This is a genomic window from Litoribacter ruber (genome assembly GCF_018500185.1).
Taxonomy (GTDB): domain Bacteria; phylum Bacteroidota; class Bacteroidia; order Cytophagales; family Cyclobacteriaceae; genus Litoribacter; species Litoribacter ruber.
The window spans coordinates 230,686-288,356 of sequence record NZ_JAHBGI010000003.1 but is presented as its reverse complement, the minus strand read 5'-3'; the positions used below and the strand labels follow the sequence as shown (position 1 = coordinate 288,356).

46 protein-coding genes (2 of these 46 only partly in view) are annotated in these 57,671 nt (G+C 43.6%); 20 read left to right on the top strand and 26 right to left on the bottom strand.

The window, feature by feature from the left end; genetic code table 11:
- Both KIH41_RS05730 and KIH41_RS05725 read right to left on the bottom strand, forming a co-directional pair.
- Positions 1 to 1,181 carry the beginning of an outer membrane beta-barrel family protein gene (locus KIH41_RS05730; RefSeq protein ID WP_214161814.1) on the bottom strand. Its footprint begins 1,312 nt before the window's first position, so 1,181 of the gene's 2,493 nt are visible here — the first part of the coding sequence; the start codon lies at positions 1,179 to 1,181; its stop codon lies off the left edge, out of view.
- A 123-nt stretch (positions 1,182 to 1,304) separates the two neighbouring features.
- Positions 1,305 to 2,111: a hypothetical protein gene (locus tag KIH41_RS05725; protein WP_213943927.1), complete on the bottom strand. Its 807-nt coding sequence runs from the start codon at positions 2,109 to 2,111 to the stop codon at positions 1,305 to 1,307.
- Positions 2,112 to 2,336: 225 nt separating this feature from the next.
- On the opposite strand from KIH41_RS05725, the gene KIH41_RS05720 reads away from it, so the two are divergent.
- Positions 2,337 to 3,206, top strand: coding sequence for an SDR family oxidoreductase (locus tag KIH41_RS05720; RefSeq protein ID WP_213943928.1), 870 nt, complete (start codon positions 2,337 to 2,339; stop codon positions 3,204 to 3,206).
- A 51-nt stretch (positions 3,207 to 3,257) separates the two neighbouring features.
- Here the strand turns inward: KIH41_RS05720 and KIH41_RS05715 are convergent, their stop codons facing one another.
- The 4 genes from KIH41_RS05715 to KIH41_RS05700 all read right to left on the bottom strand — a co-directional run bounded on the left by KIH41_RS05715 (position 3,258) and on the right by KIH41_RS05700 (position 5,593).
- The gene (locus KIH41_RS05715) at positions 3,258 to 3,770 is read right to left on the bottom strand and encodes a hypothetical protein (RefSeq protein ID WP_213943929.1); all 513 of its coding nucleotides are present in this window, start codon (positions 3,768 to 3,770) and stop codon (positions 3,258 to 3,260) included.
- Positions 3,771 to 3,854: 84 nt separating this feature from the next.
- Entirely contained in the window at positions 3,855 to 4,040 is a 186-nt protein-coding gene (locus KIH41_RS05710) for a CPXCG motif-containing cysteine-rich protein (RefSeq protein WP_213943930.1), read from the bottom strand.
- A gap of 55 nt (positions 4,041 to 4,095) precedes the next feature.
- The gene (locus KIH41_RS05705; RefSeq protein ID WP_214161813.1) at positions 4,096 to 4,515 is read right to left on the bottom strand and encodes a DUF2141 domain-containing protein; all 420 of its coding nucleotides are present in this window, start codon (positions 4,513 to 4,515) and stop codon (positions 4,096 to 4,098) included.
- A 1-nt stretch (position 4,516) separates the two neighbouring features.
- A complete protein-coding gene (locus KIH41_RS05700; RefSeq protein ID WP_214161812.1) occupies positions 4,517 to 5,593 on the bottom strand; it encodes an AMP-binding protein in 1,077 nt (358 codons plus the stop codon).
- Between the two features lie 140 nt (positions 5,594 to 5,733).
- On the opposite strand from KIH41_RS05700, the gene KIH41_RS05695 reads away from it, so the two are divergent.
- From KIH41_RS05695 to KIH41_RS05665, 7 genes are all read left to right on the top strand, one after another.
- Positions 5,734 to 6,090 carry an HYC_CC_PP family protein gene (locus tag KIH41_RS05695; protein ID WP_214161811.1) on the top strand — a complete coding sequence of 119 codons (357 nt, stop codon included), beginning with the start codon at positions 5,734 to 5,736 and terminating at the stop codon, positions 6,088 to 6,090.
- 90 nt (positions 6,091 to 6,180) lie between these two features.
- The gene (locus KIH41_RS05690; protein WP_214161810.1) at positions 6,181 to 10,044 is read left to right on the top strand and encodes an efflux RND transporter permease subunit; all 3,864 of its coding nucleotides are present in this window, start codon (positions 6,181 to 6,183) and stop codon (positions 10,042 to 10,044) included.
- Positions 10,044 to 11,549, top strand: a complete 1,506-nt coding sequence (locus KIH41_RS05685; RefSeq protein ID WP_213943935.1) for a TolC family protein — start codon at positions 10,044 to 10,046, stop codon at positions 11,547 to 11,549. Before KIH41_RS05690 ends, KIH41_RS05685 begins: the two co-directional genes overlap by 1 nt.
- Positions 11,550 to 11,557: 8 nt before the next feature.
- The gene (locus tag KIH41_RS05680; protein ID WP_214161809.1) at positions 11,558 to 13,324 is read left to right on the top strand and encodes an efflux RND transporter periplasmic adaptor subunit; all 1,767 of its coding nucleotides are present in this window, start codon (positions 11,558 to 11,560) and stop codon (positions 13,322 to 13,324) included.
- A 29-nt stretch (positions 13,325 to 13,353) separates the two neighbouring features.
- The gene (locus KIH41_RS05675; protein ID WP_214161808.1) at positions 13,354 to 13,953 is read left to right on the top strand and encodes a DUF3347 domain-containing protein; all 600 of its coding nucleotides are present in this window, start codon (positions 13,354 to 13,356) and stop codon (positions 13,951 to 13,953) included.
- Between the two features lie 73 nt (positions 13,954 to 14,026).
- Complete coding sequence (locus tag KIH41_RS05670; protein ID WP_214161807.1) at positions 14,027 to 14,611, top strand: DUF2911 domain-containing protein; 585 nt, start codon at positions 14,027 to 14,029, stop codon at positions 14,609 to 14,611.
- 197 nt (positions 14,612 to 14,808) lie between these two features.
- Positions 14,809 to 16,662 carry an ATP-binding protein gene (locus KIH41_RS05665; RefSeq protein ID WP_214161806.1) on the top strand — a complete coding sequence of 618 codons (1,854 nt, stop codon included), beginning with the start codon at positions 14,809 to 14,811 and terminating at the stop codon, positions 16,660 to 16,662.
- 4 nt (positions 16,663 to 16,666) lie between these two features.
- Here KIH41_RS05665 and KIH41_RS05660 read toward each other — a convergent pair whose 3' ends face one another.
- Both KIH41_RS05660 and KIH41_RS05655 read right to left on the bottom strand, forming a co-directional pair.
- Positions 16,667 to 17,962: an acetyl-CoA hydrolase/transferase family protein gene (locus KIH41_RS05660; protein WP_213943941.1), complete on the bottom strand. Its 1,296-nt coding sequence runs from the start codon at positions 17,960 to 17,962 to the stop codon at positions 16,667 to 16,669.
- A 26-nt stretch (positions 17,963 to 17,988) separates the two neighbouring features.
- Complete coding sequence (locus KIH41_RS05655; RefSeq protein ID WP_214161805.1) at positions 17,989 to 19,095, bottom strand: site-2 protease family protein; 1,107 nt, start codon at positions 19,093 to 19,095, stop codon at positions 17,989 to 17,991.
- A gap of 404 nt (positions 19,096 to 19,499) precedes the next feature.
- On the opposite strand from KIH41_RS05655, the gene KIH41_RS05650 reads away from it, so the two are divergent.
- From KIH41_RS05650 to KIH41_RS05630, 5 genes are all read left to right on the top strand, one after another.
- Positions 19,500 to 22,880, top strand: a complete 3,381-nt coding sequence (locus tag KIH41_RS05650) for a methylmalonyl-CoA mutase family protein (protein WP_214161804.1) — start codon at positions 19,500 to 19,502, stop codon at positions 22,878 to 22,880.
- Positions 22,881 to 22,962: 82 nt separating this feature from the next.
- A complete protein-coding gene (locus tag KIH41_RS05645) occupies positions 22,963 to 23,379 on the top strand; it encodes an OsmC family protein (protein ID WP_246535271.1) in 417 nt (138 codons plus the stop codon).
- Complete coding sequence (locus tag KIH41_RS05640; protein WP_213943944.1) at positions 23,376 to 23,606, top strand: hypothetical protein; 231 nt, start codon at positions 23,376 to 23,378, stop codon at positions 23,604 to 23,606. Before KIH41_RS05645 ends, KIH41_RS05640 begins: the two co-directional genes overlap by 4 nt.
- Positions 23,607 to 23,642: 36 nt before the next feature.
- A complete protein-coding gene (locus tag KIH41_RS05635; RefSeq protein ID WP_213943945.1) occupies positions 23,643 to 24,647 on the top strand; it encodes a cysteine protease in 1,005 nt (334 codons plus the stop codon).
- A gap of 131 nt (positions 24,648 to 24,778) precedes the next feature.
- Positions 24,779 to 27,520, top strand: coding sequence for a PAS domain-containing sensor histidine kinase (locus tag KIH41_RS05630; RefSeq protein ID WP_246535272.1), 2,742 nt, complete (start codon positions 24,779 to 24,781; stop codon positions 27,518 to 27,520).
- A gap of 36 nt (positions 27,521 to 27,556) precedes the next feature.
- Here the strand turns inward: KIH41_RS05630 and KIH41_RS05625 are convergent, their stop codons facing one another.
- The 6 genes from KIH41_RS05625 to KIH41_RS05600 all read right to left on the bottom strand — a co-directional run bounded on the left by KIH41_RS05625 (position 27,557) and on the right by KIH41_RS05600 (position 34,354).
- Positions 27,557 to 28,876 (bottom strand): dihydrolipoamide acetyltransferase family protein, encoded by a 1,320-nt coding sequence (locus KIH41_RS05625; protein WP_214161803.1) that lies wholly within the window; start codon positions 28,874 to 28,876, stop codon positions 27,557 to 27,559.
- An 83-nt stretch (positions 28,877 to 28,959) separates the two neighbouring features.
- Positions 28,960 to 30,216 carry a competence/damage-inducible protein A gene (locus KIH41_RS05620; RefSeq protein ID WP_214161802.1) on the bottom strand — a complete coding sequence of 419 codons (1,257 nt, stop codon included), beginning with the start codon at positions 30,214 to 30,216 and terminating at the stop codon, positions 28,960 to 28,962.
- Complete coding sequence (locus KIH41_RS05615; protein ID WP_214161801.1) at positions 30,213 to 30,707, bottom strand: dihydrofolate reductase; 495 nt, start codon at positions 30,705 to 30,707, stop codon at positions 30,213 to 30,215. Before KIH41_RS05615 ends, KIH41_RS05620 begins: the two co-directional genes overlap by 4 nt.
- Before the next feature lie 63 nt (positions 30,708 to 30,770).
- Positions 30,771 to 31,691: a methionyl-tRNA formyltransferase gene (gene fmt, locus KIH41_RS05610; RefSeq protein ID WP_213943949.1), complete on the bottom strand. Its 921-nt coding sequence runs from the start codon at positions 31,689 to 31,691 to the stop codon at positions 30,771 to 30,773.
- A 120-nt stretch (positions 31,692 to 31,811) separates the two neighbouring features.
- Positions 31,812 to 33,005: an ATP-binding protein gene (locus KIH41_RS05605; protein ID WP_214161800.1), complete on the bottom strand. Its 1,194-nt coding sequence runs from the start codon at positions 33,003 to 33,005 to the stop codon at positions 31,812 to 31,814.
- A 149-nt stretch (positions 33,006 to 33,154) separates the two neighbouring features.
- Complete coding sequence (locus KIH41_RS05600) at positions 33,155 to 34,354, bottom strand: exo-beta-N-acetylmuramidase NamZ family protein (RefSeq protein ID WP_213943951.1); 1,200 nt, start codon at positions 34,352 to 34,354, stop codon at positions 33,155 to 33,157.
- A gap of 40 nt (positions 34,355 to 34,394) precedes the next feature.
- On the opposite strand from KIH41_RS05600, the gene KIH41_RS05595 reads away from it, so the two are divergent.
- Positions 34,395 to 35,612, top strand: coding sequence for an ABC transporter permease (locus KIH41_RS05595; RefSeq protein WP_213943952.1), 1,218 nt, complete (start codon positions 34,395 to 34,397; stop codon positions 35,610 to 35,612).
- A gap of 8 nt (positions 35,613 to 35,620) precedes the next feature.
- Here KIH41_RS05595 and KIH41_RS05590 read toward each other — a convergent pair whose 3' ends face one another.
- On the bottom strand, positions 35,621 to 36,367 hold the full coding sequence (locus KIH41_RS05590) for a polyprenol monophosphomannose synthase (protein ID WP_213943953.1): 747 nt from the start codon (positions 36,365 to 36,367) through the stop codon (positions 35,621 to 35,623).
- A gap of 97 nt (positions 36,368 to 36,464) precedes the next feature.
- Between KIH41_RS05590 and KIH41_RS05585 the strand changes: the two genes are divergently transcribed.
- Positions 36,465 to 37,355 (top strand): ATP-grasp domain-containing protein, encoded by an 891-nt coding sequence (locus KIH41_RS05585; protein WP_246538979.1) that lies wholly within the window; start codon positions 36,465 to 36,467, stop codon positions 37,353 to 37,355.
- On the opposite strand, the gene KIH41_RS05580 is transcribed toward KIH41_RS05585, so the two are convergent.
- From KIH41_RS05580 to hisG, 5 genes are all read right to left on the bottom strand, one after another.
- Positions 37,339 to 38,133: a tetratricopeptide repeat protein gene (locus KIH41_RS05580; RefSeq protein WP_213943954.1), complete on the bottom strand. Its 795-nt coding sequence runs from the start codon at positions 38,131 to 38,133 to the stop codon at positions 37,339 to 37,341. The genes KIH41_RS05585 and KIH41_RS05580 overlap by 17 nt on opposite strands.
- Positions 38,134 to 38,230: 97 nt before the next feature.
- Entirely contained in the window at positions 38,231 to 39,325 is a 1,095-nt protein-coding gene (gene hisB, locus KIH41_RS05575) for a bifunctional histidinol-phosphatase/imidazoleglycerol-phosphate dehydratase HisB (RefSeq protein ID WP_214161799.1), read from the bottom strand.
- Positions 39,322 to 40,386 carry a histidinol-phosphate transaminase gene (gene hisC / locus KIH41_RS05570; protein WP_214161798.1) on the bottom strand — a complete coding sequence of 355 codons (1,065 nt, stop codon included), beginning with the start codon at positions 40,384 to 40,386 and terminating at the stop codon, positions 39,322 to 39,324. Before hisC ends, hisB begins: the two co-directional genes overlap by 4 nt.
- Entirely contained in the window at positions 40,383 to 41,678 is a 1,296-nt protein-coding gene (hisD, locus tag KIH41_RS05565; protein WP_214161797.1) for a histidinol dehydrogenase, read from the bottom strand. The genes hisC and hisD overlap by 4 nt, the downstream gene beginning before the upstream one ends.
- A gap of 8 nt (positions 41,679 to 41,686) precedes the next feature.
- Positions 41,687 to 42,547 carry an ATP phosphoribosyltransferase gene (gene hisG, locus KIH41_RS05560; RefSeq protein ID WP_213943958.1) on the bottom strand — a complete coding sequence of 287 codons (861 nt, stop codon included), beginning with the start codon at positions 42,545 to 42,547 and terminating at the stop codon, positions 41,687 to 41,689.
- Between the two features lie 676 nt (positions 42,548 to 43,223).
- On the opposite strand from hisG, the gene KIH41_RS05555 reads away from it, so the two are divergent.
- The 3 genes from KIH41_RS05555 to KIH41_RS05545 are packed head-to-tail and all read left to right on the top strand — an operon-like array spanning position 43,224 to position 49,127.
- A complete protein-coding gene (locus KIH41_RS05555; RefSeq protein WP_214161796.1) occupies positions 43,224 to 46,460 on the top strand; it encodes a SusC/RagA family TonB-linked outer membrane protein in 3,237 nt (1,078 codons plus the stop codon).
- Positions 46,461 to 46,479: 19 nt separating this feature from the next.
- Complete coding sequence (locus KIH41_RS05550; protein WP_214161795.1) at positions 46,480 to 48,129, top strand: SusD/RagB family nutrient-binding outer membrane lipoprotein; 1,650 nt, start codon at positions 46,480 to 46,482, stop codon at positions 48,127 to 48,129.
- Positions 48,130 to 48,146: 17 nt separating this feature from the next.
- A complete protein-coding gene (locus KIH41_RS05545; protein ID WP_213943961.1) occupies positions 48,147 to 49,127 on the top strand; it encodes a hypothetical protein in 981 nt (326 codons plus the stop codon).
- Positions 49,128 to 49,359: 232 nt separating this feature from the next.
- Here KIH41_RS05545 and KIH41_RS05540 read toward each other — a convergent pair whose 3' ends face one another.
- From KIH41_RS05540 to KIH41_RS05515, 6 genes are all read right to left on the bottom strand, one after another.
- Entirely contained in the window at positions 49,360 to 49,716 is a 357-nt protein-coding gene (locus tag KIH41_RS05540) for a translation initiation factor (protein ID WP_213943962.1), read from the bottom strand.
- A 39-nt stretch (positions 49,717 to 49,755) separates the two neighbouring features.
- Positions 49,756 to 50,610: a universal stress protein gene (locus tag KIH41_RS05535; protein WP_213943963.1), complete on the bottom strand. Its 855-nt coding sequence runs from the start codon at positions 50,608 to 50,610 to the stop codon at positions 49,756 to 49,758.
- 29 nt (positions 50,611 to 50,639) lie between these two features.
- Positions 50,640 to 51,560 (bottom strand): 1,4-dihydroxy-2-naphthoate polyprenyltransferase, encoded by a 921-nt coding sequence (locus KIH41_RS05530; protein WP_214161794.1) that lies wholly within the window; start codon positions 51,558 to 51,560, stop codon positions 50,640 to 50,642.
- A gap of 135 nt (positions 51,561 to 51,695) precedes the next feature.
- The gene (locus KIH41_RS05525) at positions 51,696 to 52,295 is read right to left on the bottom strand and encodes a glutathione peroxidase (RefSeq protein WP_213943965.1); all 600 of its coding nucleotides are present in this window, start codon (positions 52,293 to 52,295) and stop codon (positions 51,696 to 51,698) included.
- Positions 52,296 to 52,373: 78 nt separating this feature from the next.
- A complete protein-coding gene (gene argS / locus KIH41_RS05520; RefSeq protein WP_214161793.1) occupies positions 52,374 to 54,164 on the bottom strand; it encodes an arginine--tRNA ligase in 1,791 nt (596 codons plus the stop codon).
- Positions 54,165 to 54,209: 45 nt separating this feature from the next.
- Positions 54,210 to 55,160: an arginase gene (locus KIH41_RS05515; protein WP_213943967.1), complete on the bottom strand. Its 951-nt coding sequence runs from the start codon at positions 55,158 to 55,160 to the stop codon at positions 54,210 to 54,212.
- A gap of 170 nt (positions 55,161 to 55,330) precedes the next feature.
- Between KIH41_RS05515 and KIH41_RS05510 the strand changes: the two genes are divergently transcribed.
- Both KIH41_RS05510 and KIH41_RS05505 read left to right on the top strand, forming a co-directional pair.
- The gene (locus tag KIH41_RS05510; protein WP_214161792.1) at positions 55,331 to 56,089 is read left to right on the top strand and encodes a metallophosphoesterase; all 759 of its coding nucleotides are present in this window, start codon (positions 55,331 to 55,333) and stop codon (positions 56,087 to 56,089) included.
- Positions 56,090 to 56,304: 215 nt separating this feature from the next.
- Positions 56,305 to 57,671 carry the 5' portion of an arginine decarboxylase gene (locus KIH41_RS05505; protein ID WP_213943969.1) on the top strand. Its footprint extends 22 nt past the window's final position, so 1,367 of the gene's 1,389 nt are visible here — the first part of the coding sequence; the start codon lies at positions 56,305 to 56,307; its stop codon lies off the right edge, out of view.

Here is a 57,671-nt window from a genome sequence, read left to right as displayed (position 1 = left end):
TCTTTGGAGGGAGTGTCATAAGTTCTGGTATAGTTCAAGCTTGCATCAATCGTGTTGCTTAGGTTATCTATTGAAACCTCTCTAAGAATTGAATTGATTAATTCATCTTCCTGAAAAGTATTGGACAAAAGGTTGTCCTGACGGTTTCTGAAATTGAACATCCCAAAGTTGACAGAAGCTCCAACCCAGTTGTACTTATTGATATCATAATCCCAACCCAGGCTATAGCGGCCCATCAACATGTTTGTTCTGGTATCGGCCGTCTGGTTGGTTCTGGTTATCGGTCCTTCAGGATTGTTGACAAATTGGTCATTGTCAAAGCTTCCCAAAATATTGTAACCAGCTCTACCGAACCCTCCCAAGGAAAAGCCCATTTTGCCTTTTCTGGCGTTGGCGTTGATGCCAAGGTTTGAGCCTCTCACCCCGACACTGCTATTTACGTTCATAGATGCGCCCTGGAGGTTGTTTTTTTTGGTTACAATATTTATAATACCTCCGGCACCCTCCGCGTCATATTTTGCCGAAGGCGAAGTGATCACTTCCACTGTTTTAATTTGGTCAGCAGGAATCTGCCTCAAGGCATCCGCCACACTGCTGGCAGTGATGGTAGAAGGCTTGTTGTCAATCAAAACCTGAATGTTTTGGCTACCTCTTAGGGAAACATTTCCATCCAAATCCACTGACAACATGGGCACTCTTCTCAACACGTCAGCCGCATCACCACCTATAGTGGTTCTGTCATTTTCGGCGTTGTAGATAGTTCTATCCACTCTTTCCTCAATTAGGTTTCGTTGACCCTGAACCACCACTTCCTGCAAGGACACAGACTCTTCAGTAAGTTCAAGTTTACCAAGATTCACTGATGGTCTTTCAGATGTGATTTGGATGTTTTCTTTGGAAAGCGTTTGGAAGCCCATGAAGCTAGCTTGGATTTTATAGTTTCCGTTTCCAAAACCGGTGATGAAAAAATAACCCTCATCATCAGCCACTGCACCGGCCTTGTTGTTTCCTTCCGCGTCGAAAAGCACGACGTTGGCATATGAAACAGGCTCTCCCGAACCCTCACTTATCAACTGACCTGATATTTGATAACTGGGTTTGTCTGAGGATTGCTGTGCCGAAGCGCTCCATCCAAAAAATGAGAGGACGGCAAGCAATAATAAATGTTTTCTGATTTTCATGTGTCTTTTGCAAATTATCCTGCAAAAGAACCACAGTGAATTGAAATTAAAAAGTTAAATAAATCTTGAGGCGGAAATAATGGATAGACAGTAAAATTTAGGGATAAATAATCCTTTAGTTTTTTAATTGGCAGTTGTCAAAATAATACGTTGGCCATTGTCCAAAGTGACCTCTGCTTGCTCATCACAGTCGTCTTGGTTTCCATAGGAAATCTGGTGACGAACGGTAAGGCCTTGCTGCCGCTCAATGTTCCAGTTTTCTCTTCCCACAGAAGCCAAGTTTATGCCTTGGGACCAGCATTCTAGAGTTTGGATTTTCTCCTCTGCCACTTGCATGTTAAAAGGTCTTCCGGCCAAGTTTCGGCCCGTAGCTTCCCCTCTGGTTGCGATCTGAGATAGTGTGTCGGTTAGGTAAATCAATTCATGATGAAAGATTAGATTCAACCGTGTGCTGGAGCCAAACGAGTCAAATACCAAAATATCTTCCGAATTTTCGGTGATCAAGGAGCTATCCCGAAGATAGCTCCTTGAGCCCTCAATGGTGTTTTGACGTACTTGGTAATTTTGGTAGGTCAACATGGTGGGCAGGCTATCTTCGGCAAAGCTTATTTCAAAACCACCCCTGCGGGTAGTACCGTCTGGACATTCCTGATTAGTGAAAATCAGTGTCACTTTTCGATCATTTTCTTCTACGTTTATGATCGGGCAACCGGGTAACTGCAAACTATCGGAGGATGCCATTTGAAAATCCTCAAAACCCATCGTGAGGAAATACAGATGCTCATCCAAGGCAGCGGATGCATTGAAAATTTCCTCGGCTTCAAATTCAGGATCAGTCTGAAGTTGGTTGTCAAACTCATCGCTGCAGGCAAACAGCAGGCCTCCGAAAAGGCAGCACCATATTATTAAAAATGGAATTATATTACGCATGTCTGTAACTATGCAAATTCGGTGCAACTTTCTCCTTTTCCCCTTTCGGTTCTCTTTTTTAACATCTTCAACAAAACATAGTCTTTGATTATCAGTAGTTTGTGTTGATGTTATGTATTTGGTTTTGGTTACGGTACATTAACAGTTGGCTAGGGTTGGCAAACAAAGGATCAATTAAGAAGATTAATGCTTATATTCAGTTTTTTAACAATCTAATTTAGAATCATGAAATATACCGAAGGAATGCTCCGGGATGGAGCCATGGAAGGAAAAAACATTTTGATCACTGGGGGAGGCACTGGACTGGGCCGTTCAATGGGTGAGTATTTTTTGAAGTTGGGCGCCAACCTCATCATCACCAGCCGACGACTTGACGTCTTGCAGCAGACCGCCGATGAAATGCAGAATTCCTTTGGAGGAAAGGTGCTTGCCTTGCGCTGTGATGTAAGGGAAATTGAGCAGGTAGAAAAAATGTGGGCCGAGGCCAATGCGGAGTTGGGCCAGATCCATGGGGTGCTCAACAATGCCGCCGGAAATTTCATCAGTCCAACCGAAATGCTTTCAGCAAATGCTTTTCAGACTGTCGTAGACATTGTGCAGAAAGGCACTTCCAATGTTACCTTGACTGCAGGTAAGCATTGGATCAAAAATAAACAACAGGGGACGTTTTTGAATATCGTGACCACATATGCCTGGACCGGTTCAGGCTATGTGGTACCCAGTGCGGTGGCCAAAGCCGGAGTTCTGGCTTTGACAAGATCTCTGGCAGTGGAATGGGCCAAATTCCAGATCCGTTCCAACGCGATAGCTCCGGGACCGTTTCCTACGGAAGGAGCCTGGAGTAGGTTGCTACCTGGGGAGTTGGTCAAGAAATTTGACCCAGCCAAGAAAATACCTGTGGGCAGGGTAGGGGAGCATCAGGAGCTTGCAAATCTTGCGGCCTATCTCATGTCTGATTTCTCAGCTTTTGTCAATGGAGAAGTAGTCACTATTGATGGAGGGGAGTGGCTCAAGGGCGCAGGTGAGTTTAGCCACCTCGATCAGATCCCTAATGAAATGTGGGCCCAGCTTGCCGAAGCACGGAAGAAAAAGTAGAATTAAAGAAAAAGACCGAGCTGGATGCTCGGTCTTTCTTTTTCTTAATAATTAATCCTCTTTAAAAATAGGGGCTTTTTTATAGGGGAGGATTAATGTGTTATTCCAATTGGGAAGCACCTTTGCTAGATTTCTTTCCGTAAGAGATGCTGTCTCGACAAAATACCATTTGCTCTTCCCTTCAGCTGCCACGGCAATCAAAGTGTTTTCAGAGGTCAATCTGCCTCCCTTTACCTTTGTGACTGACTGGTAAGGCACCACTACGTGCCATTCGTCACCGGCTTTCACTTTATCCAAAGGCTCTTTCACAATAAAGTCGCTCAAGCTCATTCCCCTGTTTTTTTGCAGTTCATTCATCTGGAGCAAAACTTTTTTGTAAGCTTCGCGCCCGCCTGCTTGTTCAATGACCTGCGGATAGGTGAAGTCGAGCAATAGTTCGTAATCCTCATTCAAGTTGGCCAAAGCGTATTGATTGGCTGCTTCCCAGATTTCGTCAGGTGACTGGGCTTGTAAGGAACCAAAAATTAGGAGGAAGCTGAATGCGAGAAGTATAAGCTTTTTCATGTTGCGCTGATTTTTGATAACTATTAAAATCAGGCACAAAATTATCAAAATCCAGTTTACTTGTAGCTATATAGTGCTGAAAAATCACTGTTCGATAGACTGTGCAGAGAAAAAGGATAACTCTCCATTTTCTATAAAGAATTTGATCTCAATGGGTTTGCAGCATATTTCGCAATCCTCAATGTAGGTTTGAGCTGCAATACTGGGGTCAAGCAGCACAGAGATATTTGAAAAGCAATAAGGGCAGGTAAAGAAATGTTCCTCGAGCATCGATGTTCTTTTTTTGGAAAACATCCATGCCGAGGGGATGTTTGATAATCTAGTCTTATTTTTTGAGGCTCATGACGTGAACATCATTCTCATCGTCAACTTTGAAAGCTGCCGAAGAGAAAGAGGGCGGGCCAAATGTACCGCTTGCGTTGTTGGAGAAACCATAGGCTTCCTGGGGAACTCCAAGCAGATTCTTGTTCAGCTTACCGTCCTCGTTTTCATCGTGAAAAGCAGAGATGGCATAGTTGCCGTCGGCCATGTCTTTGAACTGGTAGAGTGCTCTTCCGTGTTGGATTTTCACCACCGCACTGCCCACTGCCTTTTTATCGTTGTCGGGGAATCCGTCAGGGGAATTAAAAAGCAGTATCCGCACTACTCCCTTGTCGTTTTCTAAATTGTCAATAGTGACCGTGAGGTCAGTTTTGGAAGGTCTGATCATGATGAGCAATACCAATAGTACCAGGATGTTTTTCATTTTACGCTAATCGTTCAATAGTTGCTCGCCTATTGATTTTCCCGGATGCTGTCACTTCAAAATGTTCTAAAAAAAAGACCGCTTTTGGAACTGCATACTTGGAAACAAGGGCTTGAATCTGCATTTGCAAATCCCTTGCCTGATTTTCACCGACTTGGCCATTTTCTATGAGCAAACAGACTTTTTGGCCCAGGGTGTCATCGGGAAGCCCAAAAATAAAATAATTTTTTCCAGGAAATGTTTTCTCCAAAACAGGAAGTATTTGATTTTCAATTTCTTCAGGATGAATTTTGACCCCGCCGGAGTTGATTGCAAAATCCGCGCGGCCTATCCAGATAAATTCCTCGTCAGATATAAGTTGCACAATATCATTGGTTTCGAGTCGGTTTTCCCTGCCCATTGGGGAAGATATCACCAATCTGCGGTCCTCAGTTTGACCAAACTTCACACCCGGCAAGGCCTTATACACAGGGGATTGCTGGAGCCCCACTTTGGCCAAAGCTACATGGCTGACCGTCTCAGTCATTCCAAAAGTTTGATAAATGGAATTAGGGTAGGCTGAAGCTCTTTTTCTTAAGATTTCGCTCATGGGAGCGCCGCCTATGATGAGGTAAGTAATGTCACTTAATTTTGAGCTTGTGTCGGCGTTGTTGATCACATTTTCCAGTTGCAACGGAACCATAGCTGAAAAATCAAATCTTGCCCCCCCTATCTCGGCCAAAGGATTGGCGATTGGTTTTAAGAGCATTACATCTGCATCCCATTCCATTCCTCTCACCAGCATCATTTTGCCAGCAATCATTTCCGTGTTCAGGCAGCATAGCAGGCTTGCACCTTTTTGTATATTGAAAAATTGTCCTGTTCCCTTGGCACTCGCTTCCATCTGGATTCTGGCAACGGTAATTGTTTTGGGTTTACCCGTAGATCCTGAGGTTTGGAGTTCAAAGGTTTCTTTTCCCAAAAGCCAAGCCTTGCAATAATCAAGTGATTGTTGAAAATAAGGATCGGTCGACTTATAAGAACCTGTTGCAATGTCAGTAAATGGGATCTTTTCCCCGTTGATTATTAAACTTCCCATGGTCAAATATTACACCCCAAATTTAGGTAAGTCTGGGTCCTATTAAAAATTACCAAAAAAATATAAAGCGAAGTAATCAGCATTTGTTATATTTGTTTCAATAATTTATCATGGACCGCTTCATAAAGATATCGTTTTTAATGATTTACCTGCTCTTCAACGCAGGTTTGAGCTATTCTATGCATTATTGCGGGGAGAAGCTTGAGACGGTAAAAGTGTCCCATGAACATTCAAAGTGCTGTTCGGAACAGGATGTTGATCCCGATTGCTGCCTAGATGTTGATTTTCAGGATCAGCAAAACAGAGATCAGGTGCTCTTGGCTTTGGTGGACTACCAGTTCCAAAAAGTGGACTTTTCCTTTGCCATCTCCGATTTTATCGCATTGCTTCAAAAGCTTTCTATTGAAATAAAACCCGATAGGGAGGTCTTGGATGAAACGGACTTGTTTGCCTGGAAGACGCCCATTCATATCCAGAACCAGACTTTTTTGATTTAAAAATTGGCTCCCAGCCAATTGTTGACTTATTGTGCCATTTGAATTTATAGGCACTTCCTTACAGATTTCTTCATTTGATCATTCTTATAAATGCTCAATTCTATTATCAAATTCTTTCTCGAGAATAGGCTCGTGACGGTTTTGCTGCTACTTATAATAGTGGCTTGGGGAATTATCGTAGCCCCATTTAGATGGGATACTGGGTTTTTGCCCAGTGATCCGGTGCCCGTAGATGCCATTCCCGACATAGGTGAAAACCAGCAAATTGTCTTCACCGACTGGATGGGCAAATCCCCTCAAGACGTAGAGGACCAGATCACCTATCCGCTCACCACGGCCTTACTGGGCATGCCCGGAGTAAAATCCATCCGGAGTACTTCCATGTTTGGCTTCAGCAGTATTTACCTCATTTTCGAAGAAGATGTGGAGTTTTACTGGAGTCGAAGCCGGATTTTGGAAAAGTTGAACTCTTTGCCAGCTGGGCTTCTTCCAGAAGGGGTACAGCCCCAGTTAGGTCCCGATGCCACGGGATTGGGTCAGGTTTATTTCTATACCCTGGAAGGCCGAGATGAAAAGGGCAATCCGGCAGGAGGCTGGGATCTACATGAATTGAGGACCATCCAGGATTTCTATGTGAAATACGGACTTTCAGGAGCAAAGGGAGTTGCGGAAGTGGCCAGCATAGGTGGACACGTCAAGGAATACCAGGTGGACCTTGACCCCGATGCTATGAAAGCCAACAATGTGTCCATGATGGAAGTAATGGACGCGGTCCGGAAATCCAACCTGGACGTGGGGGCCAATACCATGGAGGTCAACAAGGTGGAGTACATCGTCCGCGGTTTAGGCTATGTGAAGAGCTTGGACGATATTGAGCAGGCGGTTGTGAGAATGAACAACAACGTGCCGCTTCGAATAAAAGACGTTGCAAAAGTTAACATTGGACCCGCCAGTCGGGCAGAGCGTGCCATTTTGGATAAAGGCGGAGCCGAAGCTGTAGGTGGGGTTGTAGTGGCCAGGTACGGTGATAACCCTTTGGCAGTAATAGATGAGGTGAAAAGGAAAATCGATGAGATTTCCCCAGGTCTGCCAAGTAAAACCCTGGAAGATGGCACGGTATCCAAAGTTACCATAGTTCCCTTTTATGATCGCTCCGGTTTGATCAATGAAACCCTATATACGCTCAATGAAGCGATTAGCCTGCAGATATTGATTACAATCATAGTTATTATTGTGATGGTGGTCAATCTAAGAGCCAGCTTGTTGATCTCTGCATTATTGCCCTTGGCTGTGCTGATGTGTTTCATTATGATGAAATACATGGGGGTAGATGCCAACATCGTGGCCTTGTCCGGTATTGCCATTGCGATTGGGACCATGGTGGATCTGGGGATTATTCTGAGTGAAAATATCCTGAGGCATTTGGGGATTGGGGATACTACCAAATCCAAGCTTACGATTATTTATGAGGCCACTACGGAAGTAGCTTCAGCAATTTTGACCGCTGTGATGACCACCATTGTCAGCTTTTTACCTGTCTTTACTTTGCAGGCGGCAGAAGGTAAGCTATTTGGGCCGTTGGCTTATACCAAGACGTTTGCCTTGGTGGCGGCTTTGATATTTACCTTGGTATTTATGCCGGCTTTTGCCCATTGGTTGTTTGGAGCTCAATTGAAATCCAGAAAAGCAAAAACGATTGCCAATTTCTTGCTGACATTGGCGGGCTTGGCCATTTTGTTTGTAATGCCATGGGCAGGTTTAGTGTTGCTTGCATTGGGGTTAAATAACCTGTTTCACACCTACTACTCTGAGAAATTCTTTGATGGCAAATTCAAAGATGCCATTACGATTACCATTGTAGTAATTGCAGTATCCTTCCTGCTGGCATTGGAGTGGCGCCCATTGGGTCTATCTCAATCGGCCCTAGTTAACTTTATCTTTATTATAGCAGTGATAGGTTTGATATTGGGCTTATTTAGAATTTTTATCAGATTCTATAAATCTATTCTTATATGGTGCTTGGAATATAAAAAGACTTTCATGGCTTTGCCTTTAACCATAATGCTGCTAGCGTTGCTCATTTGGATGGGATTTGCCAATGTGTTTGCTTTTGTGCCAAGAGCCCTAGATGAAGTAGGGTATAATGTGCGGACGAATAAGGCTTGGTCTTCTATGGCACATGCATTTCCTGGCATGGGTAAAGAATTTATGCCGGCACTGAATGAAGGCTCATTTTTGCTAATGCCAACCTCCATGCCCCACTCAGGGGTGGAGGCCAATATGGAAATCCTTAAGCAGCTGGATATGCTGGTTCAGGCCATCCCAGAGGTAGAGACAGTGGTAGGGAAAGCTGGCCGAGCCGAAAGCCCCCTTGATCCTGCACCAATGTCCATGTATGAAAATGTGATCAACTACAAAACAGAATTCATACAGGATGAGCAGGCCAATAAATTAAGGTTTGCAGTGAATGGCGATGGGCATTACCTGCTTAACGTGGATGAGCAGGAGTGGTTATTTGACCGTTCGGAGCAAAAGATTTTTGATGGGGAAGAGCGGCCAATGGAGGATAGAAGAGCCAGGGGTGTTCAGCGCAATATCCAACGGTACCTAGTGCCGGATAGCAAAGGGCTTCACTTTAGGCAGTGGCGTGATGAAATTAAGAGTCCAAATGACATCTGGAATGAAATCCAAAGCCGTACATCCAATCTCCCAGGGGTGACATCCGCACCAAAATTACAACCGATCGAAACTAGGTTGGTCATGTTGCAGACTGGAATGCGAGCACCTATGGGAATGAAAGTGTATGGCCCTGATTTGGAGACTATCGAAGCGTTCAGCTTGAGTCTGGAAAATTTATTAAAGGAAGTGCCGTCAGTAAAACCTGCCGCTGTATTTGCGGATAGGTCTCTAGGAAAGCCATATCTAGAGATTAACTTGGATAGGGTAGCCATGGGTAGATATGGGTTGAATGTGTCGGACGTGCAGGAATTTATTGAGATTGCCGTAGGAGGCATGACACTGTCGACCACTGTGGAAGGAAGAGAGCGATATGCCATCCGTGCAAGATTTGCACGTGAATACCGCGATGACCCTGATGCAATTTCCAGACTATTGGTCAACACCCCTTCAGGTGGGCAAATTCCCCTTCAACAGATAGCTGAGGTAACCTACCGACCCGGGCCGATGATGATCCGCGGGGAGGATTCCTTCTTGGTTGGATATGTTTTATTTGACAGGCAAGACGGGTATGCCGAGGTGAGTGTAGTGGAGGATGCTGATAGGTACATTAAGCAAAAAATTGCCTCTAGAGAGCTTGAGGTGCCGGCTGGGGTAACATATAACTTCAGCGGAAATTACGAAAATCAGGTCAGGGCCGAAAAAAGGTTGGCCATTGTGATCCCGCTGTGTTTAACAGTGATTTTCCTCATTCTTTATTTCCAATTCAGATCCACAGCCGTGGCTCTTATGATATTTACAGCTATAGCGATGGCGTTTGCGGGAGGTTTTCTGATGCTTTGGCTGTATGGGCAAACCTGGTTTTTCGATGTCAACCTACTGGGCACCAATATGCGTGAGCTGTTTCAAATGAGTACGGTCAACTTGAGTGTAGCCGTATGGGTAGGGTTTATCGCTCTTTTTGGGATAGCCACGGATGATGGGGTGGTCATGGGGACTTACCTCACGCAAAGCTTTGAAAGGTCCAAGCCAGAAAATAGAGCTCAGGTGAGAAAAGCAGTAGTAAGTGCGGGCTTAAAACGCATCAGGCCATGTTTGATGACCACTGCTACTACTATTCTGGCTCTATTGCCAATCCTTACTTCTACCGGTAGGGGTTCGGATATCATGATCCCTATGGCCATTCCGGCATTTGGGGGGATGAGCTTTGCATTGATTTCATTATTGATCGTTCCGGTGCTTTATGCTTGGAATGAGGAAAGAAAACTTAAGGATTAATGGAAAAAGTCATATCAATTCGTAAGATTCAAATAGCTGGCGCTTCCCTTAAGAAAGCATTTCTTTCGGTAGTTCTAGTATTGCTGGCTGTGCTAGGTCAAGCTCAACAAATAGAGGAATATTTGATCCAGGCTGGGGAAAATAACCCGGAAGTAAGAGCGAATTTCCAGCGGTATCTAGCCAACCTGGAAAGGGTGCCCCAAGTGGGCAGCCTTCCCGATCCAGAGCTTTCCTTGGGCGTATTTCTTCAGCCTATGGAGCGACTGATGGGAAATCAGCGGGCGGACATCAGCATCATGCAGATGTTTCCCTGGTTTGGCATGTTGCGCACCCAAAAAGATGAAGCCAGTTTAATGGCTAATGCTTCCTATGAGCAGTTTCGTGAATCCAAAAACCAGTTGTTCTTCGAAGTGAAGTCCACTTACTATGAGCTTCATCTCTTGCAGAAAGAGATTGAGATTACGGAAGATAACTTGGAAATTCTACGCACCATGGAAAGACTTGCACTTATTCGCTACCGAGGAGGTAATATCGGTGGAGCCACCTCCAGTGCGTCCACTGCCGTAAGGGCGGCTGGTTCCAATGTGAGCAGTCCCCGTAGTAGCGGGATGAGCATGGGTCAAGCTGGGGCAGGTTCATCTGGTGCGGCTGATCGACGAGATATGGGCGGTTCCGGTGGAGGCATGAATGAAATGGGAGGTGGTAGCTCAGGAGGAAAACTTTCCGACGTACTCAGGCTACAGATTCAGATTAGATCCATGGAAAGTCAGCTGGAGACGCTAGCTGATAAAAAGCGGCCACTCATGTTCCGCTTCAACAAGCTTCTGGGAACAGAGTCAACTGCCGAAATCCAACTTGAGCAGGATCTTAGCCCAAGAATTTTAGCCTTTAATGGGGAAAGCTTCATCGACAGTGTTATGCAGGACAATCCCATGTTAAAAATGCTGGAAGCAGAGGCTGAAGTATTTTCAAAGCAGGAACAGATGGCCAAACTGGATGGAAGACCAATGATCGGGGTTGGGGCCAATTATATGGTGTTCTCACCTAGAGCGGAAATGGGTTTTCCAGGAGGTTCAGGATCCATGGAGTACATGCCATCGGGGATGGGCAACAATATGATCATGCCCATGGTGACGCTTTCATTGCCTATCTACAGAAAGAAATACAAGGCCGCTCAGAGCGAAGCCCGGTATAATAGGGAGGCAATTCAATATCAGAAGGAGAATGCTGAGAACGAATTACTTGTTCAGTTAGAAGAGACTATACGGGAAATCAGGGACTCGGAGCGCAAGGTTCTGCTGTTGGATGAGCAAGTAGAGTTGACCCAGCAGGCGCTGGATCTCATGGTGACCGCATATGCAAATGAAGGATCCTCATTCGAGGAGTTGCTTTCCGTTCAGCGGGAGCTTTTGGATTACAGACTTGAATTGATAAGTGCCATTGTGAACCAGCATACGGCCTATGCTATGCTGGACATGCTAGTGGCTAAAGGAATAAGGGAATAATTACCGATATGGAAAATATAAATAGAAAACAGATTCTGATCATTGCCTTGGGTTGCCTCTTTTTTGGGGCGATCATTGGCTGGAGCCTGAGCCCCTCGGGCAATGACCACGAGGGACATGCCCACAGTGGTGATGCAGTGAGTGAATACACCTGCAGCATGCACCCGCAAATCCGGCAAGAGGGGCCGGGTCAATGCCCCCTCTGTGGAATGGACTTGACTCCTGTGGCCTCCAGGAATGGCGGTGCCTCCGATCCAATGGTATTTGAAATGACACCTGAAGCTGTGGCCTTGGCCAATGTGGCCGTAGTTAGGGTTACCGAGGGCGGTACTGCTCAGCAGGTGCGCCTAAGTGGTAAGATCCAGCCGGATGAGCAGCAAGTCAATAGTATTGCCGCTGATTTTTCGGGAAGGATCGATAAGCTTTATGTCAGTTTTACCGGCCAAGAAGTAAAACGGGGAGAAAGGTTGGCGAGTGTTTACTCTCCTGACTTGATAAACGCCCAAAAAGAGCTTCTGGAAGCCAGCCGGATGAAGGAGAGACAGCCGATGCTGTATGAGGCGGCTAGGGAAAAGTTGCGGTTGTGGAGAGTTTCCGATAAGCAAATTGAAGAAATAGAAGCACAGGGAGAAGTGAATAGCACTTTTGAAATCTACGCCAATGCCAGCGGATACGTCACTGCTCGGAATATAGCCGTTGGGGATTTCATTTCCCGAGGAACGGTCCTTTTTGAAATTGTTGATTTGAGCCGAGTTTGGGTTATGCTTGATGCCTACGAGTCAGACCTTGGATGGCTTAGCAAAGGAAACCAATTGACCTTTACCGTCAATGCAATTCCCGGAAAGGAGTTTAAAGGAACCGTAAATTATATTGACCCCATCATCAACCCTGAAACCCGTACAGTATCAGTGAGGGCAGAGGTCTCTAATCCTGGTCAACAACTAAAACCGGAAATGTTTGTGAATGCCACCGTACATGGTGGACAGCAAGCACAAGGGGAAAGCACCCTAATGATTCCAAGGTCTTCGGTGCTTTGGACGGGCAAAAGATCGGTAGTGTATGTGCAAAGGGGTACAGCTGATGCACCAGCCTTTGAAATGGTAGAAGTGCAATTGGGATCAAGAGTTGGAGACCAATACCAGGTTCTATCCGGCGTAAGCAGCGGGGATAAAATTGTGTCCAATGGGGTATTTGCCATTGATGCTGCTGCTCAATTGTCGGGCAATTACAGCATGATGGGGAGGCCGGAGGCCAAGACCTTGGAAGTGCCTGATGCTTTTAGAAAGCAGATTGGGGCATTGGTGAATAGTTATTTGGAGCTAAAGGATGCTTTGGTAGAAACAGAGCCTGATGCTGCGGCTAAATCCTCCCTTCGTGTCACCCAAGCCTTGGGTGCAGTGGATATGAAGTTGCTCGATGAAAAAGCCCATAATATTTATATGCCGTTGCATAAATCCATGCAGACAAGTTCACAATCAATCGCAGAAAGAAATGATGTGGAATTGCAAAGAGAGGCCTTTGAAATACTTTCAGAGCACCTTATTGAGACTGTGGAATATTTTGGAATAGAGCAAGACAAGCTCTACAAGCAGTTTTGCCCTATGGCATTTGATGATCAAGGTGCTTTCTGGCTTAGTGCCGAGAGCGAGATTAAAAATCCATATTATGGGGACATGATGCTTTCATGTGGGGAAGTGAAGAAAACATATGAAAAAGGTAAGTTGAACTATGCCGACAAGAAGGCTGCTTCAGCAGAAGCCCAACACCACCATTAAATTAATTTTAAACCAATAATTATAAACTCATGAAAAAAGTATTCATCGCCGCAGCCCTAATGGGCTTATTTATCGCTTGTGAAAACAAACCTCAAGAAGATGATCACCAGGGTCATGCTCACCATGATGATGGAAGTTCCCATGTTGCAGCAGAGGATGCTGGAGATGCCACTGAGGTTCACGCAGATTTCACGATTTCTAAGCATTCAGAAGTTGAGCAGGTAAAAGCGTTTTACTCAGAATACCTAAACCTCAAAAATGCTTTAGTAGCAAATGACAAAGAGGCATCTGATAAGGCAGTTCAAAACCTTCAAGGATTATTAAACAATGACAACTTCAATTCAATGGAGGGGAGAGCTTCGGCAGTCGTATCGCAAATGGGATCAAGTCTGAGAAGCATGGATGGTGAATCAGTAGATGGAAAAAGAGAAGAGCTTAATACTTTGAGTATGTCTCTGTTCACCATGCTGAAGGCTGCTGACCATGGTGTGGAGAATGCCCACCTGCAATATTGCCCGATGGCATTCAATGACCAAGGAGCCTATTGGGTGAGTGATGTGAAAGAGATCAGAAACCCATATTTTGGTGACAAAATGTTGAAATGTGGTTCTGTAAAAGAATCAATTTAAAGATAAACGGTTGTTTAATTCCCCAAAACCTGACAGGAGACCTAGTGCTCCTGCAGGTTTTTCAATTTAGCATATGAAGAAATTATTTATATACAGCCTAGCCCTTTTGCCTATTCTTTATGGATGTGGACAAGGTGAAAATAAGGAGGGTTCCGCCCATGACCATCATGAGTATGTGGAGGAGATTACAGAGGAGGATTTGAATAGCCCCAAAAGTATCCCTCGTGAAGCACACGGTCAAGTGGGGACTAACCATGTCACAATAAAATACCATTCCCCTGGTGTAAGGGGTAGAACAATCTGGGGTGGCTTGGTGGCTTATGACCAAGTTTGGGTAGCAGGTGCCCACCAGGCCACAAGTGTGGAGTTCTCAATACCGATTGAAGTGGAAGGGCAACAGATTCCAAAAGGAAAATATGCTTTTTTTGCTGTGCCGGGAAAAGAAACTTGGCACTTGATCCTCAATAAAAACTGGGAACAACACTTGACCGATGAATATGCTGAGGAGGATGATCTTGTGAGAATCGAAGTTACTCCTAATCAGGTTTCAACTGTGGAGCGCTTGGAATATGAAATAATTGATGCGCAAGGTGAGGCAGGTGAAATAGTGATGAGATGGGATACCTTGGAGGTTAAATTGCCTTTTACCAATAAATAACGGATAGATTAGTATAATTTGATAAATGGCCTCTTATGGTTTGAATTAGAGCCATTTATCATTTTTTTTTTAAAAAAGGCTTTGAAATAAAAAAATGCCTATAATTTTACGGATGGAAATCGTTTGCAAAGGAATCCGTATGTATAATGGGTAGGTTGGTTTTTGTTAGAATTGCTTTATTATCAGTCTTTTTAAGCTTGAGCCTGAAATCTGTTGGCTCTGAACAGATAACTTTTGAACAACTGCTTGAAAAAGCCCACGCCTTTCAATATCAGTCTAAAGATTCAGCATTTTATTATATAGAACAAGCCAAAGTTCTTGCGAAAAACATAGGCCACCGAACCTTGAAAGGAAAGGTAGCCAATAGGGAAGGAGCGGTCCACTATGTGGCAGGCAATTACCAGCTTGCTTTGGAGAAGTTCCTTGAGGCTGAAGAGATCTTTAGGGGTTCTAAAGCTTCGCCTGATTACATTTTTGCTCTCAACGGGCGAGGCCTAATCTATTTGGGCCAAAAACAGTACAGGGATGCCATCGAGATTTGGGAAACCACACTGATCCTGAATGAAGACATAAAGGACACTAAGGCCCTTTCCAAAAATCTTTTCAATATGGGAATTGCCTATGCTGAGCTGAAAGAGTTTGACACTGCCTTGGAAAAACTTATCGGTAGTTTGGAAAAGGTGCTCAAGGATCCTTCAGATCATCTTAAATACATGATCCAAAACCGCTTGGCCAAAACCTATTTTGATACCGGCAATATTCCTATGGCTGAGAAATACTATCATCAGGTATTAAAAGATTCGGCCATCATCAACAATTGGGAGAAAACATTTGCTTTTACGGGCTTGGCTGAAGTGAGACAGATGCAGCACAAATATGACGATGCTTTGGTGTTGGCTCAGAAAGGGTATGAATATGGATTGTTTGTAGGCGCCTACTGGGATTTGTGTAGGGTCACCGTGTCCTTGGCCAATATTTATGAAGCCAAAGGTGATTATGAAAATGCCTTGGCCTTTAATAGGCTTCACAAAAGCTATAGCGACAGCCTTTACTCAGAATCGAAGGATCTTCAGATTTCGGCTCTGGAATTAAAGTTAGCCAAGGCCGAAAATGAGGTTTTGCGAACGGAGAAGGATTTGATGGATGACGTTGTGATCCGAAAGAATTTCATCCTGTCTCTACTAGTGATGGTTTTGATGGGCTTTGTTTTTATTGTCTTTATTTATCGGAAAAGTTTAAAGCATAAGGAAGCTTTTAATAAGACCCTCAAAAGAAAAAACAAAGCCATACAGAAGCAGAAAAAGGAGATTTCGACAAAAAACAAATCCTTGAACCAACTGAATGAAGCGAAAACAAGGATTTTCTCAGTGCTGACCCACGACCTTCGCTCTCCGATCAACTCCATCAAGCAACTTTTGGAGCTGCAAAAAGAAGGGGTGTTCACCCAAGAAGAAACCGATCAGGCCTTGGACTTGCTGTATGAACAGATTGTGAAAACGGACCAGATGATGGCTCAATTGCTACAATGGGCTAATCAGCAGCTTGAGGGCGCCAAGGTGAATCAGCGAAAGTTGGATCTGACCCAAGAGATAGAGAATGTTATAGATCTATATGAATTTCAGGCCGGCGCAAAGAAAATCAGCGTGAGGCACGATAAATCTGAGGAGATTCAAATCTTATTTGATATAGGTGACCTGAAGATCATCCTTCAAAACTTATTAAACAACGCCATTAAATTTACCCCGGCAGAAGGGCATATAGTCTTTTTCTATTCCTTTGCTGATGGTAATCTGGTAAACCTCCATATTAAAGATTCCGGATTAGGTATGGAGCAGGATCAGATTGAGTTTTTGAAAGGAAGTGACCTGAAAATGATGGATTCTGTTTTGGGCACTGAAAACGAATCCGGCTCTGGCCTCGGTCTTTTGTTGGTAAAACAATTTTTGACCAACAATGGGGCTTCATTGGAGATCATAAGTAAAAAAGGAGAAGGTACAGAGTTTATCCTGACCTTCTCCTTGGTTGACGAGTCAGTATTACAGGTAAAATAGCAACCTACTGGAAAGCGTATATAAATTGGCCAAATCTTTCATGAATGGCTTTTTCGAGGTCTTCCCTGTGCTCAGGGGCAGCGATTTTCATCAATTCGTAAGCCCTTTGTCTCAAGTTTTTCCCATACAGGTAAGCAACCCCGTACTCGGTGACCACATAATGCATATGTGCCCTTGTGGTCACCACACCCGCGCCTTGCTTGAGGAAAGGGACGATTTTGGATTTGCCGCCTTTGGTGGCCGCATTGAGTGCCATCACAGGTTTTCCACCTTCTGAAAGAGCCGCTCCACGCATGAAATCCATCTGTCCACCTACACCAGAGTAGTGGTAACTTCCAATACTATCAGCACAAACCTGCCCGGTAAGGTCAATTTCAAGACAGCTGTTGATGGAAACCACTTTCGGGTTTTTCCGTATCACTGCGGTATCGTTGACATACGCCGCCTCATGGAAGGTAAATTCAGGGTTGTCATTCACCCTATTGTATAGTTTCTCGGTTCCGATGGCAAAGGAAGTAACTATTTTGCCTGGATGCTTTTTCTTGTATTTGTTGGTAATTGCACCTGTGTCCAAAAGATCAACTACTCCATCCGAAAACATCTCGGTGTGAATGCCCAAGTCCTTGTGAGTAGTGAGTGCCTTTAAAACCGCATCCGGGATGGCGCCGATTCCCATTTGGAGGGTAGAACCGTCCTCAATCAGTTCAGCTATATATTTTCCAATGGTAAGCTCTCTTTCTCCCAATTTCAATCCGTAATTTACTTCAGGTAAGGCCTCGTCTACCTCTACGGCAGCGTGAAATCTACTAAAGTGGATCAAGCCGTCTCCATGCGTTCTGGGCATCCTTTTGTTCACCTGTGCTATGATGATCTTGGCCTTCTCAATTGCAGGTTTCGCAATGTCAACTGAAACTCCCATGGAGCAGTATCCATGTGCATCAGGCGGGGAAACATGCAGTATGGCCACATCAATAGGCAGGATGTCCCTTCTAAACAACAACCCGATTTCACTCAAAAATATTGGTACATATCCTCCTTGTTCGCAATTCACCGCCTGTCTCACATTTTCGGACACGAAAAGAGAGTTAATAAAAAAACTGCCTTTGCAGTCAGGTTGGGCAAGAGGCATTTCTCCCAAGGTGGAGATTGACACCACTTCCACATTTTCCAATTCCTCTTTACGATTGGCTAGGGCTTTTAACATGACAGTCGGTGTCGCCGCACTTCCATGTACAAAAATTCTCTGTTGGCTTTTTACGATTTTGACAGCTTCTTCAGCTGAGGTATAAGAGTAATACATAGGTGATAGTTGATTTAGAATATGAGTTACATTGCGATGTTTTCAGCCTGTTGTTTATTGATTAAGGCAGATTTTACCATGATAAATTCAGAAATGTTTTCTTGGTCCAGCATGCCCAAGAAATGGTGGTTTTCATATACCAGGGCGACTTTTTGGTTTTCGGCGGCCATTTTCTTCATGGCCTCCTCCAGTGGCATGAATATCTCTAGTACCAAAGGCGTCAAATTGGCCACTTTTTCCACCAAGATTTGATCATCGGCCTCATTGAGCCCCTTGATCATCTCCTCCCGGCTCAAGGTCCCCACTGGTTCATCGTCACGCACCACCACAAAATGGGTAGCCTGACCATCCAGAAGTTTTTCAATTGCCTTACTCAAGGGGGCGTCAAAACTTATCACGGGAAACCGACTCATCAGCACATCGCTGACCTTGAAGCCATGTAGCAAAGATTGGTTTTTCGTTTGGGTCACTTCTGCGGATGCTCCAAGGAAGATGAAAATACCAATTAAGACGAGAATGGGGTTGTAGAATAGGCCTAGAAAGACAAAGCCAATAGCCAATATCTGGCCTATGCCTCCAGCGATCTCGGTAGCCCTTACCCTTGGTACCCTGATCGAAAGCAAGGCCCTCAACACCCTGCCGCCATCCATTGGAAATGCCGGTACCATATTGAAGATGGCTAAAAACAGATTGGCGGTGGCTAGATATAGCCAAATTGTCTGCCCATTTAAGCGTATATCCTCCATTTGGGTCAGGTCGAAGCCTACAAAGCTGATGGCGACAGTCAGCAACAGAAAGATGACGATATTGACCAGTGGACCGGCTATAGCTACCCAAAGCTCCTGCTTGGGGTCTTCTGGGAGTTTTTCCAGCCTCGCCAAGCCTCCAATAGGTAGTAAGATAATATCCCGCGTCTGGATTCCGTATTTCTTAGCAGTGAGGGCATGGCCAAACTCATGGAGAAGCACACAGAAAAAGATAGCCAAAATAAAAGCAATTGTCCAGGCGGTGTCCTCCATTGTCAATCCTGAACGCATGCTGGAGATCAAGATCCAAATCAAAAGCAAGCTGAAAGTCCAGTGGATAAAGACCTTGATGCCGCTATATTTTCCAAGATATAAAGAGAATTTCATGCTCTATTTTTGGCTGTTAAGTCAATGGTTATGTGCCTACTACATGCTGAATGGCAAAATGTTTAATGTCTTGCCCTTTGGATCAATTTACAATTTTTCCTTTGATTTCTCTGCAAAGAACGCCCACCGAGTGTCTTAAAATAATGACCATTGTCAGGTTTTTTGATGATTGTAATTAGGAGATACTTATAATTCTTTATAAATAAACTCCTTTCAATATTTTTAATAAGTAAAAAAAGATAAATAAAAGTATGGTTTTATGGGTTTTGACCATTGTAGAACAAAACAATGTTTTGAGTCAGTAGGGCTTTTGATTTATAGAAATACATATATTTTAGTATATTCGCAATTCCAGAACTTAGAACAGTTCTGCTCGGTTGAAATAGAAGCAAAAACCCAAATATATGTCAGTTAGTCAAACGTTGTACAAGCCAAACAATCATATCAGAATTGTGACGGCTGCATCCCTTTTTGACGGCCATGATGCCGCTATCAACATCATGAGGCGAATCATCCAATCTACCGGCTGTGAAGTGATCCATTTAGGACACAACCGGTCGGTTCAGGAGATTGTGGATTGTGCCATCCAAGAAGACGTGCAGGCCATTGCCATTACATCCTATCAAGGTGGGCACGTCGAGTTTTTCAAATATATGTATGACCTTTTGAAGGAAAAAGGTGCTGGGCATATTAAGCTTTTTGGTGGGGGAGGGGGGACCATCCTTCCGGAAGAAATTAAAGAATTGCATGAATACGGCATTACCAGAATCTATTCTCCTGATGATGGGCGCTCATTAGGCTTGCAAGGGATGATCAATGACTTGGTGAAGTTGGCCGATTTTCCTGTTGGGAAAGATCTTTCCGATGATCACAAGATCACCAGATGCGACAAGCAGTCTATTGCCAAACTGATATCTGCCGCTGAGAATTATCCTGAAGAAACCAAGGGAAAACTTGAGGAGGTAAGAAATACGAGTCATCAATCCAAAACCCCAGTATTGGGGATTACCGGAACAGGTGGCGCCGGTAAGTCCTCTTTGGTGGATGAGTTGGTACGAAGATTTTTGATAGATTTTGAGGATAAAAACATTGCGATCATCTCAGTAGATCCTTCCAAAAGGAAAACCGGTGGAGCACTTCTTGGAGATAGGATCAGAATGAACGCCATCCACCATCCAAGAGTGTATATGCGCTCGTTGGCTACGAGACAGTCTAATCTTGCCCTTTCTAAATATGTGCAGGATGCTGTGGATATTGTGAAAGCTGCGCAATTTGACCTTATCATCCTCGAAACTTCCGGTATTGGCCAGTCTGATACTGAAATTATCGAGCACTCCGACCTTTCCTTATATGTGATGACTCCAGAATACGGGGCGGCCACGCAATTGGAAAAGATCGACATGCTGGATTTTGCAGACATAATCGCTTTGAATAAATTTGACAAGCGTGGTGCACAGGATGCCCTTCGTGATGTCAAAAAACAATATAAGAGGAATCACAACCTCTGGGAAACTGCCGATGAGGATATTCCGGTATTCGGAACCATCGCCTCACAGTTTAACGACCCGGGAATGAACAACCTGTATAAGGCTATCATTTCAAAAGTAAAAGAGAAGACCTCAGCCGACTTGAATTCCAGCTTTGAGATCACTGGGGAGATGTCTGAAAAGATCTTCATCATCCCTCCGGCTAGAACCCGTTATCTGTCTGAAATTGCGGAAAATAACCGTCAGTATGACAAGTGGGTTGAGGAGCAGAAAGAGGTTGCCCAAAAGCTTTTCAGCCTCAAAAAATCCATCGAAGCGATCAAAGGTGCAGGCGTGGAGGATCAGGACCGTTTGGTGAAGGAGCTGGAAGAAATATACGCCAAGGTTGAACTTGAGCTTGATCCAAAAAATAAGAAATGGCTGGAAGAGTGGGATACCACTGTGGGCAAGTATGGAGAAGATTATTATACCTTTAAAGTAAGGGACAAGGAAATTAAAGTTAAGACTTTTAGCAGCTCGCTGTCCAATACCCGTATTCCAAAAGTAGCCCTTCCAAAGTACGAGGCTTGGGGTGATTTGCTGAAATGGGGATTGAAGGAGAACGTGCCGGGTGAGTTTCCTTACACCGCGGGAGTTTTTCCATTCAAAAGAGAAGGGGAGGACCCAACCAGGATGTTTGCTGGTGAAGGCGGACCTGAAAGGACCAACAAGCGTTTCCATTACGTTTCCAAAGGCATGCCCGCCAAAAGGCTATCCACTGCCTTCGACTCGGTGACGCTGTACGGTGAAGATCCAGATTACAGACCTGATATTTATGGGAAAATAGGTAACTCCGGAGTGAACATTTGTTGCTTGGATGATGCCAAGAAGCTATATTCCGGATTCAATCTGGCAGATCCGATGACTTCTGTCTCAATGACCATCAACGGGCCAGCGGCTACCATGACTGCCTTTTTTATGAACGCTGCTATTGACCAGCAGTGTGAGCTTTATATCAGAGAACACGGGCTGGAAGCAGAAGTCAACCAGAAAATCGATAAAATCTACTCTGAAAAAGGTGTAGAGAGACCTCAATACCATGGTACCATTCCTGAAGGAAACGATGGGCTTGGGCTGATGCTTTTGGGTGTCACTGGTGACCAAGTTTTGCCTGCTGACATTTATCAAAAGATAAAGTTTGATACCATTGCCAAAGTTAGAGGGACTGTTCAGGCTGATATCTTGAAGGAAGATCAGGCCCAAAACACCTGTATCTTCAGCACAGAATTTTCCTTGAGGTTGATGGGGGATGTTCAGCAGTATTTTATTGAAAACAACATCCGGAACTTCTATTCGGTTTCTATTTCCGGCTATCATATCGCAGAAGCAGGTGCCAATCCGATTACACAGTTGGCCCTGACACTTTCCAATGGCTTTACCTATGTGGAGTACTATGTGTCAAGAGGTATGGATATCAACAAGTTTGCGCCAAACCTTTCCTTCTTCTTTTCAAACGGGATTGACCCGGAATATGCGGTAATCGGCCGAGTAGCCAGAAGGGTTTGGGCCAAAGCCATGAAGCTTAAGTATGGCGCCAATGCCAGGTCTCAGATGTTGAAGTACCATATTCAGACTTCCGGTAGATCATTGCATGCCCAGGAGATTGATTTTAATGATATTAGAACTACTCTTCAGGCTCTTTATGCTATATATGACAACTGTAACTCACTTCACACCAATGCCTATGATGAGGCAATTACCACGCCTACAGAAGCCTCTGTAAGAAGAGCTATGGCCATTCAATTGATCATTAACAAAGAACTGGGGCTTGCCAAGAATGAAAATCCAATCCAAGGTGGTTTTATCATTGAAGAGTTGACTGATTTGGTGGAAGAAGCAGTTTATGCTGAATTTGACCGAATCACGGAGCGCGGGGGCGTGTTGGGTGCCATGGAGACTATGTACCAGAGAGGTAAGATCCAGGAGGAAAGCCTTCATTATGAAATGCTGAAGCACACAGGTGAATATCCAATCATTGGTGTAAATACTTTCCTTTCTTCAGATGGTTCGCCTACGGTGACTCCAGGTGAAGTGATCAGAGCCACACAGGAAGAAAAAGAAGCACAGATATCAACCTTGCAAAACCTTCATAAGAAATATGAAACCCTTTCGGGTAAATTGTTGAAAGATTTGCAGAAAGCAGCTGTACAGAATGATAATCTCTTTGATAAGCTTATGGAGGCTGCAAAGCATTGTTCGTTAGGGCAGATTACACATGCCTTGTATGAAGTGGGAGGGCAGTACCGCCGCAATATGTAAAACTTATTTAGTATATTAGCTAAACATTTAGAAATGGGTCGTTCTGGAAATGGCCCATTTCTGTTGGAATAAAATTTCTATCATGTCTAATAAAAGAACAATAAAGATCAGCATGCTGGCTGATCACGAGTATGAAGCCGTAAATGCTTTTGGCAACAAAGTGAGCATTGATATGTATGATGGCGAAGAAAAAAAGCATCAATCCCCTATGGAGCTGTTGCTTTCTGCTCTAGGGAGCTGTGCGGTCGTAGATGCTGTGTCAATGATGAAGAAGAAAAGGAAGGAAGTAGTGGACTTCACAATTGATGTGGAAGGGGAGAGAAATGATGGGATTCCGGCTTTCTATAGAACCATCCATATGCACTTTACTCTGGTCTCTTCTGATGCAAAGGAAGAGGAGTTGGCCAAGGTAATCAAATTATCCGTAGATAAATATTGCTCTGTGGCCTCTTCTCTGAAATCAGAGATCACGTATAGTTCAGAAGTGAAGCGGCCATGAGAATAGTAAAAGAGATGACCGTTAGTGATGTAAGGGTTAGCATCTTTTCTTGGAATAACAAATACCTGCTCAAATTTGAGCAGGGTATGGTTGAGCAAACCTTTAAAGTCAGCGAAACAGATATTTTGGAGGAGTCAGACCTTGATCAGTTTTTGGGAGGGCCGTTTTTTGACGCTGTTCAAAAAAGATTCGAGGAAATGCACCAATCGCTTTATAATCAGTTATAAAATCTTTAATTTTGGCGCTGATTTGATAATTTTAAGATGAAATATAGTTATTTATTGTTGATTTTTGTGGCAATGTTATTCTTCCAATGTGAAGATAAGGTGAGTAAGCGAGATATAGATAACTTTGCCCAAATCGACAGCGTCATTCAGGAAATCGAATCTGAGCTTACCCCACTGGAGACTGAGATTGCAGAGTTAGCAACCTTCACTACTTATTTGTATGAAAACCAAAATGACCTGGTTGACAAAGCAAATAGGAATAAGTTTGCCTTTAGTGACTCTGGGGTTTTTTACAATCCCGACCCACAGGCGGAGGAAAGTGCCGTGTATATCTCCACACTTACCTCCAATAGGCAAGAGGCTATGCGGCAGGCTTATTTCACGGAAAGCCAGGATTCCCTTTTCTCCCGCTTGGTTAATAGCAATCCTATTGTTTCTCAGGTGTTTTATAACACCAAAAACCAATTCTCCAGGGTCTATCCCAATTACAGTGTATTGACCATGGTAGACCCTGATCTTGACCTGACTACCTTCAATTTTTACTATATGGGTGATGAGGTGAGAAATCCCCAAAAGGGGGCTAAATGGCTTGAGGAAGTTTATATTGACCCTGTGGGAAGGGGATGGGTGCTTTCCTTGATTCACCCAGTTTACTACCAAAACAAACTCCAGGGGGTTTTGGGATTTGATATCACCGTAAATAATTTAGTCGGGAATTTTCTGGATAAATCGGCCAAAAATTTGGTAATTGTGGATGCGGGAGGCACTATTATAGCCGGCAAGGCCAACGCCATCGAAGCATTAGATATGCCGCCACTGAAAAATCATACGTATATTCAGACCATCAATACTGATAACTTCCCGGTAGAAGATTTTAACCTATTCAAATCCAAAAACAAAGAAGTCAGAAGGATGATCTCAAGATTTTTGCTTGAAAAAGATAACAGCTTTGAGTTAAGTCTGGATGGTAAAACCAACCAAGTCTACTGTAAAAGGCTCAATATTTTAAACTGGTATATTATTGATATCAATAATTTGTGAAAGGGAGCATTTTAGACCAAAATATTGATCGCCCCCAACGATTTTGGGTGTTGACAGGCTTGTCCCTCGTCTCTGTCCTATTAATTCTATTTTTAGGCTACCTGTTCTATGCTGCCCTTTCCTCAAACCTTTTGGAAACCAAAGAGGAGCTGCTCAAAAAGCAGTCGGAAGTAGCCGCCAACGAGGCACAGCGGAAATTCAATTCCCTTGAAGAGGATATTATTTATTATGCCAGCATTTTGGAAAGCATGCATGGCTCCACAGTGGCCGATGGCGCCAACGAGGTGAGAACGCGGCGGCTACTAAACAATTATTCAAACCTAATTGATCAGCTGGTTATCCAACATCCAACGGTGGATGGCCTCATCATATATTCTACCCAACAGGATAATCATATCACCAGGGAATTGTCCAATGAGGTGTTGAAGTATGACCCCCGGGAAAGCTTTATCATTACCACGCCGGTCCATAAGATTAGGGTGATCGTCAAGGTCAATCTCGAGAATTATTTCCAGAACCACGTTGACAGTTATTATTTGGGAAGTGATGGTTACAAGGCATTATATGCCCAGGACACGTTTCAGATATTGAATGGTCAATCCGAGCAGCATGAAATTAATTATTCGCCATCCCTTGCCCAAAAAATATCCTATGATGTGGTCGCTGGATTAAAAGGAAATTATGAGGGAACAATCATTAAGGACGGCGAGGAAATAAAGGTACTGGCTGCCCAATATCCCTTTAAAATCAGGCAGCTGAATCATCAGTACGCTTTTGTTTTCTTTTTGGAGAAGCGTACCATTGTATCCGGTATCTATGAAGCGTACTTTTACCTCTTTGCACTGTTATTCTTACTATTATGTGTTTTGATGGTCATGCTCTTTAAGTTCTCCAAAGAAACCACCGAAAGCTATCAGCTTCTTAGCAGTACCACTTCTGAACTCAACCAGCTCTTCAGGCAGCAAACCATGTTGCTACAGGAGTCCAATAGCTTTGTGTATTATCATGATGCAAAGGGCAAGATTTTCAAGGTAAGCGAAAATATTGAATCGGTGCTAGGATATACAGAGGAGGACTTCATGGATAATTTCCGAAGAATTTTCCCGCATAACGAACTCCGTCACGTACGTCAAAAAGCCAAAGAGGCAGTTAGAACTCGAAAGGACTATCTGAACTTTGAGTGTGATCTGGTTAAAAAGAATGGGGAAGTTATTCGGACTAAAAACTTCGAAAGATTGTATTACGATGAGGATGGCAAACTGTCAGGTAGTGTAGGTATCTGTACCGATATTACAGAGAAGCACCTTGCCGAGCAGGATATTATCAAGAGTGAAAATACCCTGAGATCGGTATTGGAAAGCATACCGGATATAGTTTTTATTTATGACAATTATGGAGTGTTCCAAGATTATCATGTCAAGGACGCCAGCATGCTGCTGATGCCGCCTGAAGAAGGTTTAGGCAAAACTATTTTGGAAGTGCTTCCAGGGCCATACAATGTTCAAATGATGGAAGCATTGGAGAAAACTGCAGAGACTGGTGAAATGCAAACTCGAGAAATGCAGGTTTATCTTCAAGGCGGCAAGAAGTATTTTGAAATTAGATTCATAAAACTTGATGAGGAAAGGGTGATGTCACTTGGGCGTGATGTGACCAGTCAAAAGCTTCTTGAAAAAGGTTTGCGCGAGGCAAAAGAAGCAGCGGAATCGGCCAGTAGGGCTAAAAGTGACTTCCTTGCCAATATGAGCCATGAAATCAGAACTCCTATGAATGGGCTTTTGGGCATGATTGGATTGTTGGCCAACACCAACCTCTCTCCAGAGCAAAAGCGGTTTATCCAGGTGATTCGAGATTCCGGAGACAGCTTGTTGACCATAATTAAGGATATCCTTGATTACAGTAAAATTGAAGCGGGTAAACTTGAACTCAACCTTACCGACATCAATTTCCGTGAGCAAGTAAATAAGGTGGTCAATATTTTCTCCGCTTTAGTGGCTGAGAAAAAAATCAATCTTAAGCTTGAGATCGAAGAATCTACGCCTAATTGGATTTTGATGGATAGGGACAAGCTATTCCAGATTCTATTCAATCTAGTCGGAAACGCGGTGAAGTTTACTCCAAAGGATGGGGATATTACCATCAAGGTGACCAGTGAGCAGATCCTTAATTCCAACATCATGCTTTACTTCACCGTGAGCGATACGGGGATTGGTATACCAGAGGATAAGATTTCTACCTTGACAGATCCATTTACCCAAGTGGATGGATCGAAAAGCAGGGAATATACTGGCACAGGACTGGGCCTGGCTATTGCCAACAAGCTTATCGAATTGATGGGTGGCAGTCTTCATATAGAAAGTGAGGAAGGCAAAGGTTCCAGTTTCTCCTTTACACTTTTTGTGACCGTGGGCGAAAAGCCAATAGATAAATCCGAGGTGGGAAGCCCTACAGAAGTGAGCTTGCCAGAGGAAAATCTCAGCGCTCTATCGGATAAGTATCCGCTTAAGATCCTAATGGCTGAAGACAATGAAATCAACATTCAGTTCATGTCCATAATTTTTAAACAGATGGGGTATATTCCTGATTTTGCCAAGAATGGGGTGGAAGCTGTGGCCATGTGCAAAAGTAAGCGTTACGACCTGATCTTTATGGATAATCAAATGCCCAAAATGAATGGACTGGAAGCTACAAAAGCCATCCGAGAAATTGAAGGGGACCATAAGCCTACCATTATTGGGTTGTCAGCCAATATATTCAAGGATGAAATTGAAAAAGCATACGAAGCCGGTATGGATGATTACCTGACCAAACCTGTTAAGATTGACCAAATCGCTGAAAGAATCAAAATAAGTTATCAGAATATTTATGGATAAAAAAAAACCGAGATTCAAATCTCGGTTTTTTTATTCTTAAATATTGGTATCTAGATCGAAAGCTTCCAGATAATCTGCTACTCTTCTTACAAATTGTCCCCCCAAAGAGCCATCCACAACTCTGTGGTCATAGGAGTGGGATAGGAACATTTTGTGTCTTACCGCGATCACATCACCAGTTGGGGTTTCTACCACAGCTGGCTTCTTGGTAATCGCTCCTACGGCCAAGATGGCTACTTGAGGTTGCATGATGATAGGCGTACCCATCACATTGCCGAAAGATCCCACGTTGGATACTGTATAGGTGCCACTTGATAGTTCGTCAGGAGAAAGCTTATTGATCCTTGCACGGCCGGCCAGATCGTTAATCTTTTTAGAAAGTCCTGTCAGATTAAGCTGATCGGCATTTCTGATCACCGGCACTATAAGGTTGCCTGATGGAAGGGCTACAGCCACACCAACGTTGATGTTTTTTCTTTTGATGATCTTGTCTCCATCTACGGAAATGTTGATCATAGGGAAATCCTGAATGGCCTTGGCTACCGCCTCAATGAAGAAAGGAGTGAAGGTCAATGGCTCGCCATGCTTTTGCTTGTAGCCGTTTTTTACTTTGTTTCTCCAAAGAACAATGTTGGTAACATCCGCTTCTACAAAGGAAGTAACGTGTGGGGAAATGCGCTTGGAATCCACCATTCTTTCAGCGATCATTTTGCGCATTCTATCCATTTCAATGATTTCATCCCCAGCATTCACACTTACACTAACTTTCGGCGCAGGTGCGATAGCTTGTTTTGAAGAGGCTGCCTGTTCAGGCTGAGAAGTTGCCTGGGAAGCAGTCCCTCTTTGCTTCACATAAGCGAGCATGTCGTTTTTGGTCACTCTGCCTGATTTGCCAGAGCCCGTGATTGTGGCAAGTTCCGACTTGCTGATACCTTCTTCTTTGGCAATAGAAAGAACAAGAGGGGAATAAAATCTATCGTCGCCTGCACCTGAGTCATCCGGCTGTGTTACGATGGTTGAGGTTTGGCTTGGCGCAGCGGCTAAAAGTTCCTCTTTTTTCTCCTTTGGTGCTGGAGCGGTAGAGGTTACAGGAGCGCCAGTCCCGTTGGATTCGCCTTCTACCTCAATGATGGCAATAGGGGCGCCGACGGCTACTACATCGCCTTCTTTAACTAAAATCTGTTTAAGTGTGCCGGCGTGAGTGGCTGGAACTTCTGTGTCGACCTTATCGGTAGCCACTTCCAGTACGGATTCATCTTGCTCGATAGCATCTCCCTCGCTCTTCAGCCAGGTGAGGATGGTACCCTCAATAATGCTCTCACCCATCTTGGGCATCACCATTTCTACTGTTGCCATATGAAAATTATTTAATTGGGTTTATTTCTGAATTTTAAAATTAAATTTTAATTCCTGCTTTGCAAAATCATTCAGGTAAAAATTCATTCGGTAATTTTATTTATTTCCAATCTTAACAAATTCAAAACCGAAATTCCCGAAAGCTGAATGTTTATCATCCTGTCATCGGTTAATTGAAGTTTCTTCGTCCTGACACCATCCTCTGATGCGCAGGCTATCCAAACGGTTCCAACGGGCTTTTCATCCGATCCGCCACCCGGCCCAGCCACACCACTGCTGGCCAGTCCATAATCAGAACCAAAAGTTTTGCGAACCGCACTGGCCATTTCTATTACCGTTTCTTCACTTACGGCTCCGTGGTCAATTAAGGTATCCTTTTTTACGCCTAAAACCTGTTGTTTAAACTGGTTATGATAAGGTATGATACTGCCGTTAAAATAGGCGCTGGACCCGGCCACGCTAGTGATCAGATGAGAAATATAGCCGCCCGTGCAGCTCTCGGCTAAAGCTACAGTTTTATTTTGACTCCTCAAAAGTTGGCCCACAGCATCTTCCAAACTTGTTTCATCAAAGCCGTAAACATATTTTCCTGCCAAAGGCAAAAGTTTTTCAATTTGCTCTTCGACTTCAACCGTTAATTCTTTGATTTTTTCACCAAAAGCTGTTAGCCGGAGCCTCACCAAGCCAATAGAGGGCAGATAGGCGAGTTTGATGTGTGAAGGGAGCGCGTCTTCCCAATCCCTAATTTTATCCGCCAGCCAGCTTTCCCCGATCCCAACGGTTTTGACCACTTTATGGTAAATCACAGGCAATGAAAAACGCTCTTTCAACTGAGGAAACACAAAGGTTTCCATCAGTTTTTTCATTTCATGTGGTACCCCTGGCATCGACATCCAAAGGGTGTCATTTTCCTCAAACCACATTCCGGGAGCAGTACCCATGGTGTTAGGCACATAGGTGCATTTGGTGGGCAGGTGGGCCTGAAGAATATTTAATTCTGTCAATTCTCGGCCCCTTCTGGTAAAATAGGATTTTACTGCTTCCAATGCTTCAGGGACCAATTGAATGTCACAATCAAAATATTTTGCTAAAAGAGGCTTGGTCAGGTCATCCCTTGTAGGGCCAAGTCCCCCGGTGATCAATACGATGTCTGCCCGTTGCTGTGCGGCTTTGAACGCTTCCAATATGGCAGGTTCATTATCACCCACGGTGGCCCTATGTACCACCCTTACCCCAATATCTGTCAACTGCTGGCTAATCCACAAGCTATTGGTATCCATAATCTGGCCGTAAAGCAACTCATCGCCTATAGCCAGTATTTCAGCTTTTACTTCTCTCATTTTCTTTTATAAAACGCAATGTCAAAAGCATACTCATTCTTGTCATTTTTTTCAAAATGCTCCCGTTTTGTTTCTTGCCATTCCGACCAGTTGATTTCAGGGAAAAAGGTGTCGCCTTCTGGAGTTGCTTTAACTTCAGTGATAATCATCTCATCTACGTATGGCAAAGCCATCTTATAAATCTCTCCTCCCCCCGCTATAATGATGGTTTCCAAGTTCAGCTTCTTTCCCAAAGCCAGAGCTTGCTCCAGGTTTTGAACGCAAAAATGCTCGTCTGGAACCGAATAATCTTCATTTCTAGTGACTACGATTGAAGTCCTGTTAGGCAAAGGCTTACCCATGGATTCATATGTTTTCCGGCCCATTATGAGGTGCTGGCCGGTCGTGGTCTTTTTAAAATGTTTGAGGTCGTCTGAGAGCTTCCAGACTAAATCATTGTTTTTGCCGATGACATTGTTTTCGGCTTTGGCGACTATAAGTGAGACTTTCAAATTAAAAAGGTGTTTGGTAGTACAAATATTCTTCCTTGGGATTATAGCTTAAATCGCTTCTTCCTACAATTTGTTTCCCCTCAAAAACTCCTCAGTACCCATCCGTTTTTTACCCTGCAATTGCAGTTCTTTAATGGCCAATAGGTTGTCCTGAGAATGGAAGTGGATGTAATTTTTGCCGTCAGAATTTATTTTGCCAGGAGTATTTCCTGACGACTTTTCTATAATCTCGCTAGCAAAAATTTTACAGGTTTTTCCATTTATTTCAGTCCAGGCTGCTGGGTAGGGGCTTAACCCTCTAATGAGGTTGTGGATTTTTTCTGCAGGTTGGTTCCAGTCGATCATGCAGGTCTCCTTGAAGATCTTTGGGGCTTCATGGAGGGCCTTGCTTTCGTCTTGTGGAACAGGCTCAACCGTTCCCTCTTGGATTGCCTCAACGGTTTTTAACACAAGTCTTGAACCCTTTTCCATCAGGCGTTCATAAAGCGTTCCAACATTGTCCTCAGGAAGGATGGTTTCTTTTTCCTGAAAGATAAGGTTCCCTGTGTCGATCTGGTGTTTAAGAAAAAAGGTGGTCACACCGGTTTCCTTTTCACCGTTTATGATCGCCCAATTGATGGGCGCTGCGCCGCGGTAATTGGGAAGCAAAGAAGCGTGAAGGTTGAAAGTGCCCTTTGAAGGCATATTCCAAACTGCTTCAGGCAGCATTCTAAAAGCCACCACAATTTGCAGGTCTGCTTTATATGACCGCAATTCCTCGATAAATTCTGGATCTTTCAGGTTGGTAGGCTGGAGGACGGGTAAATTGTGCTTTAATGCAGCCTCCTTTACAGGAGAGGGTATGAGTTTTTGTCCACGTCCCTTTGGCCTGTCTGGAGCAGTAATGACCGCTACTACATTCCATCCGTTTTCAACCAATATGTCTAAAGAGGGCACGGCAAATTCTGGCGTGCCCATATAAATGATTCGAAGTGTTTTATCCATAATTGTGATCCTGCCAAAAAATTGGCAGGTCTTTTTGCTATCCAATATTACGATTTTTTGGGCATAACGCCCTCCTTGAAATCTTGCGATCTCCAGTCTTTTTTGCCTCTATTTTGATCCTCAATACATAAACCCGAATAACCAAAGCGGTATTTTGTTGCCAATCCCATACTCAATCCCGTCTGCAGCCACGAAGCCTGATTTTGAATTCTTGATTTGCTCTGTGGTCTTCGACTTTCCGCCGATTTCAAAAGTGAACTTTCTGTCCACCATGAAATCCCCTTTATCCATATATTCAACCTCATGAAAGTAATTGACCTGATTGAGGAAAAAGGTTTCCCGAAGATTGCCTTGGTCCGCATTTTCTGGGGCAAAAGCAAACTGGAAATTGGTGTTTTCCAAAAATATTTTATCGGGCTTTTGCAGCTGAGTTATCCCGCGTACGTCCTTGTACAAATTTCGGGTGAGATGGGCTTCCTGCAAGAAGAACAAGTAGCTAATAAAGGTGTTTCGATTGATCCCAATTCTTTGGCTAAGCTTGGTGACATTCGGGATAAAAGGCACTGATTCCGAAATGATCTGCAGCAATTGCTTTAGCTTGGGAATGTAAGCTATATCGACTTTGCGCAACAAGGGCAGTTCGATCTCCAAGGACATGTTGACCACCTCTTCAATCCGCTGATGGTACAAATCAGGCACCTCTTGGAAAAAAGGGTAGTACCCATTGTTTAAATAATCATCAAAATGCTGAAGCGGCTTTATGTCTTTTAGAATACCCCTCGCCAACTCAGAATGATTGTCAAGCAAATCCTTCAATTTAAATATGGGAAGATCTTTTCCCAACTTCAAGTTTAAATACTCCCTAAAAGATAGCCCCTGCATTTGGTAAATGATTGCCCTTCTGCTCAGATCTGCACTTGCATTTAGAATTTCCAGCATAGAGGACCCTGTAAATACAGTTTGGAGTTCAGGGTAATCATCGTAGATATTCTTGATTTCTTGGGACCAATTCGGGTATTTGTGTACTTCGTCCAAAAATAGATGCCTGCCTCCTTTTTTCACAAACTCATCCGCCAAGTCGTATAAGCTATTCTTGGCAAACCATATGTTGTCAAGGCTAACATATAAGGTCGCTCCGTCAAGCGGGAGGTGTATCTTTATGTATTGGAGCATTAAAGTGGTTTTACCGACCCCTCTAGCTCCTTTGATTCCTATTAGCCTAGCCTCCCAATGGATTCTATCCATGGCGCTCCTCAAGAAAGTAGTTTCAGTGGCTTCTATTTTCCTAAAAAATTTTTCGAACAATGGTCCCATGGTCTATTGCTTGTTGCAGTTAGCAAATATAATCAATTATTGCTTATTGTAGTAAGCAGTTTTATTAAATTATGTTTATCGTAATAAGCAATATGTTCTTGGCAAAAAAAAATGGGCTAATATAGCCCATTTTAAATGTTTTGTGATTTTTAGTATATAAGGTACTTTTCCCTTAGTTTTTCATATTCTGCCAAATCCTTGTCCCAAGAAGCTCGAATATCACTCTCTGGCTTTCCTGCAAGAATGTCTTTCCTAAGTTGGTCAGTCCCGGCAAGTTTGTCAAAGAAAGCGTTAAAGAACTTCTCCTTCTTGCCTGATTTTTTATAAGCGTCAAGAAGGTAAGTTAATGTAAACTGGTGGCTCAGATCCTCGTTTCTCAAATCCTTACCATAACAGGTTTTGTCCTGATGGGGAGGGTTTTTGGACATACCAGGGATGCTGGTCGGGGTAAAGCTGAATTCGCCGAAGCTTTCATCAGGGTATCCATAAACCTGAAAAGGGAAGGTTGTACCTCTGCCCAAGCTAATATCAGTCCCTTCAAAATAGCAAAGAGAAGGATATAACCTTATAGAAATATCATTCGGCAAGTTTGGAGATGGCTTCACAGGTAAAGAATAGGGCTGGGAGTGGTCCCAATTTTCAGTTTTAACTATTTTGATGTCAGCTTTTACCTTGTTTTTCAGCCAGCCCTCGCCATTAATCATTTGCGCTAATTCGGCAACTGTCAGTCCATGCACAACAGGAATTGGGTGCATGCCTACAAAGCTGGTAAATCCTTCCTTCAATACTGGACCATCGACATAGTCCCCATTAGGATTTGGCCTGTCCAAAATGATAACGGGAATGTTTTGCTCGGCTGCGGCTTCCATCACGTAATGGAGGGTGCTGATATAGGTGTAGAATCTCACCCCCACATCCTGGAGGTCATAGATCAAGATGTCAATTCCTGATAAGGCTTCTTTGCTGGGTTTTTTATTGTTGCCATAAAGGGAAATTACGGGAAGGCCGGTTTTCTGGTCCACTTCATTTTCCACCTTTTCTCCGGCATCGGCATCACCTCTGAAGCCATGCTCGGGGACATATACTTTCTTAACCTTTTGATTTTCACCCAGAAGAAAATCAACCAAATGAAGGTTGTCTTTTTGAGGTAGAATAGAGGTTTGATTTACCACAAGGCCAATGTTTTTGCCTTCGATCATAGGCAGGTATTCCGAATGCCTGTCGGCGCCGGTGATGGCGGAGGTTTTAGTTTTCTGGGTTTCCTCTTCCTGATAGTTTTCCGCGGGGCTGCAAAATGCCAGGGTATTGGCTAAAAAACCTAGGATTAATATTAATTTCAAATGCTTCATGTTAATTTGCAATGGATTTTAAACAAAATAAAACAACTCCTTGAACCTTTCCTATTTCATTGCCAAAAGAATTAGCTTTAAAAGGACCGGCGGTTTTACGGGTACTATTCACAATATCGCTGTAGCCAGTATATCAATAGGTTTGGCCATTTTGCTGATAGCATTCTTGATTTTGGGTGGTTTTCGGCATGTAATAGCTGAAAAGGTCTTCTCATTTACAGGGCATTATCAGGTGCACCGCTTTTCTGCTGGAAATATCCTAGACGATACTCCCACCTCAAAAAACAGCCAGTTTTACAACAATTATCAGGACATTCCCTACATTTCCCATGTTCAGGAATTTGCCCAAAAACCTGGTCTATTGAAAGGTGATGAGGAGGTAGAAGGCGTTATACTCAAAGGGGTGGGGGAAAGCTATGATGTGGCGACTTTCTCGACATCCCTGAAGGAAGGGCGCTTCATCAATTTTGATGACCAAGCGGCCTCAAACGAAATCCTGATCAGCCGAACTATTTCCAATAAACTCTTACTTGCGGTGGGGGATAAGATTACCATGTATTTTGTACAGGACCCGCCCAGGTTTAGAAGGTTTGAGGTGGTGGGAATTTACGAGACTTTTCTGGAGGACTTTGATGATAGAATCATTATTGGCGACATACAAACTATCCGAAACCTGAATGGCTGGAGTAAGGACAAAGTTGGAGGGTTTGAGGTCTTTATAAACGATCCCAAAAAGATTGATCAATATGCGGATGATTTTTACGACTGGGTGGATTACGACCTCAACGTAGTGAAGGTCACGGATAAATATATTCAGATCTTCGATTGGCTGTTGCTGTTAAACAATAATGTTTACGTCTTTCTGGTTTTGATTCTTTTCGTGGCAGCCTTTAACATGGTTTCCATTCTTTTTATCCTGATTATGGAGAGAACTCAAATGATTGGAATCCTAAAAGCCTTAGGGTCTCGAAATAGACAGATCCGAAGGATTTTTGTGTGGAATGGTATCCGGATAATCGGTAGGGGGATGTTGATCGGTAATTTGGTGGGGTTGGGATTTGGCTTCCTTCAGGACCACTTTCGCCTAATCAAGCTTGACCCTGAAAATTACTACATGGATTATGTGCCGGTGCACTGGGAATGGCCCTATCTAATTGGAATCAATATCCTCATCTTGGTTGTCACTACAGCTGTCTTATTCATTCCGGCAATGATGATTGCAAATGTGAAACCCATTAAGGCGATAAGGTTTGATTAATCGCTGATTTAGGCCGCTCTTCGGTATTTTTTAGGTTTAATAACGCTCTTGACCTTCATATAGATAACGCCCAAAACGGCCTCCTTAAAGATGTTCTTGGACATTTTGGAGGTGCCTTTAGTGCGGTCGGTAAAAATGATGGGGATTTCAATGATCTTGAAACCTAGCTTCCAGGCTGTGAACTTCATTTCAATCTGGAAAGCATACCCTATAAATTTGATCTTATCGAGCTTTATGGTTTCCAGCACCCTTCTGTGGTAACATTTAAAGCCAGCCGTGGTGTCTTTGATAGGGATGCCGGTGATGAATTGCACATATTTGGAGGCGAAAAAGGACATCAATACACGCCCCATGGGCCAGTTGACCACATTGACTCCGGTGATGTATCGTGAGCCGATGGCCATGTCATAGCCATCCTTTGAGCAAGCCTCAAATAACCTCACCAAGTCCTCGGGATTGTGGGAAAAGTCGGCGTCCATCTCAAAAATATATGTATAACCTTTATCAAGGGCATATTTGAAACCTTCGATGTAGGCTGTTCCCAAGCCCAGTTTTTCGCCCCGATTGAGTAAGAAAAGTCTATTCTGATATTTTTCCTGCAATTTTTCCACCTCCCGGGCAGTTCCATCGGGACTCCCATCATCGATAATAAGCACATGAAAATCTCCGGGCAAACTCATCACCTTTTCAATAAGGTCATGGATGTTTTCCATTTCATTATAAGTAGGAATAATTACGAGCTTGCTGTCAGTCATTTTTCACAATTAAAGACCAAAATTATAACTAAATGATAATTTACCCGTTTTTTACGGAAAAAAATACCAAATTTAACCCCCTAAAACTTATGATGACATGACGGTGAAAATAGGTGTAGTGACTTGCCAATCTTTGGGAAACTATAACAATAATGCGGAAAGCGAGGACGCTATTGTTTCTGAACTTCTTGCTGCAGAAGGATTTGACTTCAAATTTGAGGTCTGGTCTGACCCCGCTGTAAACTGGAATCAATACACCCACCTAGTCGTCAAATCACCTTGGGATTATTTTGACCGATACCATGAATTTAAAAACTGGTGTGAAAACATGATCGCATCAGGAATTCCTGTTTTCAATGATTTAAAAACAGTTTTGTGGAATTCCGACAAGAAATACCTGCAGGAAATTCAGGGAAAGGGCCATAGGATCATCCCGACTCGTTTTTTAAAGCAAAATCAACCGGTTCACATCGAGCCGATGTTTGATGAGTTTGCCACTGATAACCTTATTTTTAAGCCCTCCATAAGTGGTGGGGCCAAAAATACCCTAAGACTCATCAAGGGCAGCACTCACTCTTTAAGTGATAGTCTAAACGAATTGGTGAAAAATGAAGACTTTTTGCTTCAGCCTTTCATTCCCGAGATAATCGCAGAAGGGGAGTATAGCCTTATTTTTTTCAATGGAAAGTTTTCTCATGCAGTCCTGAAAAGCCCGAAAGAGGGAGATTTTAGAGTACAACATTTCTTTGGAGGTAAAATCAGCAGTATTCAGCCCTCAGATTCGCTTATGGATAGCGCTACAAAAATAGTTGAGGATTTTGCCAAGGACTGCCTATACGCCAGGGTTGACGGTGTTCTGATTGAAGGCGTATTTTATTTGATGGAACTTGAACTTATTGAACCCTATCTGTTTCTTTTCACCCATCCAGAGGCAAAAAAGAATTACATGGCAGCATTGAAGGAAAAATTGGCTATTGGCAGTATTTAGTCAAGTTTTCCTGTGCATACTTGCTCCCGTTTTTGGCTGCCAGTGATAGGTCGGCGCACGCTTTGGAGGGGTTTTGCTTTGCAAGGCAAACTCCCCGCCGGGCCATCGCTTCATAGTGCTTTGGGTTTAATTTAAGCACTTTGTCAAAATCTTCCAATGCCCATTCTTTCATTCCAATAGTCATGTAAGCAAACCCGCGATTATAGAGCCCTTGAATATTTTCGGGCTCCAAGGTCACATACATATTAAAAGCTCCGGCGGTGCCAGCTGGGTCACCAAGTTTTCCCCTAGCAATGCCCTGATAATAATAAACCATCGGTTCTTTGGGCCGGAGGTCTCGGGCTAGCTCCAGAAATTCCTCTGCAGATTTATAATTCTCATTCACAATCATTGCCCTTCCTAATAAAAAAAGGATGTCAAAATCCTCGACATCATGATAAGAAGCAATTAATAGGTGCTTTTCCGCGGTTTTATAATCCTTCAATTTAAAAGCTAAACTACCTAAGCCTGCATGGGCCTGTGCATAGGTAGGTTTTAATTTGATAATGGTTTTGTAATCTTTTGCACTGTTTTCAAAGTCGCCAATTTCCTCATAAGCTCTGGCTCTTAAATGTAAGGCTTTGAGGTCGGTGATATTGAAGAAAAGGCTTTTGTTAAGGCTAGAGATGGCTTTTTCATAATTGCCACTTTGATAATAGGCCTCCCCGCTTTCAAAGGATGAGCCGCATGAACAAAGTGCTAAAGCAAAAATGCAGAATAGGACGGAAAGGTGTTTCATGGCTGTGGTTTTAATCGAAACTAATGAATAAGTTTTTCAATTAAAAGCCTTAACTAAAAAATATTTCTGGGACCCGGCTCATTGGGCCCCAGAAGCTTTATAATACCCCTTTTGTGCTTGGTAGCTGGTCTTTGCTTTTTGGGTCGTAGGCTACAGCCATTTTTATCGCACGGGCTAGGCCCTTGAAGATTGCTTCAATTTTATGGTGCTCATTTTGCCCTTCCGCTTTGATGTTCAAATTGCATTTGGCTGTATCACTAAAAGACTTGAAGAAATGGAAAAACATTTCCGTTGGCATGTCACCAATTTTTTCCCTTTTAAATTCAGCCTCCCAGACCATCCAAGGTCTTCCTCCGAAATCAATGGCCACTTGAGCTAATACATCATCCATAGGAAGTAGAAATCCATAGCGGTAGATTCCTTTTTTGTTCCCTAATGCTTTGAGATAAGCCTCACCAAGGGCCAAGGCAGTGTCCTCGATAGTATGGTGCTCATCGATATGCAAGTCGCCCTTCACCTTGATCGTGAGGTCAGTGCCTCCATGTTTCCCGAGCTGCTCGAGCATATGGTCAAAAAATGGCAAACCGGTGTCGATATCGCACTTTCCCGTTCCGTCAAGGTTGACTTCTATTTTAATTTCAGTTTCAGAAGTTTTCCTTTCCACTGAAGCTTTTCTGGAAGGATTTTTAAGGAAATTATAAATTTCCTCCCAGGATTTTGTGGATAGGGCGGCAGAGTCGACAGGGTCGCCGATAAAAATCGATTTGGCGCCTAGATTTTCAGCAAGCTTGACATCAGATAGTCTGTCACCGATCACGTAGCTGTTTTCCAGATCGTAGTCACCATTCAGAAAATGTTGCAAAAGGCCAATTCCAGGTTTTCTGGTTGGTAAGTTTTCATGTTCAAACGATCTGTCGATGTGGATTTCCCTGAAGAAAATACCCTCTTGCTCTAATATCCGAAGCATCTTGTTTTGTGCTGGCCAAAAGGTTTCTTCAGGAAAAGAGGACGTTCCCAAACCGTCTTGATTGGTAATCATTACCAGCTCAAATTCGGTGTCGTCCACAATTTTTTTCAAATTGGAAATTACTCCCGGATAAAATTCCAGCAGTTCCAAGCTATCTATTTGAAAGGTAACCGGTGGCTCAATGATAATAGTGCCGTCACGGTCTATGAATAATACTTTTTTCATTTTGTAGTTGGTTTGGTGTACGAAGCAAATGCAGTAAGGAAGGCCTCGTTTTCTTCAGGAGTGCCCACAGAGATTCGTAGGCAGTTATCGCATAAGGTGACTTTGCTTCTGTCCCGAATGATGATTTTTTCCTCAATCAAATAATGGTAAATTTCCTTGGCTTGTGGGATTTTTACTAGAACGAAATTGGCATCTGAGTGGTAGACTTGGATCACTTCATCCATTTCCTCAAGTTTTCTAACCAGTTCATTTTTTCCTTCCATGATTTTTCCCACCATGCCATACACGGCGTTTGGAAGTGATAGTGCTTCAAGGACTTTTTCCTGAGTCAGACCGCTAATGTTATAGGGCGGTTTGATTAGGTTTAGGATGCTGATGATCTGCGTTGAGGCGAACCCCATTCCGATCCGCAATGCAGCCAGTCCCCAAGCCTTGGAGAAAGTCTGAATGACCACTAGGTTAGGATACTTTTCAAGTTCGGCAACCATGCTGACTTCCGGCGCAAAATCTATATAGGCTTCGTCAACTACTACTATCCCGTTGAAATTTTCCAACACCTGATAGATGTCTTTCTTTTTCATCAAGTTTCCAGTCGGATTATTAGGGCTGCAGATGAAGATCACTTTGGTGAAATCATTTACAGCTTCTAAAATCTTCTGGGGCTGCAGCTGGAAATCTTCGCATAATGGAACCCGCTTAATCTCCACATCATTTATTGCCGCACTTACCTCATACATACCGTAAGTGGGGGGGAGGATGATAATGTTGTCTTTTCCAGGGTTGCAAAATGCGCGCAACAACAAGTCAATGGCTTCATCGCTGCCATTTCCCAAAAATACCTGATCTGGCTTTACCTTTTTGATTTCAGCCAGCTTCTCTTTTATTTCAATTTGATAGGGATCAGGGTATCGGTTAAAGTTTCCCGGAGCTGTGGAGCCATATGGGTTTTCGTTGGCGTCTAGGAATATGCCTTCTTTGCCGGCATACTCGTCCCTTGCTGAGCTATAAGGCTTAAGGCCTGCAATGTGAGGTCTTAAAAGGCTTTTTAAATCAAAACTCATGACTCCTTTTCCTTTAAATATTTCAGGCGTAAACTGACGGCATTTTTGTGGGCTTCCAACAGTTCAGCCCCTGCCATTACTTCAATAGTCGGCCCTAAATTTTGGATGCCATTTGCATTCAACTTCTGATAGGTGATTTTTTTTACAAAACTGTCAAGCGATACGCCGCTAAAGCTTTTGGCGAAACCGTAGGTGGGTAGAGTATGGTTGGTGCCAGAAGCATAATCCCCAGCGGATTCTGGAGTGAAATTACCGATGAAAACAGAACCTGCATTCTTAATCTTCAGGGCAACCTGGTCACTGTTTTCAACTACCAAAATCAAATGCTCGGGAGCATATTCATTGATTAAGGCTAGGGCTTTATCCTCGTTACTCATCACAATAGCTACGGAATTGTCAAGTGCTTTTTCTGCAATGGCTTTGCGGGGGAGTTTTTCAAGTTGCTTGTCTACTTCCATGATAGCAGCTTTGGCTACCTTTTCGGTGTTGGCTACCAAAATTACCTGTGAGTCCACACCGTGCTCTGCTTGGGATAATAGGTCGGCCGCCACAAAGGATGGGATAGAAGTTTCATCAGCATACACCAAAACTTCCGAAGGTCCAGCTGGCATGTCGATGGCAACGCCCTTTTTGGTGGCCAGTTGCTTTGCAGCGGTCACGTATTGGTTTCCAGGACCGAAAATTTTATCCACCTTGGGGACAGACTCGGTGCCATAAGTCATGGCAGCTATTGCTTGTGCGCCGCCTGCCTTTACGATTTTATCAATACCGATTAGATCCGCTGTATACAATATGGCCGGGTGAATTTTTCCTTCCTTGTTGGGGGGTGTACATAGCACAATTTCCTCACATCCCGCAATATTTGCTGGTACTCCCAGCATTAAAACTGTAGAGAACAAGGGGGCAGTACCTCCTGGGACGTAAAGTCCTACACGCTGAATGGGCACACTTCTTCTCATGCAGGTCACCCCTTCCATGGTCTCCATTTTGAGATCCGGAGTTTGTTGTGCCTCGTGAAATTTCTCAATGTTTTCCAGGGCAACCTGAATGGCCTGCTTCAGTTCGGCAGAAACCTTTTCTTTAGCCTGCTCAATTTCCTTGCGACTTACCAAAAGGTCAGTAATCTCTACATGATCATATTCAAATGCAAACTTCTGTAGGGCTTTATCTCCTTGTCGTTTGACTTTGCGCATGATTGGCTTGACCAGCTTTTGGATTTCCTTGGACTTAAAGACAGGCCTTGCGATTTCTTTTTTCCAGTCCTTTTGAGATGGGTTGTTGAGTATTTTCATCTTATGCGTTAAATCACCATTTTTTCAATCGGTACTACCAATATGCCTTGGGCCCCGGCACCCTTCAATTCTTCAATAACTTCCCAAAACTGATCTTCTGGAATTACGGAATGAACCGAGGACCAGCCTTCTTCAGCCAAAGGAAGAATGGTGGGACTTTTCATTCCAGGGATCAAAGCTGTAATTTTTTCAAGCGATTCATTGGGTGCATTCAAAAGCACGTAACGGTTGCTTTTTCCGGTTTGCACGGCATTGATGCGGAAAAGCAACTTCTCAATGATGGCCTGTTTTTCGGCGGTCAGGTCTTTATTACTGATAAGTACTGCCTCTGAGTTGAAGATTTTTTCAACCTCCTTCAACCCGTTCATCATAAGCGTAGAACCCGAACTCACAATATCACAAATTCCCTCAGCCAAACCAATACTAGGGGCGATTTCTACAGAGCCGGATATTTCGTGTATTTCTGCCTGGATGTTATTTTCTGAAAGGTAGTTGCCCAGAATCCTGGGGTAAGAAGTGGCGATGTTCTTTCCGTTAAAGTACTCCAGCCCTGCGTAAGCCTGACTTTTTGGGATGGCGAGGGAAAGGCGGCATTTGGAAAAGCCAAGTTTATGAAGGGTTTTGACCTCTTTGTTTTTCTCCACCAGTTCATTTTCTCCAACAATTCCAATATCTGCTACACCATCGGCCACGTAGCCAGGGATGTCGTCATCGCGTAAAAACAGGAATTCTATGGGGAAATTGGTGGATGGGGATTTTAGCTTTCCGCCACCATTGTAAAACTTAATGCCGCACTCTTTTAGCAGGGCGAGGGAATCTTCACTTAATCTACCGCTTTTTTGGACGGCTATACGAATAATGGTCTCCATAAGGATTTTATCTGATCAATTGTAAAATTGGATTAGGGGGTCTTTTGTTGGAAAGACAAGGGACAAAAGCTAAGCTTAAGCCCACGAAGGGGGCGATATGTAAATAATATTCCTCTTAAGAGGAATGATGGAAGTGATGAACAGGGGCAGTAGCCACTGGAAAAGTGAAAGTGGAAATATGTGTGTCTTTCTTGTTCATCTGTGCCAAAATTAAGGAAGTGATTTGGTTTTTCAAAACGCATAGCGGTTTAGTACATATAAATCTCATAAAATGCCGATTGTTTGTAAATGAAGGCACTTTTTAATTTGAGGATGCTTCTGCTTAATTGATGTATTTAACTTGAAAAGTACTATTCCTTAAAATAGGTATCCCCGTATGGGGAGCTAAATTTCCAGATATTGGAATCTTATCTGGAAATTTTATCACTATAAACCCTCAATAAACACCCTCTTGAGAAAAAACCAATTAAAATAAAAATTTACCGTCTATACCTAAATATGGGGTAATAAATAACTATTTAAAGAATAAATATATTTTAACCAATTTTTGACCGTCCGAAATTGTACAAAATATTTAATTTGGTATTAGTTATTTTGCCAGAACTCAAGATGTTAAATTTTGATAAATGCAATAAATAATTTTACTTTATACCATAACTAAACTATAAACAACCTTATGAGAAAAGTTTTACTCTTTGTCCTTGCGTTTCTCGTCATGACCGTCAACGGTCATGTCTTTGCGCAACAGCAGCGGGTAGTTACCGGTACGGTAATATCCGAAGAGGACGGGGAGGGGTTGCCTGGGGCAACTATCCTCGTTAAAGGGACATCGATCGGGACCACCACAGATTTGGATGGTAATTTCTCGATCAATGTTCCGGCTGGCTCCAATGTCCTGATTATCTCATTCGTGGGTTTGACCACCCAAGAGATTCCAATCGGAGACAGGAACAACATTAACATTACCCTTGCTCAGGATGCCGCGCAGCTATCGGAAGTAGTGGTAACGGCCATCGGTATCGAAAGGGATAAAAAAGCCCTCGGCTATGCGGTGACCACTGTGGGGGATGAACTGATCGCCAACAGACCAGAGGCTGACGTTTCTAGGGTATTGCAAGGTAAAGTGGCGGGTGTAAACATCACAGCCACCAACGGAACCTCAGGTGCTGGTACCAACATCATCATCCGGGGTTACTCCTCTGCGACCGGATCCAACCAGCCTCTTTTTGTAGTGGATGGTGTGCCGTTCAACTCTGGAACCAACGCCCAGAATGCCTTCAACCAAGGTGGTGCGACTACATCTTCCAGGTTTTTGGATATAGATCCAAATAACATTGAGAGTGTAAACGTACTGAAAGGTCTTTCTGCAACCGTATTGTACGGTGACCAAGGCCGTAACGGGGTGGTGTTGATTACCACTAAGTCTGGTGCTGCCAAGAGGAGACCTTCTGAAATCACGCTTAACCAAAGCTACTTCTCGAACACGGCGGCTTCCTTGCCTACGTATGGAATGGAGTACGGTAACGGTTTCCAGCAGCAGCCAGGGTTCTTCTTCTCCAACTTTGGACCTAGATTGGATCAAGGCATTACAGTAGCTCACCCAATAGCTGCCTCCTCAGTGGCCAATATCAGAAATGCGTTCCCTCAATTTTTTGATGCGGACGGTAACCCCGTAAGGTATGATTTTAGAGCTTATCCGGATCCAAGTGAAGTTTTCTTTAGAAGAGGTAATGTCCACAACACATCCTTGCAAATGTCCGGTTCTTCTGACCGTACAGGCTTTAATGCAAGTTTTGGTTACACCAATGAAGAAGGTTTCATACCTAACAACACGTTGGAGAAATTCAATTTTGGCTTGGGTGTTTCATCTGCGGTGACCGATAGGATGACGATCAATTCCTCCTTTACCTACGCCATTACAGATGTGAAATCACCACCTGTGAATGCGGCATTTGGTTCTGGCCCTGATGGTGGTATACCATCCATTTTTGCCCACGTACTTTATACACCGCGTTCAGTGGATTTGGGGGGCTTACCATTTGAGAATCCCTTGGATAGGAGCTCTGTGTACTTCCGCTCTGGTAACGATATCGTAAACCCGCTTTGGGCTGCAAAATACTATAGAAACACCTCCAGAGTAAACAGGTTCTTCAACTCCACCTCACTCAACTACGATTTCACTGATGACTTTGCGGTAACCTACCGTATCGGTTTGGATACTTATACTGAAGGCCAAGAAGTGATGCTGAATAGGGGAGGACCTTCTGACAACGCCAACGTTCAAAACGGTCTTTTCAGAAGTATAGATATCCGTAATACCATTTGGAACCAGGATTTGGTATTTAACTACAATACCAGATTTGGTGATGCTTTTGGTTTCAGTGCCTTGCTAGGTGGTAACTACCGTTACGACGTATACGAGCAGAACGGCATTGCATCTGTAGGCCAGTTGACTTTTGACCTATTCCGTCACACCAACTTCGAAAGTTCCGCTGCTCGAGATCCATTTAGCAACCTTCCTTTGAACTTTACAGAAGAGCAAAGAAGAATGGGAATTTATAGTCAGTTAACCTTAGATTATAATGATTACTTATTCTTAACTGTGCTAGGTAGAAATGACTGGACATCCACTGTGGAGGCACCAAATAGAAGAATCCTTTATCCAGGTGCTTCCCTGTCTTTCCTTCCGACTGATGCCTTTGATATCTCCTCCTCGACTTTGAACAGCTTGAAGTTCAGAATTGGTTATGGGACTTCGGCAGGTTTCCCTGATCCTTATAGAACCAGAACCATCATCGGTCAAAACACCAGAGGTTTTGAGCAGGGGGGGACTTTATTCCCAACACAAGGTTTGGGCACCATATTGGGTAACCCAGAATTGAAGCCTGAGCTTCATGAGGAAGTTGAATTCGGTATCGAGTCGGCTCTATTTGATAACAGATTGAGATTTGACCTTTCCTTGTATCAGAAGAACACGAGAGACTTAATCACTTTTGCTCCAATTGACCCCTCTACTGGATACCTCAATACGGCTTTGAATATCGGTAGAATGCGAAATAGAGGTATCGAATTCCAGGCTACTGCAGTACCATTGCAAACCGCAACTGGTTTCAACTGGGAATCCATCGTAAACTTTGGTCTGTACAGACCAGTGGTGACTGAGCTTGGTGGAGGTTTGGATGAAATTGTGGTTGCTGGTTTTGCTGACCTTGGAAACTTTGCCATCGAAGGAAGACCATTTAACATCATCAAGGGAACCGGGTTTATCCGTGACCCTGACACAGGTCAGCCGGTAGTACTTCCGACAGGGGATTATGGCACTGCATCAGAACTGGTAGAGTTAGGCGATCCTAACCCAGCTTGGACTGGCTCCTGGATTAATACTTTCCGTTATAAGGGGTTCACTTTGAATGTAATGATGGAATACCGTCATAAAGGGGTAATCATGAGTAATACCGTTACCGCTACCTTGGCGCGTGGGGTGACCAAAGACCCAGTGGTGGATAGAGAAATGACTTTTATCCTTCCAGGAGTGAAACAAGATGGGGTTAACGAAGCGGGAGATCCTAACTATGTCCAAAATGATATCCAGGTGACAGCTTCCAATTATTTCTTCAACAACTACCACACTGGTCCAGACGAAGCCAATGTGTTTGACGGAAGTACGGTACGTTTGAGAGAGCTGTCATTGGGTTATGATTTGCCTGAAACACTCCTTGGTCGTACACCATTCAAGCGCGCATCTTTTGCCATCAGCGGTACCAACCTTTGGTTTAGAGCACTGAATTTTCCACCAAACATGAATTTTGACACGGATGTGTTGGGACTCGGCGTGGGTAACGGTTTAGGGTTTGACTTTGTGACAGGTCCTAGCTCAAGAAGAATCGGTGGTACGCTAACCCTTACTTTCTAACCAGTAAATGAGCATGAATATGAAATCGAAAATACTAAGTTTAGTGATGGCTTTTTCGCTTGTGCTGGTAAGTTCATGCGATCTCGACCTACTCGATGATCCAAACGTACCAACCAGGGAAAATGCCTCCCCGGAATTCCTGCTAAATCAGGTTCAAGTTGATTTTGCAGATTTCTTCAACACTACAGGAAATATAGGCATGAGGCTGACAAGGATGATCAACCAGCCGTCTAATACCTACCAACAGGCCTGGATTCCACAATCCTTCAACCCCATATGGAGTACTGGATATGTTAATGTGTTGAATAATATAGCCCTAATCGAAACGCTAGTGGCCGAAGGTGATGTGCCTAACGAGCGGACTTTGGCTATTGCACAGACGATTAAAGCCTATACATTGATGACTTTGGTTGACCATTTTGGGGAAGTGCCTTGGTCAGAAGCTCTGAGCGATACCAACTTCAGCCCTGTGGCCGACGATGGTGCGTCCGTTTATCAGGCAGCGTTCGATGCCTTGCAGGAAGCTAGAGCTAACTTCACTACAGACCCAGCGCCACCGGTTCAGCCGACAGATTTGTATTACGGTAGAAATTATGCAAGATGGTTGAGGTTGGTAAATACCTTGGAATTGAAGTATCACCTTAACAGAAGGCTGATTGATGCAGCTGGTAGTACAGCAGCCATCAACGCATTGATTGCTGGTGGAGAATTGCTGCAGGAAGGGGATGATTTTTACTTCCAGTATGGCACAAGCTTGAATGACCCTGATAGCAGGCATCCCAGATTTGCTACTGATTATACATCAGGTGGTAACGATTATCAATCCACTTGGTACATGTGGCACTTGACTGAGGAAGGCTTTAAGGGTTTCAATGACCCTCGAGTAAGATACTATTTGTATCGTCAGGTAACGGCAAACCCTACTGACCCCGATAAATTAAGATGTATCAGCGAATTGCCACCAGCACACTATTTGGTTGGAGGCTTTCCTTTCTGCCTTCCTGGCAACAGAGGCTATTGGGGTAGAGACCACTTGAATCCTGAGGGTATTCCACCGGATAACTTGGAAAGAACTGTTTGGGGACTCTACCCAGCGGGTGGTAGATATGACAACAACTCTGCCTCTCCAGTGAACAACCCACTATTGGGTAACCAGGGTGCTGGAATCCAGCCTATCATGCTGTCGGCATTCGTAGACTTCATGTTGGCCGAAGCTGCTCAAACCTTGGGTACTACAGGTGATCCAAGAGAATACTTGACCTCAGCCATTACCAAACATATGAATTTTGTGAGGTCATGGGCTTTGACTACCAATGAGGCTGAGGTGGTGGAGACTTTCCAAACTCCAGAGGCTTTCGCCACGGCAGTTACCAACTACGTGAATTTTGTAGGTGGACAGTTTGACGCCGCTTCCGGTGAAGGAAGAATGAGAGTTATCGGGCGAGAGTACTGGTTGTCCCTATATGGAAACGGCGTGGAGGCCTATAACCTTTACAGAAGAACTGGTCAGCCAGATAACATGCAGCCGGGCTTGCTGCCAAACTTTGGTACATTCCCTCGCTCATTCCTGTATCCGAACAATTATCTGACTACCAATGCCAATGCCTCACAGCGTGCATTTACAGATAAGGTGTTTTGGGATAATAACCCTGATGGCTTCATTGACTAAACTTAAATAGAACAACGATGAAAAAAATATTATATACAAAAGGGTTATTGCTGGCTTTGATAGGAGTGATGGCCTCTTGCGTGGATTTCGTTGACCCCAACATCCCTTATAAGGATTTTGATACGGGGGCGTATCTGCGGACCATTGAAAGAAGCAGCATTACATTCTCCTATGACGACATCAATGATGTATTTGATGCGGCCAACTCCAGTTTCTCTCTGATCCTGGAGGCTGTAGATGCGCAAAATGGAGGGACAGTGGAATCTGTGGAAATCCGTGCTAGGCACAGAAGGCTGATACCGGGTGTAGGATTGGAATATAGACCAGTTTTGGAACAGGAGGATCCTATTGTTAGAACCCTTTCCCAAGCTGACTTTGCTCCTGCTGATGGAACAAGGTTCTTGAGGACTAATTTCACCATTCCTGCAGATGAGGTGTTAAGTGCCTTGGGTATGACTGCGGCGGATGTAAATAGAGGAGATGTGTTTGAGATGAGATTGGTGCTAGTGGACAACCAAGGGCGTCGCTTTTCCAACAACAACAGAAGCTCCGATGTGGCAGGGGGGTTCTTCTATGATTCCCCTTTCCAGTATAACGTAAACGTGGTTTGTCCATCTGATTTGGGCGGTACTTTTGCCTTCACTACTACCAATGCGGTACCAGCTGCGGCGGGATGCGCCCCATCAGTTTCCGGTGAGGTGACCATCACTCCAGTGGCGGGCATTCCTGGTCAATATTCGGTATCGGATGTTTCTTTTGGGGTATTTGCCTGCGCCTATGGCGATACACCTCCAGGTGGATCGGTAAGGCTATCGGATTCTTGTGGATCGTTGAGCTTCACAGGGACGGATAAGTACGGAGATGCATATGATATCGTCTTTGTTAGCAACGACGGCACAAACTTAACCTTTAACTGGACCAACACCTGGGGTGATGGGGGAACTACTACACTCACAGGACCGGAAGGATTCTGGCCAGCTAACTTGAGAACAGACTGAAACTAGTAAACTTTTCTTCTATCAAAAGGCAACTCCACTTGGGGTTGCTTTTTTTTCATGTACCAGGTACTAAGTACTATGTACTAAGTAAAAAAAAACGCCTTTCTCTGATTAGAAAAAGGCGTTAAAACTATAGGACTGTGCTGGCTATTGTCTTCGGTCTCCCGTCTCCGGTCTTAACCCTATAAACTTTCCGCGCAGCGGAAAAATAAACCATAAACCATAAACCAACCTAGCCTCCAGATTTTTTGGCCTTATATCCCGCGTCCTGCAAGACCTGAAGGATTTTGTCCCGATGGTCTCCTTGGATCAAGATCTCACCGTCTTTTACGCTCCCGCCTACACCGCATTTGTTTTTAAGCATTTTGCCCAAATCCTTGAGGTCATCTTCAGAACCCACAAATCCAGCCACCAAACTCACCTGCTTGCCGCCTCGAGATTTCTTGTCCAGCATTACCTTGAGGTTCTGCTGTTGGGGAGGTAAGGTTTCTTCTTCCTCATCACCACCATGGTCAAACTCAAAGTCCTCATTGGTGCTGTACACCATGCCTCCTCTGTCTTTCCAATCGTTCTTTTTTTTCTTACCCATAATCCATGTACTAGGTATCTAAGTACTATTTTCTATGTTTTATTTCCTTTTCCTCATCGTCCATACAGGTCTTCTGGCGTGGTTGACTACGTCTTCGGCGATGCTGCCGGAGATCAGATGCATAAAGCCTGTCCGGCCATGTGTGGCCATGGCGATCATATTAGCGTCGATATCGTCTGCATACTCAATGATGCCTTCTTCTTCAGAAGAGCTGTTGTATATTTCCACTTGAACATTGGAAATCCCCAGCTTTTCCACGAATTTTTTGATCCTGCTTTTCGAATCCCTGCTGTTTTCAAACAGACTAGGGGTGTTTACCTTAACCATACAGATCTCTGCTCCTAGAATAGTCTGGAGATCCTTAAGCTCTGTGATGATATCGGAATCCTCCTCATCGTTGAAATCACTTGCGAAAACAATTTTCTTAATTTCTTCTGCCTTGACAGGGTTCTTTACTGTGATCACTGGGCATTTTGAATGCCTCACCACTTTTTCCGTATTGCTGCCAATCAAGAGTTCCTCAATACCGCTCGAGCCTTTGGATCCCATGATGATCAAATCTGCCTTAACCTCGGTGACCTCATTGCTGATCCCGGCATAGGGGTTTCCAAACATCAAGCGGGTTGAAAATTCAAATGGGGAATTTTTATGCAGGGCCTCAATTTCTGCTATCTGCTTTTTGCGTTTTTCTACCAGCTCAATCATGAAAACGTTATTGAGCTCATTGTCACCCATATTTACTTCCCCCATCGTGTTGAAACTCTGGGTGGTGGGAAGTTCCACTATGTGAAGTAATTTGAGCTTACAGTTGGCTTTGGTGGCAAGCTCTTTGGCTAATTCAAAAGCGTTGATTGCCTCTTGCGAAAAATCGTAGGGTACTAGAATCGTTTTCATTAGGTTGTGTTTAGTGTTACAGCCTTAATTTACAATAATTCTACCAAATTTACCCCAACTCCAAATGCCAAAACCCAAAGTAAGGTAGAAATCGCCATTTTTTTCAAGTAAGGATCCACTTTCTCAGCGCTAGTTTCCCTACTCACCCCGCTGCCCACCTTTAGCATAAATGGCAAAATCACCAATGCGGCTAACCCGCCCCAGGCATTTTCAAGAAAAACGTACAGTATCAAACTCACATTTCCCCCAATTATCAGCATCCAATTATACCGCACTGCTGCCTCACGGCCAATTCTTACAGGAATGGATTTTTTCCCAGCCTGCTTATCGCTTTTGATATCCCGGATGTTGTTGATATTCAATACGGCCGTGCTAAATAGCCCGAGTGAAATAGCCGGAAAAAGTATTGGCAGGTGGATATTAAGCGAATGGAGATAATAGGTGCCCAATACGCCTGTCAATCCGAAAAATAGGAAAACCGAAATGTCGCCTAGTCCGATATAGCCATAGGGATTGGAGCCAGAAGTATAAGTGACAGCCGCAAAAATGGCCAGTAGGCCAAGACCTACAAAGGCTGCTATCAGTAGCCAACTCGCCAAGGCAACGTAAAGGAGCAAAAGCCCACTTAAAAAAGAAAGCATAGCAAATAAATACATGGCAACCTTCATTTCAGCCAAGGGGATGATTCCCGATTGGACGGCTCTAATTGGACCTTCCCGGTCGGTACTGTCAGCTCCGTGGACGGAGTCCCCGTAGTCATTGGCCAGATTGGATAAAATTTGAAGTAGGGTAGTGGTAAGGGCCGCCATCACAAATACTTCCCACCTGTAGATACCATAAAAATAAGCCAGAAAACTGGCCATTAAGATGCTGGATAGCGCTAAAGGTAGGGTTCTAAGCCTGAGTGCGTGTAGCCAAGCCTCTCTCTTATTGGTTAATTTTACTTCCACTGTAGATTAAGACTAAAACCTGCTAAGTCCATTGTTACAAACTAGACCATACAGGTTTTTGATGATATAGATAAACCTGCCAGATCTATGATTTTACAAGACCCGGCAGGTTTTATTGTTGTTCTTATTTCGCAATTATGCGTCCAAATGCTTGGTGATTTCCTTGTCCATTGGGCTTACGGAGCTTGGATAGAATTCGATCAATTCGCCATTCTCGTCGACAAGGTACTTGCAGAAATTCCAGGATGGCTCTTTATCATTCCAACCATTCATGTCCTTGTCGGAAAGCCATCTATAAAGCGGATGTTTGTCAACACCTTTTACTGACACCTTTTCGAACATTGGGAAAGTAACACCGTAGTTTTCAGTACAAAACGCCTTGATATCCTCTTCCGTGCCTGGTTCCTGACCTCCGAAGTTATTGGCTGGGAATCCTAAAACAAGTAGTTCATCCCCATGCTTCTCATGAAGCTCCTGTAATTCGGCATATTGAGGGGTATAACCACACTTGGATGCAACATTCACAAGCAGTACTTTTTTGCCTTTAAAATCGGCAAAATTTACCTCGTTGCCATCAATGTCGTTCAATTTGAAATCATGAAATTCTTTTGCCATAATCATATCATCTAAACTGACCACCGATGCTTCCACCGTTTCCGCAGTGTCCTCTGCGGTGGAGGTATTCCCCTGACAGCCAAAGGCCAAAAGAGCGAATAGGATAAGTAATTTGTTCATATATTAATCAAGATCCATTCTCGTAAGTATACCATACTATGAGCAGTCTGCTTAGTACATAGTACTTAGTACAGCTTTTTACATCCGATCCGGTACCCTCACACCCAACAACTTCATTCCGGCTTTAAGTGTTTTGGCCACTTGGTTGGAAAGTGCTACTCTGAAAGACTGAACCAGTGCATCTGCCTCATTAAAGATAGGCAATTCGGCATAAAAACGGTTATATTCCTTAGCCAAATCAAACATGTACTGGGCAATGATAGATGGTGCTAGATCTTCTCCAGCCTGTCTGATTTTCTTCTCAAAATCGTTGAGTAAAATAATCAAATCCTGCTCAGAAGTCTCAATTTTTTCCAATTGGGTGAAGTCTGCAGTTTTGAAATCCACCCCGATTTGGTCAGCTTTTCTCAAAATGGCGGAAATCCTTGCATGGCTGTACTGGATGAATGGCCCTGTGTTTCCCTGGAACTCTATCGATTCCTGAGGGTTGAACAGCATGCGCTTTTTGGGATCTACCTTTAACAAGAAGTATTTCAAAGCACCCATTCCAAGGATTTCATACAGCTCTTTGGCCTGTTCATCGGAGAATCCGTCGATTTTGCCAAGCTCCTTGGTATGGCTTTCAGCCGTGTCAATCATTTCCTGCATCAAATCATCCGCATCCACCACAGTGCCCTCTCTCGATTTCATTTTGCCAGTAGGAAGATCCACCATGCCGTAAGATAGGTGATACAAGCCATCACCGTAAGGTCTGCCCAGCTTTCTCATGATTTTGAACAAGACATCAAAATGATAATCTTGCTCATTGCCCACCACATATACCGATTTGTCAAGCGTGAAATCCTTGTATTTCAAATCGGCCGTACCCATATCTTGGGTAATGTATACTGATGTGCCATCTCCTCGAAGAACAAGTTTTTCATCAAGTCCTTCATCGGTCAGGTCTACCCAAACGCTTCCGTTTTCTTTTTTATAGAAAACACCCTTCTTCAAACCTTCTTCTACAATGTCTTTACCCAATAGGTAGGTGTCGGATTCGTAGTAAAACTTGTCGAATAGCACACCCATACGCTTGTAGGTTTCATTGAAGCCCTGGTAAACCCACTGGTTCATCTGCTTCCATAGGTCCACGGTTTCTTTATCTCCCGCTTCCCACTTGCGAAGCATTTCCTGAGCCTCCATCATCCAAGGCGCCATGCTTTTGGCCATATCCTCTGATTGGCCGCTTTCTTTGAGTTCAGCTACCTGTCTTTTATATTCTTGGTCAAAGGCCACATAGTATTTACCCGCCAAGTGGTCCCCTTTGATTCCAGCCGAATCAGGGGTCTCCCCATTGGCAAGATGCTTATAGGCCACCATTGACTTGCAAATGTGGATCCCTCGGTCATTTACCAAGTTGGCCTTGATCACCTCATAGCCATTGGCAGCAAGGATTTCCGAAATGGAAAAGCCTAGAAAGTTATTTCTCAAATGCCCCAAATGAAGGGGTTTGTTGGTATTAGGGCTGCTGTATTCCACCATCACCTTCTGACCATTGGAGGGAAGCTGCCCGATTTTTTCCTTGGTGTAAAGTTTTTGGAACACATCCACCCACAGATTTTCCTCTACCACCAAGTTCAAGAAACCCTTTACCACATTGAAATTTTTCACAGCAGTGCTGTTTTCTTTCAAGTATTGGCCAATCATGGTGCCCGCCTGTTCAGGATTTGTTTTGGTCACTTTCAAGAAAGGGAACATCACAAAAGTGTATGTGCCTTCAAATTCCTTTCGGGTAGGCTGCAGTGATAGGGTGGAAGGTTCTACTTGGTGGTCAAACAATGCCTTGAAGGCAAGGGAAATGTCTTGTAAAATCTGTTCTTGAATTGTCATGGTGATTAATTCCGCTTTCGGTGCGGTGATTATAGCTATAAAAAATTAAAAGTTTTTCTCTAGTGATTTGGTAGTGGCTTCCAATACATCAAATGCATTCTCAGCCATCAGGTTTTCAGAATCCAGGGTTGGGTTTACCTCTACGATTTCCCAACAGCATACGCGCTTATCTTTAATAAGCTCTACATTTAAGGAAATGGCCTCCTCAACATTGATGCCATTGGGAACAGGTGTGCCGGTACCAACGGAAATTGAGCTGTCCATAGAATCCACATCAAAGGAAATGTAGATCTGGTCACAGTCCTTCAGACGTTCCAAGGCCTTTTTGGCAGTTTCTTTTATCCCCAATTTTTTTACCTCATCCGTCTTAATATTTAAGATATGGTGTTTCTTGATCAGGTAGTTTTCAGGCTCCTCGGTATCTCTCACGGAAATGAAGACAATATCTTCAGGGGCGATTTTAGGTTCAGATCCTCCGATGCTTTTGATTTTTTCCCAGTAAGCGATTGTCTCCTCGGAAGGGTCATTCACTTTGCAATCCAGATTGTCAATGCCCATGCACATGGCCAGCGGCATGCCGTGCATGTTGCCCGATGGAGTAGTGTAGGGGGTATGCATGTCGGCGTGGGCGTCAATCCAGATTACGCCCAGGCGTTTTTCAGGTTCGGCAGCCTTGATTCCCATGATTGTGCCCGCTGCTGTGGAGTGGTCTCCAGCCAATACTATTGGGAATTTCTTTTCAGCCCTTAAGGACTTGATGGTTTTATATACGTTGTTCAAAACTTCATGAACCCCATCGATATACCTTGCGTGAGGAAACTTGTTGTTTTTCCAGAGATAATTATTGGCGTCTGGAACATTGATGGGGTCAAACTGGGTGAAAAAATTAGAATGCTTGTCTAGGCTGGCGATTTTCAAGGCATCAATTCCGAGACTTGCGCCTCTGGTTCCTGCTGCGATCTCCGATCTTACCTCAACTAATTTAATGTTACGCATATAAATGGGTTTAAATTCAAATCCTATCCCACAGGGTGGAATATAAGTGCAAAATTAACTAAAATAGTTAGGAAATGCATATGTAATCATGACCTAGAACTATCTTTTTCCCATTTGAGTTATAAGGGTGGAAAACTGATGTTTAACCTTAATTGAAACCACCTATTCTTATGCGGGTCCAATATCTGTCTGATTTACATTTGGAATTTCCGGAAAATAGAGAACATCTTAAACAAAACCCCATCAAGCCACTCGCCGAATATCTAATAATAGCCGGCGACTTGGTGCCTTTTCGGATTATGGATAGGCACACGGATTTTTTTGATTACCTGTCGGATAATTTTGAGCAGGTCTACTGGCTTCCTGGTAACCACGAATATTATCATAATGATCTTTCTCATCGTAGCGGGCAGCTACATGAGCAGATCCGTTCCAATATCCATTTGATCAATAACCGGGTAATCGGCAAAGGCAATGTCAAATTGATTTTTTCGACCATGTGGTCAGCCATAAAACCTCAAAATGCCTTTTTTCTTCAGCAAGGTTTGATGGATTTTCAGACAATTAAACTTAACGGGAAGCCTTTCAGTGTGGAGGATTTCAACCAGTTGCATATCAATTCTTTAAATTTCATCAAAAAGGAAATTCCAGATGGCTTTAAGGAAAAAATAATAGTGGTGACCCACCATGTGCCCACCTTTATCCATTACCCTGAGAAATATAAGACCAATATCCTCAACGAAGGATTTGCAACCGAACTGTTTCCTTGGATCCAGACCCATGGCCCCAATTATTGGATTTATGGCCACCATCATACCAATACAGAAGACTTCCTGATTGGGGATACGCTCATGCTTACCAATCAACTGGGCTATGTGGCCAAAGGGGAACATAAGTGTTTCCAATCGGGTAAGGTGTTGGAGTTGTGAGATTAGTCCACTGATCACAGTCGGTTGTCAGCCGTGGTCAGTGGACCTATATTATTTTGCCCAAATGATAACCGATCTGCTTTCTTTTTTATTTATTTTGTGCCCCGATTGGCCGGATAAGTTTAGATGCTGGTCAGTTGGATAATTTCTGTATGGTATTTGTGGGCCTAAAGGCTTTCAATCCCGTCCAAACTTTCAAATCATAAACACTGATAATGAACAAATACAAAGACCTCATCCAACAAACCTTCGATTTTCCCACCAAGGAATTTAAAGTAGAGGACAACAAGCTATTCTTCAATGGTGTAAACCTGATGGACATCATCGAGGAATATGGAACGCCCCTCAAGCTCACCTACCTGCCGAAAATCAGCGAAAACATACAGAACGCCAAGACAATTTTTAACAATGCGATCAAGGCCCACGACTATCAGGGAACCTATACGTATTGTTATTGCACAAAGTCTTCCCACTTTAGCTTTGTGATGGATGAGGCGCTTAAAAATGATATTCATATCGAAACCTCCTCATCCTTTGATATTCCGATCATTCGCAACCTGTTTGAAAGAGGGAAAATCACAAAAGAAACCTTCATTGTATGTAATGGATTCAAAAGACAGCTTTACCGTGAATTGATCACCGGACTGCTCAATGACGGATTTGTAAACTGTATTCCGGTCTTGGATAACCTGACGGAGATTGATTACTACTTGGAGCATGTCAAGGTGCCATTTAAGGTGGGGATCAGGATCGCTTCCGATGAGGAACCTAAATTTGGTTTTTATACTTCCCGATTGGGCGTTAGGTATGCGGATATCATCAAGCTGTATGAAGAAAAAATTAAGGGCAACCCGAACGTAAGCCTAAAGATGCTTCACTTCTTCATCAACTCAGGTATCAAGGATACGGCTTATTACTGGTCGGAATTGACGCGATTTATCCAGAAATATGTGGACTTAAGAAAAGTGGCACCAGAACTCGATACCATGGATATTGGGGGTGGTTTTCCAATCAAGACCAATGTGTTTTTCGACTATGATTACCAATATATGGCAGATCAGATTGTGAAAAATATTAAATGGATGTGTGCTAAAAACAACACGGTTGAACCAAATATTTTTACCGAGTTTGGTAGCTACACAGTAGGGGAGAGCGGTGCGGTTCTTTATTCCATATTGGATGAAAAGCTGCAGAACGACAAGGAGTTATGGTATATGATTGATGGATCATTCATCACGCAGCTGCCCGATAGTTGGGGACTTGACCAAAAATATATCATGTTGGCAGTGAATAACTGGGATGAGGAATACCACAATATCTCGCTTGGTGGGTTAACCTGTGACAGTATGGACTATTATAATAGTGAAGCCCACCAGTTCAATATCTACCTGCCCAAAATCGAGCAGGGCCGTAAGCAATACATAGGTTTCTTCCACACCGGTGCTTATCAGGAATCCCTGGGTGGCTACGGTGGAATCCAGCATTGCCTAATCCCGGCTCCGAAACATGTGCTGATTCAGCGAGATGAAAATGGCAATATTACCCATGAGCTTTTCGCTGAGGAGCAGACTAGCGATTCGAT

Coding starts and splice junctions, on each gene's coding strand:
- KIH41_RS05705 (WP_214161813.1), bottom strand. CDS start 4,515: ATGAAAAACATCCTGGTACTATTGGTATTGCTCATCATGATCAGACCT.
- hisC (WP_214161798.1), bottom strand. CDS start 40,386: ATGAGTTTTGATTTAAAAAGCCTTTTAAGACCTCACATTGCAGGCCTT.
- KIH41_RS05670 (WP_214161807.1), top strand. CDS start 14,027: ATGAAGAAATTATTTATATACAGCCTAGCCCTTTTGCCTATTCTTTAT.
- KIH41_RS05655 (WP_214161805.1), bottom strand. CDS start 19,095: ATGAAATTCTCTTTATATCTTGGAAAATATAGCGGCATCAAGGTCTTT.
- KIH41_RS05605 (WP_214161800.1), bottom strand. CDS start 33,005: ATGGGACCATTGTTCGAAAAATTTTTTAGGAAAATAGAAGCCACTGAA.
- KIH41_RS05585 (WP_246538979.1), top strand. CDS start 36,465: ATGACGGTGAAAATAGGTGTAGTGACTTGCCAATCTTTGGGAAACTAT.
- KIH41_RS05685 (WP_213943935.1), top strand. CDS start 10,044: ATGGAAAAAGTCATATCAATTCGTAAGATTCAAATAGCTGGCGCTTCC.
- KIH41_RS05710 (WP_213943930.1), bottom strand. CDS start 4,040: ATGCTCGAGGAACATTTCTTTACCTGCCCTTATTGCTTTTCAAATATC.
- KIH41_RS05640 (WP_213943944.1), top strand. CDS start 23,376: ATGAGAATAGTAAAAGAGATGACCGTTAGTGATGTAAGGGTTAGCATC.
- KIH41_RS05625 (WP_214161803.1), bottom strand. CDS start 28,876: ATGGCAACAGTAGAAATGGTGATGCCCAAGATGGGTGAGAGCATTATT.
- KIH41_RS05525 (WP_213943965.1), bottom strand. CDS start 52,295: ATGAACAAATTACTTATCCTATTCGCTCTTTTGGCCTTTGGCTGTCAG.
- KIH41_RS05545 (WP_213943961.1), top strand. CDS start 48,147: ATGAAAAAAATATTATATACAAAAGGGTTATTGCTGGCTTTGATAGGA.
- KIH41_RS05550 (WP_214161795.1), top strand. CDS start 46,480: ATGAAATCGAAAATACTAAGTTTAGTGATGGCTTTTTCGCTTGTGCTG.
- hisD (WP_214161797.1), bottom strand. CDS start 41,678: ATGAAAATACTCAACAACCCATCTCAAAAGGACTGGAAAAAAGAAATC.
- KIH41_RS05620 (WP_214161802.1), bottom strand. CDS start 30,216: ATGAGAGAAGTAAAAGCTGAAATACTGGCTATAGGCGATGAGTTGCTT.
- KIH41_RS05555 (WP_214161796.1), top strand. CDS start 43,224: ATGAGAAAAGTTTTACTCTTTGTCCTTGCGTTTCTCGTCATGACCGTC.
- hisB (WP_214161799.1), bottom strand. CDS start 39,325: ATGAAAAAAGTATTATTCATAGACCGTGACGGCACTATTATCATTGAG.
- KIH41_RS05635 (WP_213943945.1), top strand. CDS start 23,643: ATGAAATATAGTTATTTATTGTTGATTTTTGTGGCAATGTTATTCTTC.
- KIH41_RS05660 (WP_213943941.1), bottom strand. CDS start 17,962: ATGTATTACTCTTATACCTCAGCTGAAGAAGCTGTCAAAATCGTAAAA.
- KIH41_RS05515 (WP_213943967.1), bottom strand. CDS start 55,160: ATGCGTAACATTAAATTAGTTGAGGTAAGATCGGAGATCGCAGCAGGA.
- KIH41_RS05590 (WP_213943953.1), bottom strand. CDS start 36,367: ATGACTGACAGCAAGCTCGTAATTATTCCTACTTATAATGAAATGGAA.
- KIH41_RS05695 (WP_214161811.1), top strand. CDS start 5,734: ATGATTTACCTGCTCTTCAACGCAGGTTTGAGCTATTCTATGCATTAT.
- KIH41_RS05650 (WP_214161804.1), top strand. CDS start 19,500: ATGTCAGTTAGTCAAACGTTGTACAAGCCAAACAATCATATCAGAATT.
- KIH41_RS05675 (WP_214161808.1), top strand. CDS start 13,354: ATGAAAAAAGTATTCATCGCCGCAGCCCTAATGGGCTTATTTATCGCT.
- KIH41_RS05600 (WP_213943951.1), bottom strand. CDS start 34,354: ATGAAGCATTTGAAATTAATATTAATCCTAGGTTTTTTAGCCAATACC.
- KIH41_RS05715 (WP_213943929.1), bottom strand. CDS start 3,770: ATGAAAAAGCTTATACTTCTCGCATTCAGCTTCCTCCTAATTTTTGGT.
- KIH41_RS05535 (WP_213943963.1), bottom strand. CDS start 50,610: ATGAAAACGATTCTAGTACCCTACGATTTTTCGCAAGAGGCAATCAAC.
- KIH41_RS05690 (WP_214161810.1), top strand. CDS start 6,181: ATGCTCAATTCTATTATCAAATTCTTTCTCGAGAATAGGCTCGTGACG.
- KIH41_RS05580 (WP_213943954.1), bottom strand. CDS start 38,133: ATGAAACACCTTTCCGTCCTATTCTGCATTTTTGCTTTAGCACTTTGT.
- KIH41_RS05680 (WP_214161809.1), top strand. CDS start 11,558: ATGGAAAATATAAATAGAAAACAGATTCTGATCATTGCCTTGGGTTGC.
- KIH41_RS05540 (WP_213943962.1), bottom strand. CDS start 49,716: ATGGGTAAGAAAAAAAAGAACGATTGGAAAGACAGAGGAGGCATGGTG.
- KIH41_RS05510 (WP_214161792.1), top strand. CDS start 55,331: ATGCGGGTCCAATATCTGTCTGATTTACATTTGGAATTTCCGGAAAAT.
- fmt (WP_213943949.1), bottom strand. CDS start 31,691: ATGGATAAAACACTTCGAATCATTTATATGGGCACGCCAGAATTTGCC.
- KIH41_RS05700 (WP_214161812.1), bottom strand. CDS start 5,593: ATGGGAAGTTTAATAATCAACGGGGAAAAGATCCCATTTACTGACATT.
- KIH41_RS05725 (WP_213943927.1), bottom strand. CDS start 2,111: ATGCGTAATATAATTCCATTTTTAATAATATGGTGCTGCCTTTTCGGA.
- argS (WP_214161793.1), bottom strand. CDS start 54,164: ATGACAATTCAAGAACAGATTTTACAAGACATTTCCCTTGCCTTCAAG.
- KIH41_RS05720 (WP_213943928.1), top strand. CDS start 2,337: ATGAAATATACCGAAGGAATGCTCCGGGATGGAGCCATGGAAGGAAAA.
- KIH41_RS05645 (WP_246535271.1), top strand. CDS start 22,963: ATGTCTAATAAAAGAACAATAAAGATCAGCATGCTGGCTGATCACGAG.
- hisG (WP_213943958.1), bottom strand. CDS start 42,547: ATGGAGACCATTATTCGTATAGCCGTCCAAAAAAGCGGTAGATTAAGT.